Origin of the sequence: Limosilactobacillus reuteri subsp. porcinus, assembly GCF_036621895.1 — a bacterium.
Lineage (GTDB): Bacteria > Bacillota > Bacilli > Lactobacillales > Lactobacillaceae > Limosilactobacillus > Limosilactobacillus reuteri_J.
The window spans coordinates 1-42,571 of record NZ_LN887475.1 but is presented as its reverse complement, the minus strand read 5'-3'; the positions used below and the strand labels follow the sequence as shown (position 1 = coordinate 42,571).

Sequence of the window (42,571 nt, the reverse complement as noted above, 5' to 3'; positions counted from 1 at the left end):
TAAATTGACATTTCGGGTATTATAAAGGAACACCTCATATGGTATCCCCGAAATAAAAAAGAGTTACGAAAAATTGCTTCTCGTAACTCTTTTTTATTTAATAACTTAAGACTACTTAAGGGTAACAGTAGCACCAGCGGCTTCAAGCTTTTCCTTGATGTCGTTAGCTTCGTCTTCCTTAACGTCTTCCTTGATAGCTGATGGAGCACCATCAACAAGGTCCTTAGCGTCCTTAAGACCAAGACCAGTAATGTCCTTAACAGCCTTAATAACCTTAACCTTAGCTGAACCTGGTTCAGTTAATTCTACAGTGAAGCTGTCCTTAGCAGCAGCGTCGCCACCAGCAGCACCTGCAACTGCAACTGGAGCAGCAGCAGAAACGTCGAATTCTTCTTCGATAGCCTTAACTAAGTCGTTAAGGTCAGAGATTGATGCTTCCTTTAATGAAGCAATGATAGCATCCTTATCAAAAGCCATGTTTATTTCCTCCAATATTTAGGTAATTAATTTTAATTTTATATTGTATTGATATACGGCAATTATGCGGCTTCGTCTTCCTTGTCGGCAATAGCCTTGACTGCGCGAGCAATCTTCCGCATTGGATCTTGCAATGCAGATGCAAGCATTGACAACAGTTCTTCGCGACCTGGCATATTTGCGTATTCGTTGATTTCGTCAAGAGTCTTAACACTCTTTTCGATGAAACCACCCTTGATTTCAAGAGCGTCGTGGTCATCAGCGAACTTCTTCAAGATCTTAGCCGGAGCAATTGGGTCTTCGTCAGAGAAGGCAACAGCAGTTGGTCCAACAAAAGTAGAACGAAGATCTTCGTAGTCAGTACCTTCAACAGCACGATCAAGAATCTTGTTCTTGATAACTGACATTTGGATACCAGCATCACGAAGTTGCTTACGTAAGTCAGTAACTTCCGCAACAGTTAAACCACGGTAATCTACAACGATAGCACTTTGAGCTGCATTAAGCATATCAGTAGTTTGCTTAACGATTTCAGCTTTCTTAGCAATAGCTGCTTCACTCATGAATTTTCACCTCCTGCAATGTTTTTTTGATCGGATTTATAAAAAAATCCCTATGACCGCAGACATAGAGAAGGAACTTTCATTTCTTCCTCGGCAGGCATTCGATTAAGGCTTTCGCCACCTGAGTCTTAGGCAGAGTCATATTTAATCAACTGTTACAGTTTAACATATTCTCTGAAGTTCTGTAAAGGGACTTTTTATAATTCTTTTTGAGTTGCTACTCATCTAGCAATAGCATCTAAAATTCGTTCACTTGCATGCCCATCCCCATAAGGATTCTGTGCCTCACTCATCTTATTATATTCTTCAGGACTATTTAATAGTGACGATAACTCTTTCGTTACATTATTAAATTGCGTACCGATTAATTTAAGAGTTCCAGCAGTTACTCCTTCCGGCCGCTCTGTAGTATCACGCAAAACTAGAACTGGTTTATGAAGTGCGGGTGCTTCCTCTTGAACCCCGCCCGAATCACTCATCACAAGTAAAGACTTACTCATAATGTTATGGAAATCAACAACATCTAATGGCGATATCAAATGAAAATGATTATCGTTTCCAAAAATTTTATTAGCAACCTCTTGAACTTTAGGATTCAGATGAACCGGATAAATAACGTCAATATCATTCCGTTGATCCACAATCTCTTTAATCGCCCTAAAGGTTTCTTCCATCGGTTTACCCCAATTTTCTCGCCGATGCATGGTAAGTAAAATAATCTTCTTGCTGGGATCAATTTCGTCTAATACTTGATGATGATACGAATAGTCAATCGTATACCGCAAAGCATCGATGGCAGTATTTCCCGTCACTATAATTCCATGCTGATGATTTCCCATTTTGAGATTGTTAGCACTTGTTTGGGTGGGAGCAAAATATAAATCAGCAAGATCATCAATCATTTGCCGGTTCATCTCTTCTGGATAAGGAGAATATTTATCCCATGTTCGTAAACCAGCTTCAACATGACCAATAGCAACCCGATTATAAAAGGCAACCAAAGCTGATGCGTAGGCTGAACTAGTATCGCCATGAACTAGTACAATATCTGGTTGCTCTTTTTGAATAATCGGTTCAAGCTTTGTCATCGTTTCAATTGTAATTTCCGTTAGTGTTTGTCCAGGACGCATTATTTTTAAATCATAATCAGGGGTTATTTTAAAAACAGCTAAAACCTGTTGAAGCATTTCAGCATGCTGACCGGTCGAAACAACTACTGATGAAAAACGATCATCTTGCTCCAAGGCCTTGACTACTGGGCCCATTTTGATTCCCTCTGGACGAGTTCCAAATACCGTCATTACTTTAATCTTTCTCATCATATCTCCCCGCTATTTAAGAAACATTTTTTCCATGTTCCGTTTTTATCCACGAATTTTGGCGAAAACTCCACCGCCAATAAGCCATTATAATACTAAAAAATAAGATAACATACATATAGGAAATTCCAAGCGGTAATAAGGCTAATTGATGCTTTTTTAAAGGTGGTTCATGGTAGTGGGCTAAGTCACGATAGTAAAATATCCCAAATATTATTCCCCAAAATAACGAAAAGACTACCAAGCCGGCCATCACTAGTGAAAAGGTCATAAGAGTCAAGTGACCATAAAGATTGTGCCAGTGAGTAAGGGTAATCGTCGTTAAAATGACAATCGCAACATCCGCAAGAAAATTGAGCCATGGTTGAAGCAGGAAATAATATATGCCAAGTTTCTGTGTCCTGCTTAAAACTCGGCTTTTAATAATTTGTGGAAGATACTTAAGACAATTTAAATCGCCTTGCACCCACCGGCTTCGTTGTCGAACAAATCTTTTAGGGGACGTTAACGCTTCCTGATAAACATATGTATCTGTCATATAATCAACATGCAATTTTTTCAGCATCATTTTTATCGTTAGTTCGTAATCATCTAAGAGCGCATTGCCCCATGGATGTGCGCCAATTTTATCAATAATTGGTGCAAGCCGGAAGAACTGGCCATTTCCACTTAAACCAACTGTTTTAGTATACATTCGCATGATCTGAGCCATATGATTAATACTAAAAAACTCAATATCTTGTAAAATCTGCAGCCAATTTTTAAAATGTGGATACATTTTAACTCGCATCTGAGTAATATTCGTCCTTGGCGAGGAAAAATAGGCATTTAATCGCTGCAGAGCATTATCAGCTAATTGAGCATCCGCATCCACTACGCCAATAATAACCTTTTCAAAGGGAACTCGCTGACGGATAGTGATCTGACAAATATAATCTAGGGCAAAATTCAAGACATCCCCCTTGCCTGTATGAGCATTAGGAAGATACCGTCGCAAAAGGTGGACCCGTGAGTTAGTAATCTGCTTAATCTGACTAACTGAATCGTCACTACTAGCATCGTCTACTACCACTATTTCAAATTGCTTAAATCGCAACAAACATTTGATTGTTCGTTGAATAACTGCTGCTTCATTAAAACAGGGAACAGTAACATAATATTGTAAATTGCGATCAATTTTAGCTGGTTGCTGGTTTCCTGCAAAGTGATAAAAGTCCCGAGGATACGAAATCATCCGAAATAGCAGACTAATCAATGAATAAACCAAAAATATAAACAGCGCGATCCCCCAAATAAGCGTAAAAATTATGATTAGCATCGAGAATTATCCCTTTTTCATATTTTGGTGATAAATCAGCCAAAATAAAAAACTAACTGCAAAGGATATTACAAACATTATTATTAAAGTAAAGATAACGGCTACTGCCATTTCTGTATTATTGAAATCTATCATTGACATTATCAAAAACTCCTTTTCCCTTAAAAATTTTTGATAATGCTTATTACTATCCCAATTAGATAGCCAGAAACCCGAATATTTAAAACTTTTCAGCAATTAATATAATTATAATCACAATTAACTCAAAGTACAGAGGGAGTTTATTAACGCAGTGGATTTCAGAAAATAAAAAACAGGAACGGATACAGGTTACGTCAACAGCGCATTATAATAGGCCTCCAGCGCCCGGTAAAACCGAACGTTGGAGGCCTATTATTGCTTACGGGAGTTCTTCTGTCTTGCTCCCATCATCATTTAATTTTATTAGGATTGTATTTATTAATGGCTGAAATAATTACTTATTAACTGCAGCTGTTAAAGCCGCTCCTAAACGTTTCAAACCAACTTCAATCTGGTCTTCTTTCATATTTGAATAGTTCAAACGGAAAGCACCAGGTTGAACTTCACCAGCAAAGAACGGATCACCTGGAACAAAGGCTACATCATGTTCAAGACATTCCTTAAATAACTCTACTGTATCATCAACACCAGGAACTTCTACCCACAAGAACATGCCACCCTCAGGATCCGTATATTTAACTCCTTCTGGGAAATACTTTTTAATTCCCTCAAGCATCAAATCTTTACGTTTGCCGTATAAAGCACTAATTTCTTTAACGTGAGCATCCACATCGTTATCAGCAAAGAATTGGGCAACCGCGAATTGAGCTAAGTTATCTGTATGGAGGTCAGCTGATTGCTTAAGAACCGTTAATTTATTAACTACAGCTTTATCAGCAACCAACCATCCTAAACGAAATCCTGGGGCTAACGTCTTTGAAAATGTACTCATGTAAAAGACATGGCCTGATTTATCAAATGACTTAACTGCTGGTACATGTTGGCCAGCAAAACGAATTTCACCATATGGATTATCTTCTAGTACATATACATCGTATTTTTCTGCTAATTCAGCTAACTGCTTTCGTCGTTCTTCAGTCATTGTTCGTCCAGTTGGATTTTGGAAGTTTGGCACAGTATAGATGAGCTTAGTATTTGGATTAGCCTTTAGTGCTTCTTCTAAAGCATCCATCTTCATCCCATCTTCATCCATCTCAACACTAGCAAAATTAGCACCGTAAGAACGAAAAACATCTAAAGCACACAGGTACGTTGGTTGTTCAACTAATACAGTATCACCCGGGTCAACAAAAGCCTTGCCCACTAAATCTAAGGCTTGTTCTGATCCCGTTGTTACTAAAACATTGTCTAATTCGGAATCCACATTTTCTTTTTCCTTTACATGTTGTTGGATAACTTCACGTAAAGCTGTGACTCCCTTCGCCGCTCCGTACTGCATCGCTTCTTGACCGTGTTCTTCAAAAACCTTATCAACAGCTGCTTTCATTTCTTTAACAGGAAACAATTCGGGTGCCGGCAATCCCCCAGCAAATGAAATAATCTTAGGATCCGCCGCTGCTTGTAAAATTGCACCAACCGCATCCGTACCATCTGCTGGAACACGCTTTGAATATTTAAATTGTGTCATTGTCGTCACTCCTTAATTAGTTTTAAACTTAAATGATAAACTCTAATTATTTTTTAATCGTTTTATCATTAGTTAATAATATAGCACAAGGAATCCCTATTGTGAAGTAAAAATTAAGATAAAAAAAGACTTTGAGCAAAAAGATCTCAAAGTCTTGTTAATTTTAATTAATTCAAATTAAAATGTAGTTAAATCAAGCGTAACACTTGGTCCAAATGTTGAAGAAATGGAAGCGTGCTTGATGTATGTTCCACGTACTGAAGCTGGACGAGCCTTAGCCACAATATCTTCTAAAGTAGCCAAGTTTTCAACTAACTTGTCAGTATCAAATGAAACCTTACCGAATGGTACAGCAACGTTACCATCACGGTCAGTCCGGTAAGTTACTTGACCAGCTTTGGCATCAGAAACAGCCTTAGCTACGTCCATTGTAACAGTACCAGTCTTAGGGTTTGGCATTAAGCCCTTAGGTCCAAGGACACGTCCTAAACGACCTACCTTAGGCATCATGTCTGGTGTTGCGATTGCAACATCAAAGTCAAGCCAACCGTCTTGAATCTTTTCTACTAAATCATCGTCGCCAACAAAGTCAGCACCAGCTTCTTGAGCAGCCTTAGCATTTTCACCATTAGCGAAAACAATAACTGTTTGATCCTTACCAGTACCGTTTGGTAAAACAACAGCACCACGTAATTGTTGGTCAGCTTGCTTTGTATCAACGTTTAAGTTAAATGCTACTTCGATAGTAGAGTCGAAGTTAGCGTAGGCAATATCTTTTACTAATTGGACAGCGTCTTTAACAGCGTATTCTTTCTTGCTGTCAACTTTCTTGAGCGCGTCTTGGTACTTCTTACCACGTTTTTTAGCCATCTTGTGTTTTCCTCCTTGCAAATGTGGTCTAACGGAGTTATACCTCCCACGTGGGTGCACTATTTTCATAGCGCATCCCGACTGCTAGTAATTAGTCTTCAACAGTGAAGCCCATGCTACGAGCAGTACCTTCAATCATGCGCATAGCTGCTTCTACGTCAGCTGCGTTTAGATCTTGCATCTTAGTTTCAGCGATTTCCTTAACTTGGTCCTTCGTTACTGAAGCAACCTTGTTTGTGTTAGGTTCACCGGAACCATGTTCAACACCAGCGGCCTTCTTTAGTAAGACAGCAGCAGGTGGCGTCTTAGTAATGAAGTCGAATGAACGGTCCTCATATACAGTAATTACAACTGGGATCAACATACCCTTTTGGTCTGCAGTCCGTGCGTTGAATTCCTTAGTGAAGCCCATAATGTTAATACCTGCTTGTCCAAGTGCAGGACCTACTGGTGGAGCTGGTGTAGCGGCACCGGCAGGAATTTGCAACTTGACAATGTTAGCTACTTTCTTTGCCACGAGACAAAACCTCCTTAGTCCGTGTTGTGGTCATGATGAGGCAGTAAGTTTTACCTCTCCCACAGTATGTTAATAGCATACTTAGAAAATATACCACAATTCTAAACTTATTTCAACAATTTTCAAAATATTAAACTAACTAAAATGTATCGATCTGATCAAAGCCTAATTCAGCAGCAGTTTCACGGCCGAACATTTCAACGGTCGCCTTAATCTTTTGCTTTTCGTGATCAACTTCTACAACCTTGGCAGTCATATTTGCAAAGGATCCTGCAATAACTTTTACAGTATCGCCTTCCTTAACATCAATGTCACTAACAGTTGTTTCAGTTCCCATCCGTTTCATAATCCGATCAACTTCTTCAGGAAGCAATGGGGTTGGCTTGGAACCACCACCGTGAGATCCTAAGAAACCAGTTACGCCGGGAGTATTACGAGCAATGTACCAAGCCTGATCAGTCATTACCATTTCAACTAAAACATAGCCTGGAAATGTCTTTTCAATTGTTTCTTTTGCTTGACCGTCCTTAACCTGGCGAACTTCTTCTTCAGGAACAACTACGCGAAAAATGTAGTCTTCCATTCCCATTGATTGAGCCCGTGATTCCAAGTTGCTCTTAACCCGGTTTTCGTAACCAGAGTAGGTATGGAGCACATACCAACGTTTTTCATGTGATTCCACGATGAATCCTCCTATCATAATTCAAATCATTTTTTCAGTAAAATAAAAAACTTCGTAATAGCTACGAAGTTCCCTTAGACTTAGTATAACAAACTAATTTCTATTTGACTACTAATGTTAAACAAAGAGTTTCATCATTAATTGAATTAACCAATCAAACAGAGCAAAGAATAGTACGAAGAACAGAGTCAATGAAACAACAATAGTCGTATCACGACGATTCTCTTTAGCTGTTGGCCATACAACTAGCTTCATTTCGTGGTTAACACTCTTAATAAATCGAATTAAGTGCATATTTTCCTCCACTATCTGCTTTCACGATGAATAGTATACTCACCGCAATGTTTACAGAACTTACGTAATTCTAATCGTTCTTGTCGTTGAGGGTTAGCGGTAATCGTATAATTACGCGCACCGCACTTTGTACATTCCAATGCTACTTTTTTCTGGGACATACTTATCACCTCCACACAGTACTTAGGTTAGCACGAATCAAGGTTTAAAAGCAATAAAATCAAAATTATTTTAAAGGATGACGAGAGTTGAAGCCTTGGTAGATCAATAAACTTGCCGCCACACTCGCATTTAAACTTTGAACATGCCCAATCATTGGAATTGTTAGCATTTCATCACAGGTTTTCTTTAGCAAGGATGAAATTCCTTTACCTTCATTGCCGATAACCAAAGCGACGGCACCATGCGCATCCCATGTTCGGTAATCTTTTCCTTTCATATCAGTACCAAACAGCCAAACACCTCGTTCTTGCAATTCTTTAGCAGTTTGAACCAGGTTTGTTACTCGGGCAACTGGTACATGTTCAATTGCTCCCGTAGATGTTTTGGCAACCACTGAAGTTAATCCTACTGCTCGCCGGCGTGGAATAATAATACCATGAACACCAGCGGCATCAGCTGTTCGCATGATTGAACCTAAATTATGCGGATCCTCTAGTTCATCAAGAATAAGGAAAAATGGATCTTCGTCATGCTTAGCCGCGTTATCAAAGAGGTCATCAATAGTTGCATATTGGTAGGCAGCTACAGCTAACACAACCCCCTGGTGATTTTGCCGGTCAGTCATCAAGTCCAATTTATTCTTAGGAACATTTGACACTACTAAGTGGCGTTCCTTGGCTAGTTTAACAATCTGGAAAATAGCATCGGCCTTTAACCCCGACTGAATAAAAACCTTATTAATTTCTTGGTCAGATTTTAGTGCCATCACAGCCGGATGCCGACCAATAATAAAATCTGTATTCTCATTTTTCATGCGCTGTTCGCCCCGCTTCTACTTGTTTAATACACCATTGCGCCAATTCGGCCAACCGCTCTTCTTTCCCAGCTAGTTTAAGGTAACCCATCACCGCTTCAAATCCGGTGGAAATCCGATAAGTCATGACTGATGTATTTTTAGCATGGGTATGACTATTAGCATTTCGGCCACGTTTGAAATATGACCATTCTTCATCTGACAATAACTCGTCTTCTTTCATCAGGTCAATGAGAGCCGCCTGTGCTTTTGCTGAAACATAGTGGGTAGCAATATGCTGCAATTTCGTTGGTTTGCTAATTCCCTTGGTTAAAAGATGCTGACGAATGTAAACCTCATAAGCTGCATCCCCTAAATAAGCCAAAGCAATTCCATTAAGTTGTCGATAGTCTGCTTGTACCATAAGGATCCTTTCTATTCCTTTTTGTAACGCGTTCCTTGAGGAGTGTCTTCAAGAATAATTCCTTGTTTTTTAAGGTTGTCTCGAATTTCATCACTTCGCGCAAAATCTTTATTCTTCCGTGCTATATTTCGTTCTTCAATCAATTGCTTAATCTTTTCATCATTAATTTGATTGTCACTTGCTTCAAGCTTAACGCCAAAAATACTCATCAATTCAACAAGTTCTTTTTTGATTGCGTGAAGAGCACCTAAGCTAACACTGTCTTGTTGAGCATAAACATTTGCATATTTAACTAATTCGTAGACTGTAGCAATCCCGTTTTGAACATTGATGTCATCATCCATTGCTATAATAAATTGGTGATGGAATTGCTCAAGCCGATCAGTGACTTCTTGAACATCTCCCTCATCGGCATCTTGTTCACGATAAGTCAAGTTATCAAAGGCTGTTTGAATATGATTAAGATTATTTTGCGCATCAGTTAAGTTTGCCTGACTATATTGAATTGGACGCCGGTATTGAGTAGTCGCCATAAAGAAACGTAAAACCTGAGGATCTACTTCCTTGATAATTTCATGAACAGTAATGAAATTATGGAGAGACTTACTCATCTTCTCGTTATCTTTTCCAATTGTTACAAAACCATTGTGCATCCAGTAACGAACAAATTTTTGGCCCGTTTCTGCTTCACTTTGGGCAATCTCATTTTCATGGTGAGGGAATTCAAGGTCTTGTCCCCCCGCATGAATATCAATTGTCTTTCCCAAGTACTTAGTAGACATCACTGAACATTCGATATGCCATCCTGGACGCCCTTTTCCCCATGGTGAATCCCAACTAATTTCGCCGGGCTTAGCTGCTTTCCATAAAGCAAAATCAAGCGGGTCTTCCTTCTTATTAACCTCATCCGCACTAACATGTTCACTTGCCCCAACTTCAAGGTCATCAAGTGATTGCCCAGAAAGCTGGCCATAGTGGTTAAACTTTCGTGCCCGATAATAAACATCCCCATCTTTAGGGTAAGCATATCCTTCCTCTATTAATCCTTGCACGAATTTAATGATCTCCGTAATGTTTTCTGTTGCCCGGGGATGAAGAGTAGCTGGTTCAATATTAATCGCTGCGGTATCTTCCATAAAAGCATTGATATACTTCTCCGCTAATTGTGGAACGGTAATCCCTTGCTCGGCCGCCGCCTTAATCATCTTATCGTCAACGTCCGTAAAGTTTGAAACGTAATTTACTTTATATCCCTTAAATTCAAGATAACGCCGGACTGTATCAAAGGCGATCGCACTGCGCGCATTTCCAATATGAATGTAATTATAAACCGTCGGACCACAGACATACATGTTAACAACGCCTGGATGCAATGGCTTAAATTCTTCTTTTTTTCTTGTTAACGTATTGTAAATTGTTAGCATGTCTATCCGCTCCTTAAAAATCATTAATAAAGAATTAATTTGTACAGTTAATCTTACCACATTCCGTATTAGAATAGCATTTCTGATGATATTAATTTGTATCCAAAAAATTATTTACCATTTGGTCATACTTTCTTCACATTCTACTGTTATTATATATAGCGTAGTAAAGATGAACTTTACTACATCAATGAAACCTATTATTTTTCAATTACTCCTCCCAATAGTAACCGAAAAAAATATTTTCTTTTTTACGAAATCTCCCCCAAGATTATCGTAATACTCCCTAAGAAGCAGCTTTTTCCCGAGCTGCTTCTTTTTTTGTTTAAAAAAATAGCTGGAAGTAAGAAAACTCTCTTCGCAGCCATTCTTTATTATTTTTTCTTGTCTTTATTATTCCGATTTTCTTTATGGTCTGTATGCTCGTCAATTCCTCGTTGTGAATGGAGCGGACGGGCAAAGATCATTCGACCAGCGTCTGTCTGAAGCGCACTGGTTACTTCAACTTCAATTTGTTTATCCATGAAGTAACGACCATCTTCAACAACCACCATCGTTCCATCATCAAGGTAAGCAACACCTTGTTGTCGTTCAGTCCCTTTTTTCACAACAACAACCGTCATCGTTTCGCCCGGGATAACTCGTGGCCGCAATGATTTCGCCAAGTTATTAATATTCAGTACTTGAACATTTTGGAATTGAATTACCTTATTAAGGTTATAATCATTTGTCACAATTACCCCATCGACTTTTTTAGCGAGGGCAATTAATTTACTATCAACCTCTGGAATATCTTCAAAGTCCCCATCATACATTTCGATTGGGACAATTTTCTCATTCCGTAACTTATTTAAAATATCAAGGCCACGGCGTCCACGAACACGCTTAATACTTTCGCCAGAATCAGCGATATATTGCAATTCATATAAAACAAAGTTAGGAACCAGTAATGTCCCTTCTAAAAAACCTGTTTTGACTAAATCATAAATACGCCCATCAATCAAAATATTCGTATCTAAGATTTTATAATGATGGTAATTATCATCCTGGCGTTCAATTACATTCCCACCATCGTTTTTACTACTTTTGGCATGGGTAAATGCTTTGCGCCAATCATCTAACCGCGTCGTACCAATTCGAAAACCAAAATAACTAAAGACAATCATCAAGAGGATCGGCAAAATATTATTAATTACCGGAATCCTCGTTCTCCACAATGGAATCGAAATAAGAATTGCTAAAACTAAGCCAATAATCGTTAATAAGGTCCCAAAGAAAAGGTATACGGGACTACGCTTGGTTAGTTCTTTTTCGATTCGCTGGATCAACTTTTCAGTGCCGCTAGCCAATGGGAGTGATAATAGCCAGAAAATAAGTGCACCAATAATAATGTCGATAAATACTAATAATGCCGGGTTAAGGGCGATGTTCAAAATCCCCCATAATAATGGCAAATAATAAAATCCCACTGCCGCGCCAACTAGAATATAAATAAGAGTAATCATTCTACGCCGCATTTGCTTCATCCTTTCAATTATTTATTTTTACCCCAACGCTAAATATAACGCTTCTTTCAGGGTTGAGACACCAATTACTTGAATATTAGTTGACGGTTTCCAACCCTTTAAATTATTTTTAGGAATAAAGATCCGTTTAAAGCCAAGTTTTTCTGCTTCAGCAACCCGCTGTTCAATGCGGTTTACCCGACGAATTTCCCCAGTTAAACCTACTTCACCGACAAATGCGTCAGTTGGTTGGGTACCTTTATCCCGGTAACTAGAGGCAATGCTTACCGCAATTGCTAAATCAATCGCTGGCTCATCTAATTTAACGCCCCCAGCTGCTTTTAAGTAAGCATCTTGATTTTGAAGCATTAGGTTAGCACGTTTCTCTAATACTGCCATTATCAATGATACTCGGTTTCGACTCAAACCGGTAGCAGTTCGCTGTGCATTTCCATAAACGGTCGGTGTTACCAGCGCCTGAATTTCCACTAAAATCGGTCGCGTTCCTTCTAATGAAACAACCACCGCTGAACCAGTTGCATCATGTAATCGTTCCTCTAAAAAGATTTCTGATGGATTTTTTACTTCCGTCAGTCCATTTGTATGCATCTCGAAAATACCAAGCTCGTTGGTTGAACCAAATCGATTTTTCACTGATCGCAAAATACGATATGTATGGTGCAGATCTCCTTCAAAATACAAAACCGTATCAACCATGTGCTCTAAGATCTTTGGACCAGCGATTGCACCGCCCTTTGTCACATGACCAACAACAAAAATCGTAATGTTATTACTTTTAGCAATCAGCATTAACTGGGCGGTAACTTCACGAATTTGCGATACACTACCAATCGCTGAACTTACATCCGTTGCCTGCATCGTTTGCACGGAGTCAATCACGACGTACTCTGGCTTGAGGTCACGAATAATATCCCGAATACTATCCATATTCGTTTCTGGATACACATAAAAGTCATCTCCAGCAACCTTCAACCGTTCCGCCCGCATTTTAATCTGTGTCCCACTTTCTTCTCCAGACACATATAAAACTCGGTGATGCTCATCGCTCAATTGTCCAGAAACTTGTAAAAGGAGGGTAGATTTCCCGATTCCAGGATCCCCACCAATTAGAATTAGTGATCCTGGAACGATTCCCCCACCTAAAACGCGATTTAACTCGTTCAATTTTGTTTTTACGCGGGGAGTCTCTGTACTATCAATCTCATTAATTTTCTGTGGTTTGGCAACTAAGCCGGTTAAGGTGGTGGTTGCTTTTTTTGCTGGTGCAGAATTGGCTTCTACCTGTTCTTCTACTAAAGTATTCCACTCACCACAGTTTGGACACCGGCCTAAGTAGCGTGGTGAGTTGTAACCACAGTTTTGGCAAACATATTGTGTTCGAACTTTTGCCATCGCATTAATTCCTCTCTAAGTTTATTTATTCCTTTGTTGAACCAAAGCCGCCAGTCCGTTTAGCGGTTGGTTGTTCTTCACTATCAGCAGTTAAATAAGGCATAAAAATCCCCTGACCGATCCGTTCTCCCTTTTTTATATGATAATCTCGTAACCCATAGTTAATAAGCTGGAAAAAAATTTCCCCTTCATTACTATCATTATCATAATAGTCTGCATCCACAATGCCGATTCCATTTGGTAAAATCAGGCGGCGTTTAAAAGGACCACTTGACCGGTTAGCCAATAAGAGAAATTCATCAGGTTGCATGTAGGCTTTGATGCCGGTGGGTACTAAGTATGGCTTTAAGCAGGAATCAGCAGCCTTAAACTCTTCATCAGTCAGCTTTTTTTGTTGATGAATTTGCCAAAGCGCCTTTAAGAAATTGCCTTTCCAAATTGGTGGCAGAACAAAATCTTCTGACGCCTCAAAATCATATCCGGCCGCCCGTGTTGTTTGGCGTTGGGGTAAATGTATATCTTGGTCTTTCTTACTAGAAACAATCTTAAATCCACGTTTCATTACGTTCACCTCATAGTGTTTTATTCTTAATAATTTCAGTATACTATTATATGCTAGATAATAAGTTAATGGTATCGCTTTGATAACTTGACTTTTAAAAGCAGTTTATCGAAAATTATTATGAAAGGATGTGTTTATATGCAATATCGAGTTGATGGTCAGCGTATCATTGCTTTTGACGATCAAGAACCTTTAGTTGGCGAGATCAGTTTCCCAAAAGTTCCAGATACAAATGATCACGTTGTCGTTGAACGAGTTTTTGTGCAACCAACTTACCGTGGACAAGGAATTGCAGCTGAACTAGTGCGTCAATTTGTGGATTATGCAACAAAAGAACAATACACTGTCAAGCTCATGTGCCCATATGCGGTAGCGCAATTCAAACTACATCCAGAATATCAGCAACTATTGCCAGTTGCAGATCGCTTTAATTAGGAGGAATATTAATGGATCAAAATGCATTAAAAGAACAAACAGGTAAGGAATCAGTTAAGTACATTAAATCTGGAATGATTGTCGGTCTCGGAACTGGATCAACTGTTAAATATATGGTTGATGAACTTGGTAAGCAAGTCCAAGAAGGTAAAATCAAAGACATTATCGGTGTAACAACTTCAAACCGAACTGCTAAGCAAGCACGCGACCTCGGAATTACAATTAAAGATATTGATGACGTTGACCACATCGATTTAACTATTGACGGGGCCGATGAAATCAGTGATGACTTCCAAGGTATCAAAGGTGGCGGTGGTGCCCTCCTTTGGGAAAAGATCGTTGCCAATACCTCAAATAAAGTAATGTGGATTGTCGACGAAAGCAAACTCGTCCACAAACTTGGTGCTTTCCCTCTTCCTGTTGAAGTAATTCCATTCGGTTCTCAACATGTCTTTGACCGTCTTGAAAAGAAAGGCTACAAGCCAACTTGGCGGATGGATGGAGATAAAAAGTTCCGGACCGATGAAAATAACTATATCATTGACCTTCACCTTGGCGAAATTGATAATCCTAAGGCCTTAGCCGACGAATTGATCCACATGGTTGGAATTGTCGAAACTGGTTTATTCTTAAATCGAGTTAACGACGTAATTGTTGGTACTCCAGAAGGTCCAAAGGTATTGCACGCTCGTTAATTCAATCTATTCAAAGGAGATATTGCAAATGAGCTTTTCAATTAATAAAGAAGATATCGCTAGTTTTCATAAAAACTACCGTCATCATCCTAACAGCAGTGTCTTAGAAAATACTGTTACAAAAAACGGGGTACGGAATGCAAGCTTTAATTGGCATTCAATTGCTGATAATACTCCTCATTTCTCCATTGACCTTAAAACGGGGGATGTTGCTGATCAAAAGCAATCTGGTCGTTGTTGGATGTTTGCTGCATTAAACACAATGCGTCATGATATGCAGCAAAAATTTAACTTACCTGATAATTTTGAACTTTCCCAAGCCTACCAGTTCTTCTGGGATAAGTTTGAAAAATCCAATTACTTCTACCAAAACGTAATTAAGACGGCTAAAAAGCCTACCGACAGCCGAAAAGTTTCATGGTTAATGAACGAACCACAAAACGATGGTGGCCAATGGGATATGCTTTGCGCCCTTATCAGCAAGTATGGGGTTATGCCAAAAGCCGCAATGCCCGAATCATTTAACTCTTCTAACTCACGGGGAATTGATGAAGTCTTAAACAACAAGCTTCGTCACGATGCCGTTATTTTGCGGAAAATGATTAACGAAGATCATGCAAATGAAGAAGCAATTGACGAAACGCGCCGTAAGATGTTGAACGAGAATTACCGGATGCTTGCTTACACATTTGGTGAACCGGTTAGCCACTTTGATTTCGAATATCGGACAAAGAAGGACAACGAATTCCACCGCGATACTAACCTTACTCCTCAAGAATTCTTTAAGAAGTATGTTGGCTGGAACCTCGATGACTATATCTCAATTATCCAAGCACCGACTGCTGATAAGAAGTACCACCAAACTTACACCATCGACATGCTTGGTAATGTCGTTGGTGGCCGCGAAATCAAGCACTTAAACCTACCAATGGATGAATTCAAGCAACTCGCGATTGAACAATTAAAGAATGGCGAAAGTGTTTGGTTCGGTTCAGATGTTATTAAATATTCAGAAACTAAACTTGGTATTATGGCCCTTAACACCTATGACTACGACAAACTATTTGACGTTGACCTTGAAATGACTAAAGCTGAAGCACTTGATTATGGTGAAAGCATGATGGATCATGCAATGGTTATCACTGGTGTTGACCTTGTCGATGGTAAGCCAACCAAGTGGAAAGTTGAAAACTCATGGGGTAACAAGGTCGGCCATAAAGGTTACTTTGTTATGAGTGATGATTGGATGGACAAATACTGTTACCAAGTCGTTATTAATAAGAAGTACCTTAGCGAAGATCTTAAACGTGATTACGCTAAGAGCCCCATCGTTCTTAAGCCTTGGGATCCAATGGGAACTTTAGCATAATAATTTAACATTAATTTGTGAAAAGGGAGCGAGACAGAAGTCACTTGTGACTTCGTTTTCGAGCCCCCGCAAGCAACAATAGGCCTTCAGTGTTCGACTTTTGCCGGACGCTGAAGGCCATTGTTGTACTGCGCTGTTCGTATTTTATGGAAGTGACCTAACTTATGTCACAGTTCCTTCAAAAAAGATCTCTAACACTGTAGCACACAGACGTTGGAGATCTTTTTTAATTATTCAGTAATATCTGTACCGAAGTACTTTTCAGATAGCTTCTTGACTGTTCCATCTTGTTGAAGTTCCTTAAGCGCCTTGTTGTAAGAAGATTGAATAGCAGTATCTTTCTTGTTAAAAAGTGCTGAAATCTTAGCTGGATCTTGTTCACTAGAAACATCAATCATCTTGAGACCCTTAGTACTGTTCTTCTTGCTGTAAGCGTACCAAGCTTCACGGGAGTTAACTGTCCCGGCAGCCCGCCCCTGCTTGATCATATCTAAGGAACTAGCAAAATCGCCATTGGGTGTAAGGCTACCTTTATATTTTTTAACCACATTCGCATTATTAGTTCCTGTACCAGCAATAATCTTCTTGCCTTTAATATCCTTCAAGCTCTTAATATTACTATCAGCAGGAACAATTAATGCAAACCGTGACTTGATATATGGGGTAGAGAAATTATATTGCTTGGCCCGTTCAGGTGTCTGTGTAATGTTGTTCATTACTACGTCAAACTTGCCTGAACCAAGACCGGCAATTAGCGAATCCCATTTAGTTGGTACAAAGTTAGCTTTTAAGCCCATCTTTTTAGCAACTGCTTTACCAAGGTCTACTTCAAAGCCAGTTAATTTGTTATTTTTACGATAAGAGTACGGGGAGTAAGTTCCCTCAAGACCAATTGTCAATTCTCCCTTATGAACTAATTCTGAATTAACAGCTGATGAAGCAGCAGAAACACTTGTGATTCCTGCAGAGGTACCGACTGTTAAAGCTGCAATTGTTAATAGTGCTTTCTTCCAAAATTTCATTATTCTAAACTTCCTTTATTTTAAATTTTCCATTGTCATTGAGGCGATAAAGTTCTTAATTCGTTTATTTGGATTATCTGGAGCAAAAAACTCGTCTGGAGTACCATCATATAAAATTTCGCCGTTTTCCACAAAAATAATCTTATCCGCAACATGTTTCGCAAAGACCATGTTATGAGTAACAATTACCATCGATTGTTTTTCTTTAGCCAATTGCAACAGGACCTTCAATACACTAAGCTCTAATTCCGGATCAAGGGCAGAAGTTGGTTCATCAAGTAAGATATACTTTGGTGACATTGCTAATGCCCGGGCAATCGCTACCCGCTGTGCCTGTCCGCCAGATAATTCATTCGGATAAGCTTCTCCGTAATCTGCTAAGCCCACTTTAGCAAGTAAATTATGCGCATTTGCAATTGCTTCCTTTTTCGCCTGTTTCAAAACCTGTGTTGGTCCTTCAATAATGTTACCAAGAACAGTTTTATTAGGAAAAAGATTATAGTCTTGGAAAACCATTCCTGTTTCTTGACGAATTGCCAACTTATCTTTATTGCTTATTTTTTGACTGAAATCCAAATGATGATCATCAAAATCGTACTGGCCGCTCTCTGGCATTACTAGTAAGTTAAGCGAGCGAAGAATTGTTGATTTTCCAGATCCAGATGGACCAACCATTACTGTTGTTTTACCTGCCGGAAACTCTAACGTGGTATTTTTCAAGACAGTTTTATTACCAAAACTTTTATTAATATTTGTTAATTTCATTTTTCTCACCTATTATTTGCATTTACTTGACGGTCTACTACCCGCTCAAGATATCCTTGGAAATAAGATAAGATTGTCGTAAAGACCGCGTAGACCATTGCTACTAAAGTATACATAAGTAACGGTTGATAGTTTTCGGCCGCAATCTGTTGACTGACGGCAAACATTTCCATAATTGTAATCGAAGCAGCTAATGACGTGTCCTTTACCAAACTTATAAAACTGTTTGATAAAGGCGGTAAAGCTACTCTTAAAGCTTGCGGTAAAATAATTCGCCACAAGATTTGCAACCGCGTCATTCCAATTGCTGCACCTGCTTCCCATTGCCCAGTTGGAACTGAACTGATCGCTGCCCGAATTGTTTCTGAAGCATAAGCACCGGTATTAAGTGAAAATGTAATAATGCCGGCTGTAAATGGTTCTAATTTTATTCCATGTGGTAGGACTCCCTTAATTCTCAGATATGGCAGTCCAAAGAATACAATAAATAATTGAACCAGCAGCGGTGTTGACCGAAAAAGCCAGACATAAAAACTAGCAATCCATTTAAGAATCATGAATGCACCACGTTGACGAGAAAGACGAATTAAAGCTGTTACTAGTGCAATAATCAGTCCAAAGAAAAATGAAATAATCGCTAACGGAATCGTATATTTAAATCCCGCCGCTAAGAGTTGTGGTAAAGATGTCTTGATAATTTCCCACATAAGTCACAGTTTCCCTTCTTCTATAATTAATCTAATTTTTTAAGTGCTTGTTGCAAGTCAGCAATAATATCTTCAGGGTCCTCAATTCCCACTGAAAGACGAATCAACTCATCTTTAATTCCGTTCTCTAATCTTATTTCCCGGGGAATAGATCCATGGGTCATGACAGCTGGAACTTCAATCAAACTTTCAATTCCCCCTAAGCTTTCGGCAAGATCAATCAATTGTAGACTTTCAACAAACTTCTTCGCATCTAAACCATCCTTAAGTTCAAAGGAGATCATTGCTCCAAAGTTACGCATTTGCGTAGCTGCAACCTCATGACCAGGGAAATCTTTTAAGCCTGGATAATAAATTTTTCCAATGTGGTCATCATTTTGGAGGAAGTTAATAACTTCATTCGCATTTTCTTGGTGAACGCGCATCCGCGCACCGAGAGTTTTCATCCCCCGTTGTAATAGCCAACTATCGTCAGGGCCAAGTGTACTACCGATTGAGTTTTGCAGGAATGCTAATTGTTCACCAATCTCATCATCGTTAGTAACTGCTAATCCGGCAACGACATCACTATGACCGCCTAAATACTTGGTTGCGGAGTGAACAACAATATCTGCCCCGAGAGTTAATGGTTGTTGGTTATAAGGGGTAGCAAAGGTATTATCAACAATTGTCTTTATTCCATGCTTTTTTGCGATATCAGCAATTGCTTTAATATCAGCGATTTGCAAGAGCGGATTAGTTGGTGTTTCAAAATAAACTGCAACGGTATTATCTTGAATTGCATTTTCGACTGCTTCAAGGTCTTGCATGTCAACAACAGTAAATTCAAGGCCAAAGCGCTTTAATACCTTATTGATTAACCGGAATGTTCCCCCATATACATCGCTACCAACTACAAAATGATCACCTTGAGAGAATAAAGAAAAAGTAGCATGAATAGCAGCAGATCCAGAAGCAAATGCAAAGCCGGCTGTTCCATGTTCAAGTTCTGCAATTAATTTTTCAAGAGATGCACGTGTTGGATTTCCTGTTCGAGAATATTCCCATTTAGGTTCACCGCCAAGAACGTGTTGATGGAATGTTGATGAACGGTAAATCGGTGTTGAGACAGCACCAGTGGTTGGATCCTCACTATTACCGCCATGAATTAATTGTGTATTGAATTTCATAATATCTATCTCCTTTAGAATACAAAAAGGCACAAACTCAAGAACTTCTCACTTGAATTTGCGCCTTATGCATTTATTCCCGATTACGTTAGCAGTTACTCAACTAAAAGTAAGCACGCCAAACTGTGGGTCGCATAAGACGCGATCCACAACAACAAACAGTAGCGTTAATTAATTGTTTGTTAAACATGACGTGTTCCTCCTAACTTAGTATGTCAAAATCATAACTTATAAAAAATAAGTTGTCAATACAATTCCTAAAATTTATTTAAATTGATCGTCAAGAAACTTCTGCACAATATTATAAATTGTTGGACTCCAGAAATCTCGTTCATGGTTCGCACCCTTAACCCGGTACGCTTCAACAGAATTTCCATTATCCTTCAACCGCATATACATTTTTTCCATCTGTTCATAGGGAACAACCTTGTCAGCATCGCCATGGAACAATAAGAATGGTGGATAGTTTTGTCCATCTTTGACTTGATATAAGGGACTCATTTGTTTTTCAATTTCTGGCCACTTTGATACATCAGACCCTAATAAGCAATATTGCAGTAGCTTATTTCCCGGAACGTTAGCATCATACTCAAATGTCTTCTCCACGTCCATTGGAGCAAAACAGCTAACCACAGCGTCTACTGCATCCGATTCATCTTGATAAAGGTCAACTTTGTAGCGCGGATCATCACCCGTTAAGCCGACTAGCATTGCCGCATTGGCCCCAGAGGAAGTTCCCCAAATTGCAACCTGTCGCGGTTCAATTGCATATTTTTGCGCATTGGCCCGTAAGAAACGAATGGCAGTCTTAACATCTTGCAAAAAGGCAGGAAATGGGTGGCCATCAATTGAACTACGGTGTTGAACAGTCGCTACAATATAACCGGCCCGAACAAATTGAACCAGTTGTGGAATTTCTTCTCCCATTTTTGGCGTTCGCCACGAGCTTCCTTGAACAAAAACAATCAATGGTCGCGGTTCAGTTTGATATTGTTTCGGGAAACGTTGCGTCCACGGTGCTAAGATCGACATATGTAATGCCTCCCCATCCATTGCACCATAAACAATATTTTCAATCAAGCGTACTTGATCGCTTAATGTTGGGTTATTTGCTAATTCGTGTATTGTCATCAATTTCACCATCCATTGTTATAAAAGTCTTTTTAATGACATTAAGATGATCATCAAAGCGATATAAAATTGGTTTGCCATTTGGAACTTCTACTTTATCAATATCGTCATCTGAAATACCATCTAAATATTTAATTAGGGCCCGCAAAGAACTACCATGGGCAACAATTAACTGATTATGTCCATCAATCAAACGAGGCGCAATATGGTCTTGCCAATATGGAAGGAGTCGTTGGAGCGTCATTTCTAAACTCTCACTAAGCGGAATCTTAACTCCTAAGCGATCATAGCGGCGATCATGCTGACGCTCTTTTAATTGTGGTGGTAAATCTTTAAAACCACGCCGCCATTTATGAAGCTGTTCTGCACCAATCTCTTTCTTCACTTCATCTTTGTTCCGACCACTCAATGCCCCATAATGACGTTCGTTTAGTCGCCACGTTTTATGGACAGGAATATATAACTGATTAATTTCTTCTAGGATAATATTAGTCGTCATGATTGCCCGTTCCATGTAAGACGTATATGCATCACTAAATTGGATACCCAGTCTTAGCAATTCCTTGCCGACTAATTCACCCTGTTCAATTCCTTTAGGAGTCAACGGAACATCAGTCCAGCCAGTAAAAATATTATCACGATTAGCTTGACTTTGCCCATGACGTACAATTACTAATTCTGCCATTTTTTCACTCCCCTTTGCCACTATCTTATAATAGCGCATTTTACTAGTGCTTAACAATTAAACTAGCTGCAGAAGGTTATTTTACAGCCAACTTTTCTGCCGTATAATTATTAAGGTAAGTATTTGAGGAAAGGAAAAATTAAACTGGTTTAGTTTAATTCTCAATTTTATGAAATCTAAAATTGCTAATCTAATTAATTGGGGGCTCCCATACTGTGCCATCGCTGCAATGGCCTATTTAATCATGTTCCCCCAACTTGTATCACACGGAGTTATTCTAGGAACGGACTCCATTTTTCACTTTAACCGTTTTTATGATGCCGCTAAGCAAATTCAACAGTTCAATTTTAGTTATTTTCAAAGTAATTATGGTTTTCAACAAAGCGGCCGCATCATCAATGCCGTCTATGGCCCCCTCTTTGCATATTTAAATGGGGCCATTCTTGGAATAGTAGGAACCTGGTATCAATATCAGATTGTTACTACCTTTATCGTCTATCTATTAGGTGGAATCGGTATGTATCGACTTGGCATCCGTGTTCATAGTAAACGGACATTTGCAATTATCTGTTCCCTAATCTATATGAACATTGGGTGGCTTCCACGATGGGAATTAGCACAGAATATGAATGCATGGGGAGCTGCTCTGGCTCCTTATATGGTAATTTGCGGCGTACGCATGATTCAGGATCACCAACGACCAGTTAACTGGCTACAATTGATGACCCTGATGACGATCATCATTCAGATCCACATGCTAAGTTCTTTATTTTTCGTGATTACCCTAACACCATTCTTTATTATTGGGCTAATTATAACGACTAATCGTAAGCAAATGTGGATCGAAACGCTAAAGGCAGTCGGCGGAACGGTTATTTTAACAGCCAATGTCTGGGGAGCCTTATTAATGCTTAACCTCCATAATAATATTGCCAATCCTGCCGATTTCAGTCTCGCAGATAATGTGCTATTACCTTCAATGTTTAGCAGTACACGCGATTATCTAATCTACGCAATGTGGATTCTCTTTATCCTTCAACTCATTTACGTATTATTCACCTTCAAAAAATCGCTTACTAATACAGTCCTGACGTTACTTGGTTCTTTGGTCCTCCTGCTTAGTTCTTCCCTTACTCCTTGGTCCTTTTTTCAAGATGTGATTCCCGCACTTGGACACACTTTGCAGTTCCCTAACCGGTTGACAATCATTGCCTTTCCCCTCTTACTCGCAGGAGTTGGGATCAGCGCTACAACCCTTGATAAAAAAGCGCAAGAGATTGACTTACGAAATCAATTAATCACTGGTATCCTCTTGTTAATGGTTTTTCTGGTCTTTACTCCTACGACAATTGATGTTTATAAACGTGCAGCCCGCTATGACTCGGAAATTGTCCTTAATAGCTTTAGCGCGATTACCCGCGTAAGTGAAAATAAAACCGCCCTGCGACATTCCGTCCACGATCTTTACCCTGGCCAATTGTTAACGATGGTCGAGAAGAGAAGTCCTGACTATTTGCCAATTCCTAAGAAGTACATGAATCAAAAATATGTTCGTTCTTACGCTTACGAAGGACAAATCATTAATGAAGCCCATAAATATACTCATACTGTCTTGCCGCATGGAGGATTGCAATTATCATGGGAAGCAGGAAAAGCGGGAAAAGTTCGGTTACCAATTATTACGTATCACGAATCACAACTAACGGTTAATGGTCACCTACTTCGCCACTATCAGCGATCCTCGGTTGGTGCTCCCTACATTCAGCAACGTAAAGGGAAAAATACTGTTACCCTCTACTTTAAGCAAGCAAAATGGTTCACCGCTTTATTAGTGATCTCGTTAGTTGGTCTTAGCATTCTTGCAATTTATGGTCTTTATTATTTCTGTACTCATATTAAGAAATACTTCCAAGGAATTGTAGCTGGACAAATTGATTAAAACAACAAAGCCTCTATCGCTCGGTAAAGCCGAACGTTAGAGGCTTTGTTTTAATTTTTTATGAACATAGCGGCATAGACTATAATCCAACCTCTTATTTTGCATTCACTACAAACGAAAGCTCAACATCACGGTCGGCAGGAATATGATACTGTTCTTCAACATCTGCACCCCAGCTATCAATTCCCCCAACACCTCGAACGGCCCCCGCAACAACGAGAACAGTTCGTCGTGCGAGTGGGAGCTCTTCGATGTGTGTTGCACTTTCTAATTCCTCCGCTGTATATGGTAAACAACTGAAGGCAAATGGTTGCTCGTCTTGCTTAATAGTTAAGCTAAATGGTTCCCGAGAATGATCAGCATTATTTTGGGTGGAATCGCGGGTAATTGTTAATGCATGAGTATCCATATGCATTCCATTTTCCTGAGGGACTAGATACTTAGTAACTGGTAAGCCGTCAACATGGAAGGTACCCTCAGTCGCTCCTGCCATCCGGTCGGGGTAAGTTTCACCAGATAATCCTTGATAGTCAAAGCCGGTAGCAACTGTTGGCATGATAAAACGCATTCCTACTACTGGTAGACCAGGTAAGTCTTCATGGCCGTAATAGTACATTGTCACTTTAATCTCACCTTGTCTGTTAACCTCATAAGTTACAGTGACTTGCGTGGCCGGAACTGTTAGCGTCTCAAAAGTATACTTAATTTTGACGTTTTCAGCAGATACCGGATCACTAAATTCATTGGTTATCGGCGCAATAGGTAATTCAGCAAAGTGTTGATTATCAACTGTCAGGTCAATCCCAACACACTTATGAAAAGTGTCCGCTGCTAACCACTGAGCAGACCGAATATTAAAGCCGCTTCCTCGGTCATTGTCAGTGGTTGCCCGCCAAAACGTCGGCATTGGTTCACGATATAGCCATTCTTTACCGTTTAGCTTAAGCGATTCTAGTCCACCACGCTCATAGCTAAAAATATAATGAAAGCCGTCACCACTAAGTCCTAATGTCGCATCACCATATATCACGCGTAATTTATTTGTGTAAGCCATAGTAGTATCTTACCTCCTGCATTGCTGGCTTCGGTGTCCGATCAGCAAACATCAAGCCATCTCCCGAGAATTCGTAATCTGAGTGACGATCATCGAAATCACCACCATAGCGCATCACTTCTTGCCCACTTACCGGATCCTTAACAAGGAGGGCTTGATCAATAAAGTCCCAAATGAAGCCGCCAAAGTATTGTGGGTATTTATCAAGTAAAGAAATGTATGAACCCATTCCACCATCAGAGTTCCCCATATCATGCATGTACTCACATTCCATAAATGGCTTGTCTGGATTGTTCTTCAAGTATTCCTCAACTTCTTTAGGTGGTAAGTACATCCAGCTTTCAACGTCTGAGATCCGATCACGGTATTCAGGAGTATGACAAACTCCTTCATAGTGAACAAGCCGACTGTCATCATGCTTCTTATAGAATTCATTCATTTTGACAATATTATCGCCAGCATATGATTCATTACCTAAAGACCAGAATAAAATCGACGGGTGGTTCTTAAATGTTTCATAGTTAGTCCGTGCCCGATCTACTACTACGTCACGCCATTGAGGAACTGAACCAGGGACGTTATATGATGGTTCAATTGCTCCCATCTTCTGCCAGGTAGCATGGGATTCCAGATTATTTTCGGCCATCATGTAAATTCCGTTATCATCACAAAGGTAATACCACGGAATCTGGTCTGGATAGTGACACGTCCGGACGGCATTAATATTATTTTCCTTAAAGGTGTGAATATCACTCGTCATATCATCCATCGTGATCGCACGCCCACGTCTAGCATCCCATTCGTGACGGTTAACACCATTGATAATTAACCGTTGACCATTCAATAGGACAACATGGTCTTTATTAATTTCAATTCGGCGAAAACCAAAACGGTATGGAACGAGTTCGACCAAATTACCTTCGTCATCACGAATTTCAATCAACAATTGATAGAGGTAAGGATCATGGTTATCCCATAAGTGAATATTTTCTAAAAATTGATCCTGAACTTTTACCGTGGAGTCAACAGGGTGTGTTTCATTGACGAGCGTATTACCATCATTGTCGATAACCCGTACATTAACGTTCCCAGTCTTTTCACCGTGAAGTTGAAGGTCAACATTAAAAATACCGTCCTGATAATTATCAGTAACAATTGGCCGAATATTAAGGTCTTCAACATGAACAAGTGGTTGGGCTAATAAGTTTACACTCCGGAAAATTCCAGAAAAACGGAACATATCTTGATCCTCAATCCACGAGGCGGTACTATGCTTGAAAACTTCCACAGCTAAAACATTACCTTCATCTTGAATGTAAGGAGTCAGGTCAAATTCAGAGGGGGTAAAACTGTCTTCAGCGTAACCAATAAAGTGACCATTAAGCCAAACATACATGGCCCGCTCAACACCATCAAAACGAATGCGGATCTGCTTTCCCCGTAAAGAAGGTTCAAGGTCAAAACGTTTTAAGTATTCGCCAACAGTATTATCATCCCCATCACTAAATGATCCCTCTTGCGCATCATCAGGACTAAGGGCATATGCAGGACGACGGTAAATCTTACCTTCCCACGGAATCAAAGTGTTAATGTAATTATTTTGGGCGTAATTATTTAGTTCAATCTCACTAGGCACTTCGATTGTTCCAAAACTACTGCTATCATAATCTGTCTTATAAAAGTCTTCTTCGCGTTCACGCGGGTTTTCAGCAAAGTTAAATTGCCATTGACCATCCAAGTTTTGCGCAAAACGACTATTATTATGCCGCCATTCATCATAGTTACCGTAATAATAATGGTCACTATGTGCAGGTAATTGATTAACACGGAATGTTTCCGGTTCATCAAGCCATTTGATATCTGCATCCATGAATAAATCCCTCCTCGTTACTATCTACAACATCTAAAGTATAGCGCTTTCATGATTGAGATAGCAAGAGGATAGGTAAAATTTACGTAAATTTTATTAAACAGAAATTTTAAACAAAAAAGCACTGAGCAAATATTGCTCAGTGCTTTTTAAGTAGTGCGGCCGAGAGGACTTGAACCTCCACGGTCATAATCGACCATAAGATCCTTAATCTTACGCGTCTGCCAGTTCCGCCACGGCCGCATATCAACCAACGAATATTATTATAGCAAGATACTTATTCGTTGGCAACAACTTTTTTCAATTTTTTAAAATAAATTTGTGCCCACATCGTCGACAAATGTATCTTTGGGTGTTGAAACGCCGTTGTCGTGCGATTTCAACACCACAACCGGTACATATATAATGCCATTTTTTCTTAGAATTTACCTTTCTTTTACTAGTCGGTGGCGCATATCTTGATCCTCCCACCTGTGCTAGTAAAGTTTTAAATTCTCTACTGCGATGGTGATAATCCATTCCTAACAGATGTAAATGATAATGGCACAATTCATGAAGAACCACTTGGCGCAGATTATGAAGATCAAACTCAGTATACATTAACGGGTTGATATCAATATGATGGTCACTTAAATGGTAGCGTCCACCGGTTGTTTTTAACCGCTTATTAAAAAATACCTTGTGCGTAAATTCGCGCCCAAAGTATTCTTTTGACCACTGTTCGGTCAATTGTTGTAATTCAGCATTAGTCATTTGTGACTGTCTCCGGTTCAAGCATCGTTAATTGAATCCGCTGACGCTTCAAATCGACATCATCAATCCACACGTCAACAATATCACCAACGACTACCATTGTCCGCGGATCACGAATGAACTGCTTACTCATCTTTGAAACATGAACTAACCCATCATGTTTGACACCGATATCAACAAAGGCTCCAAAGTCGACAACGTTCCGGACAGTTCCTTGAAGCTTCATCCCCGGCTTAAGGTCTTCAATCGTCATTACATCATGGCGTAATAATGGAGCAGGCATTGAATCACGCAGGTCACGACCTGGCTTTTGCAAGGAAGAAATAATATCAGTAACGGTTTCAGTCCCGACTTGATCATCCGTAAACTGCTTAACATCAATTTTCTTTAACTTATCATCAGCACTTGGCGTTCCCAACTCATCAATATTAATTCCCGCCGCTTGAATAATCTTTTCCGCCACCTGGTAACTTTCTGGGTGAACATCGGTGTTATCTAATGGATTTTCGCCACCAATAATCCGTAAGAAACCAACAGATTGTTGATAAGCTTTAGGTCCTAACCGTGGCACTTTCTTTAACTGTGTCCGGTTTGTGTAGCGGCCATTTTCATCTCGATAGGTAACGATATTTTTAGCAATCGTTTTATTAAGACCGGAAATCCGCGTCAACAACTGGTAACTAGCTGTATTGAGGTTAACTCCTACCCGATTTACCGCCCGTTCAACAATTGTTTCCAGTTCCCCGCTCAATTCTTTCTTCGGCAAATCATGCTGGTATTGCCCAACACCAACCGCTTGAGGATCAATCTTGACTAATTCAGCAAGTGGATCTTGCAAACGACGACCGATACTAATTGCACTTCGCTGTTCAACATGCAAGTCAGGAAATTCATCACGCGCTTCCTTACTTGCAGAGTAAACAGAGGCACCGGCTTCATTTACGATGACATAATAGATTGGCCGTTTAATCTTTTTAAGAGCTTCCGCCACAAACTGTTCTGATTCCCGGCTAGCTGTCCCGTTACCAATCGCAATCATTTCAACGTGGTACTTTTCTAGTAAGTCAATAAATTCACTTTCTGCTGTCGCACGTTGCTTTTCTGGCGCCGGTTTGTGGGGGTAAATAACTGCTTTAGTTAAAAATTTCCCATTCTCATCAAGAACCGCTAACTTACAACCAGTTCGGTAAGCAGGGTCAAATCCTAACACAACTTTTCCCTTAATTGGTGCTTGCATCAATAAATGATAGAGATTTTCACCAAAGACCTTGATTGCCTGTTCATCAGCGCCCTCTGTTAATTGTCGCCGCAGTTCCCGTTCAATTGCAGGGCCCAAGAAACGCTTGTAGGCATCCTTGTAAGCTTCCTCAATAAAGGCAGTCGCGTCATTTTTCTTGCTAGTTTTAATCAAACGGAAACGAAGGTAATTCATCACCGGTTCTTCATCTAAAGTGATTTTGACGTTAATAATTCCTTCTTTTTCTCCGCGATTAAAGGCTAAGATTTGATAAGAATTTAATTTTTGAACTGGACTAGTGAACTCATAGTACTGCTTGTAAGTCCCCAGTTCATCCTTTTCTTCGCCACCACGTTTTACGCTTGTCTCTAATTGACCATGTTGGGCAGTATAATTTCGCAACCAGCTTCGTACCGTGGCCATTTCACTAATTGCTTCAGCCAAAATTTCATGTGCGCCTGTTAATGCACTCTCAGCATCAGGAACATCATCGTTAATAAACTCTTGCGCCTTCGCACTTAAATCATCATCGGGATAAGATAGCAGCCAATTTGCTAACGGTGCCAAGCCATGTTCACGAGCTTGTTGGGCCTTCGTCTGTCGCTTTTGCTTATATGGCAAGTAAAGGTCTTCTACTTCTTGCAATTCGGTCGCACTGTTAATTTGCTTTTTGAGCGCCGGTGTTAGCTTACCGAGCTCTTTAATTTTATTGATAACTGTTGCTTGACGTTCCTGCAATGTCGTTACCCGGTGATATTCATCCCGGATCGCTTGCAATTGAACTTCATCAAGCGTGCCCGTCATTTCTTTACGGTAACGGGCAATGAAAGGAATTGTATTTCCTTCATCCATTAATCCGAGGGCCGCTTTAATTTGTTGAGGGCGAATATCCGGTAATTGTTTACTAACAAGTTGAAGTGTTTCCTCTTCCATCATCATTCTCCTTAAAACTAGCAAAGAGACTGAGTTGATTCCCAGCCTCCCATTTTATTATCAATTTACTTCCACCAAGTATCATATGGAGCAATCGGTAAGTGACGCTTATGTTGAGTTCGCCGATACCAGCCTTCAATTTTTTCAGCAACTGCTGGCGAAACTTCACGACCTTCTAAGTAGTCATCAATTTCATCATAGTGAACACCAAGCGCTTCTTCATCGGGACGCATTGGTTTGTCTTCTTCCAAGTCTGCGGTTGGTGTTTTATCATAAAGCTTTGCTGGTGCTCCTAAGTATTGTAATAAGGCCTTTCCTTGTCGCTTATCCAATCCAGAAAGTGGCGTGATATCGGCACCGCCATCCCCAAACTTAGTGTAAAAACCAGTTACTGCTTCAGCGGCATGGTCTGTTCCCACTACAGCTCCTTTGTTTTCTCCACCAATAGCATATTGGACAATCATTCGTTCTCGGGCTTTAATGTTTCCCTTATTAAAATCGCTAATTGGCGTACCGGCTTCGTTTAAGGATGCCACCATCGCATCAGTAGCCGCCTTAATATTAACCCGCATTATTTTATCAGGTTTAATAAAGTCATTAATCACAAACATTGCATCTGATTCATCAGCTTGCTCACCATATGGCAACCGGACTGCGATAAATTGGTATTCATTGTCGCCAGTCTCTTCCCGCAGCTTTTCGACTGCCAATTGTGAAAGCCGCCCCGCCAAACTTGAATCTTGACCACCAGAAATTCCTAATACTAAGGCCTTCATCTTAGTGGTTTGGAGAAAGTCACAGATGAACTGAACACGTTTAGTTACTTCTGCTTGGGGATCAATTTGCGAGTTAACGCCTAATGCATTAATTATTTCTTCTTGATACTTTCGCACTACAGATTACCTCTACTTATTCAATGATTTAACATATTCATGAACTTGGTGAATTAATTTAAGTTTATTATCATAGCATTTCTGTGATAAGTCGACTGGGTATACTTCTGGGTTTAAATCGCGTTTATATTCATCCCACAAAGCATTTAAGCTATCGAAACGGTGTTGACGACTCCCCTCTAAGGTCGGTTCATCATAAACATACTTACCATCTTGCCAGATTGTCTTTAGCATTGGCCGGGCGGTAAAATCCTCCACGTCTTTTTGCTGGAGTGGGAAGTTAGGATTGAACATATTGAGTGACTTTTCATTACGAGGATCCTCATCAACTAATGTAATATAATCCCCTTCACTCTTGCCGTCTCCACGATCGTTAATCCGCCATACTTGTTTTTTGCCGGGAGTTGACATTTTACCAACATTATTAGAGATCTTAATCGTATCAACAAGTTGGCCATCTTCATCTTCAATAGCGACTAATTTGTATACGGCCCCTAAAGTTGGTTGGTCATAGGCAGTAATTAGCTTAGTCCCGATTCCCCATGTATCAATCTTCGCCCCTTGCATTTGCAAGTTTTGAATTGTCTTTTCATCTAAGCCATTAGATGCGATGATTTTTGCGTCTGGGAAACCAGCATCATCCAACATTTTGCGTACTTTTTTAGATAGGTAGGCCATATCACCACTGTCAATGCGGACACCGATAAAGTTAATTTTATCGCCAAATTCCTTAGCAACCTTAATTGCGTTAGGAACCCCACTCTTTAAGGTATCAAAAGTATCCACAAGAAAGACACAATTATGATGAGTTTCTGCATATGCTTTAAATGCGTCATAATCATTCATGTATACCTGCACAAGAGCATGGGCATGGGTTCCTGAAATCGGGATACCAAATAATTTACCTGCACGGACATTACTTGTTGCATCGAAGCCACCAATATATGCTGCTCGCGTTCCCCACAAAGCTGCATCCAATTCCTGTGCCCGACGTGAGCCAAATTCCATTACAGTTTGGTTACCAACAATTGACTTAATCCGTGAAGCCTTTGTCGCAATCATAATCTGATAATTAAGAATATTTAAGATTGCCGTTTCAATCAATTGGCCCTCAATAATCGGCGCATCAACTTGAATAATAGGCTCATGGTTAAATACCAGATCTCCTTCTTCAAAGCTGTTGATTGAACCCGTAAATTTAAAGTTACGTAAATATTCTAGAAAGTCATCATCAAATTGATTCGTAGACTTTAAGTATTCAATGTCGCTATCAGTAAAATGTAATTGTTTTACATAGCGAATAATGTGATCTAACCCGGCAAAAACAGCGTACCCATTATTAAATGGCATTTTACGGAAGAAGGCCTCAAAGACAGCACGGCGGTTACCCATTCCTTTTTTCCAGTAGGTCTGCATCATACTCAATTCATACGCATCAGTATGCAGGGTAAGGCTATCATCCGGATAATCAAATTTCATTAGTATAATTCCTCTCAAAAGTAATATCGTTAATCAGTATTGTAACATGGATTTGTCTTGATTACTTTTCAAAGACAAATTCAAACCGTGATCCAACATATTGAGTGTGGACATATTCAAAAGGACGACCATCTTGCAAGTAAGATAGTTGGGTCATTCGCAAGAGAGCATCTCCACGTTTAATCTGCAAGTAATTAGCAATCTTTTCCGTCGCCTTCGTTGCTGAAATATGCTGAGTTGCATGACCAGGATAGAGGTTCGCCTTTTTTTCTAGCGTCCGATAAAAAGACGTGGTAATTTCTTCTTTGCTAAATTTTTGAACGAGGTTAGCAGGAACAGTTGCGATTTCATAACAAATTGGCACATCATTTCCATAACGAACCCGTTCCATTCGTAAAACCTGTTCATCTGGGGCTAACTTTAGCTTTTCAACCTCTGTTTGCGAAGGGATCGTCAAGTGGTAAGAAATTGTCTTACTAGCAGCTTTCTTCCCTGTCGCGTGCATTAATTCAGTAAAGCTCGTTATTCCTGACATCTTTTCTTGGACTTTGCGATTAGCGACAAAAGTTCCAGAGCCAACTCTTCGTTCAAGAATTCCTTCATCAACTAATGCTTGAATTGCTTGCCGCAAAGTCATTCGACTGACGCCAAAATCATTAGCGAGTTCGCGTTCAGCGGGAATTTTATCGCCAACTTTCCACTCACCATCTTCAATGTTTTGTCTTAACTGATTATGAATTTGAATATAAACAGGTGAACTCATTTTCTTTCCTCCTTACGCCATTGTTTGCTAAACATTGCGCATGTGTATATTTTACACCATTTCCAAAAATCTAGACCAATTTCTTAAAATATCGGCAAAAAATTAATAAAAATTAGAGACCGTTGGAATTATTACCTTTCTCCGGTCTCTAATTTTTAATTTTTATTATTTTGTCGTAATTTCAATGCTCGTTCAAGGGAGCGATCAACAATAATTGATTGTGAATCGGCAACAGGGTACTTAGTTTCAGGATCCATCTCTTCTGCAAAAGATAATTCAGTACAACCCAAAACTACTACATCTGCTCCTTGTTCTTCAATCATTTTCCGTACTAGCTCATGATACTTCTTGCCATCGGAATGACCAGCCTCTTTGATATCATGGTAAATCAGGTCTTCTGTCATATCGGCAATCTCAGGAGTTGGCTTGATAAGTTCGTACCCAGCCTTCTCAATATAAGGATCATATAGGTTAGCTGCCAAAGTTCCCTTAGTGGCTAATAGGCCAACCCGCTTTGCATCCGGCTTAATCTTCTTGATCTCGTTAACCGTTTCTTGCAGCATATTGAGAATTGGAATCTCCGTTGCTGCCTGTAACTTATCAAAAGAGTAATGGGCTGTATTACAAATTAAAACAAAGAATGCAGGATTCAAAAGACTTTGCTGTTTAATATCTTCAATCAGGGCCTCATTAGGATCTGGTTGACTATGATCGAGAATCCATGTAGTACGATCAGGAACGGTTGCATGGTTAACAACTAAATAGTTTAAGTAATCTTGATCACGATGAATTGGCGTTCTTTTATCTAACAGACGTACATAACTCTCTGTTGCCAGCGTCCCCATTCCACCTAAAATTGTAAAAAATTGTTGCATTATAATTTTGCACGCCCTTTCTAAGCGATAAATTATGATAGTAGCGCCACAAAAATCGGCCCTAGTAATGTAATTCCAATATTACCAACTACAAACGCCGGAGTAAAGGCAGCCGCATAATATGCGCCACCTTCCGGCCCTGCTTTTTGCGAAATCTCATTCATTGCCGCTGCAATCGTTCCTGAACCAGTCATTGCTCCAATTAAAGCAAGAGGTTCCATTTTCAATACATAGCGTCCAAAGAACAGCGTTAGCAAATGTGGCATTATTGAAATCATCGCCCCAATAAATAAGACCCCGATACCTAACGACTTAATTGCACTTGTAAATGCTTGAGCTGATTGTAAACCAACTGTCCCCACAAAAAGCGTTAGTCCAAAACTCTGAAGAAAGCTGGTTACCGTTACAGGGATTGATTTACGGTCACGGTGACGCTCAATCCATGAACTCAGGATTAGTCCCATAATTAAAGCCGCCGTTCCATTCCCTAGTTGCAACGGAATACTATTTAATTTTAGCCCGATAATTCCTAAAAGGGAAGCACAACCGATTCCTAAAGAGAATAAAGAATAATTCATCGCTGTATCTGCAGCTTTCCAGCGTCCCATCTTTTTTAAGATTGCTTTGGTTCGTGATGTATTCCCAGTCAATGAAATCACATCCCCTGGTCGCAACTGGTTAATCAATTGTTGGTTTCCACTGATTGGGTCTTGAATGTTCACAAAAACCCCATGTTGCCGTAGAAGGGCTAATTCACCCGGTTTAAAGTTTTTTCCCAGAACAAAAGCTCGTTCACGCGGCGCATTGGTTGGCGTCAATACTTCTGTTAATCCTGGTACTCGCATCAACCGATCGAAATGAACAGCGTAACCAATAACAGTTAGCAAGTCGCCAGCCTGCAATTGATATTCAAGGTGGTCAGTCATTTTGCCATCATGAAAAGCAGCTAACCCAATAATCCGGTAATTAGACCGTCGATTAAATTCCTCAAGCGTTTTGCCGACAAGCGGTGAATCATTTGCAATGCGATATGTTCGTCGCCACGTTGGGTTCGGGTTTTTAGCATGAAAGTGATAATGCTCAGCCATTTTAGGACCCTGTTCAGCAATTGAAATCCCCAAAATTTTAGGTGCTAGGTCACGTAAAAAGATAATTACCCCTAATGTCCCAAAAACATATGTTAAAGCATAGGCAACTGGGAGTTGAGCCTCATAAGTTGCCCTAACACTTTGACTGACTGGCAATGACCCAATCGTTTGCAACGAACTGGCAACGGTAGCTGACTGGGTGAGGGCTCCTGAAATAACCCCGGCAGCGATCCCTGGTCCAATCTTAAAGGTGGAAAAAAGACTCCACCCAACTAAGAATGCAACAACCATCCAGAAAATACTAGCGATTAAAATTCGAATCCCAAATAGTTTCAAACTAACTAATAACTGAGGCCCGATCCGATAACCAACAGAGAACATGAAGGCGCCAAAGAAAATCGTTCCCAACATTTCGTCCCGGGGAAAACTCCCAATTTGCCCCACGATTAAGGTCACAATTAACGTTCCCACAGTTGCTCCAATATTAAATTTACCCGCAATTTTATAGCTGCCAATCAAAAAGCCAATTGCAAGACAAATAAACAGCGTAAAAACCTGATTGCTCACCATAAAGTGAACGATAGAATGTATCATTTTAACTTATAGTCACTTTCTTTAAAACCTGTAATAACTTGTATTAATCAAGCCACATTATTACATTCTTGTCAGGCTAATTCAACCACTTATTGAGAAATACTTTCCTTCTTTTGTTGCATGCGATAGTTAGTAACCATTGTTAATAAAGTAATGATTGCCAAAACGCCCAATAAGATAAAGTCAAATCGTCCTCCAGCATATGTACGTCCCATCAGTGAACCGCTGTTGCCCATTTGGAATAAAGCAATTGTAGAGGCAAGAAGACTAGTTCCCAGTGAGCCGGCAAATTGTTGGACCATATTAAAAATTGAGTTTACATCAGGGGCATTTTGCGGTTGAACCAACATTGAAGCATTGGAAATTGTATTAGAAAAAGCAAAGTTAAACCCAATTCGCAAAATAACAAAGAAGATCGTTATTAGTAATGGCGTTAAATGACGTTGGAAAATACTGAAGCAACTTGTCCCAATAACCAAAAGAATCCCCCCGGAAATAACTGGCGTAGCAAAACCATAACGATCAGCCAAAGTTCCAGCAAATGGCGAGATAAAAGCACCGATTAATGACCCGGGAAATAAAATAAGACCTGCGACAATTGCCGAAGAGTGCAAAACATATTGAACGTAAATCGGAATAACAAGCGAAATTCCAATGTTAATAAACTGTAAATTAAAATAAGTAACAGTTGATAGCCGCAATGGGAAAACCTTAAACACCTTTAAGTCAAACAATTCTGATTTACCATGATTATTGATATAGATAAAGGTGCTAAAGAAAATAATTGCTACCAATAATAAAAGCCAAAACTGCTTGCCAAATCCTTGTTTCCCAATTGAAGAAACTGCACTAATTATACTAATAAGGGCAATTGCCAGTGTAATCAAGCTTCCATAACTAAATGCTTTATCATTTCCAAGCGGTTTATTACGAATAAAAAGTTGACCATATACAAGACTAATCAAAACAATTGGTAGTAAAATCCAAAAGATCATCCGCCATGACAGCATTTCTGAAATGACCCCACCATATGTTGGTCCCAGTGCTGGTGCAAACGAAATAACCATTGCAGCCATTCCGGTCATCATGCCAATTCTTTCACGCGGAATCTCCGTAAAAATTAAATGGAACATTATTGGGGTTGCTAACCCAGTTGCCATTGCTTGAATCAACCTCCCCGTTAACAAAATAGGAAAATTACCAGTCAAAGCACACATCAAGTCACCAATAATGAAAAATGATACTGCAAATAAGTGCAACCAACGCGCTTGATATTGGCGTAATAGATAGGCAGTTGTCCCCATCGTAATTGTTACCATCAATAAATAGCCAGTTGTAATCCACTGAATAACATCGAGTGATACATTAAACTGAGCAGATAGTTCTGGATATGTGACGTTCATCGATGTTTCATTCAAAATTCCGATAAACGTTAGTAATGCAAGGGAACCAATTGCGAGATAAATCCGTGAATAGTTTTTTTCTGCCATTGCTTTCCGCTTCCTCCTTTAAATCAAAATAAAAAGAGCCACGGTGATAAAAACTCCACCACAGCTCTACAATAACGATTTAATTCTACCAAGGAAGCAGAACGAAAGTCAACGTTATTATTTTTCTGCTAGTTTCTTTAACCAGTCTTTTGTTTCTTCGTCTAGTTCAGGGGCAATTTCAAACTTAAATGGCGCCAGTAATAACCGTACTTTATCCCATTCAATCGTTTGATCATGATAGATCGTTGTTAGCATCATTGGCATCATCTGATCTTTTTTATGTGGATCAACTCCCGGCTGATTAATAAACGTAATTGCAGTAATCTTTCTGGCCAATAATTTTGCAATTAACGTCTCCATTTCCTGGGTTGTGACTGGGTGCTTAATTCGTAGACGTTTTTCTAACGGAACTGCAGGAAGTTCTTTTTGTAAAAACTTTTGAAGCAAATCCCACTCTCCCAGAATTTCTGGATAGAATTGCCAAGGTACCCGGGCATTAAGACTCACTAGTAAATTTGGAATGATCGCCTGTAAATCTCCATCATTTTCTTGTAAAGAATCACAAATTTCAATCAAGAACCGTTGAGCAGTTTCTCGAGCCCCAGATTGAACCCTCTTCTTAGCTGTTAAAGCAAAGCGAACCACTAGGAAATCTGTTAACTGTTCATCATCAATGGTCGCACCAGTCGCATTGCGTTTCACCTTAAAATCATTTATTTGTTTAGTTCGCATGCTTTTTGCAAAATGACCTTGTTTAGGCATTGGCTGTCATTCCTTTTTTCATATAGCTTAATAAAATTTTGAACTAGAAAAGGCTAAGAAAAACAGACGTTTTTCTTAGCCTTTCAATAACAGTTGGGCTAGCTGGATTCGAACCAGCGCATGACGGTACCAAAAACCGTTGCCTTACCGCTTGGCTATAGCCCAATAATAAAGATGGAGGAGGGTGGATTCGAACCGCCGAACCCGAAGGAACGGTTTTACAGACCGTCGCGTTTAACCAGACTTCGCTACTCCTCCAAGAAGTTGCTTGATTAAATATTTCTTATCAATCAACGTTTATTATAATACCTAATTTCCAACCTCATTGCAAGTGTTTTTTCTTCTTTTTTTGAAAAAACTAGATTTTTTAGTATAAAGGCAGCTAATCCATTGATCTAATAGGCTTTTCCCCTTCCAGTTCTCACTATTTTTGCGTCTTACGCCAACTGCTTGATTACGGTATTCAATATTTCCAACAGTAATTAATGATTGAGCATAATGAAGATGCCCATAGAAAACTGCTTTTACTTCCGGGAATTTAGCGAGTAATGCTCCTAAGTGTCTACTACCCAACATTGCTGTCGTCATCTCCCACATCCGCTGCCGCCGTGCTAACTCAATAATTGGATGCGGGAGAGCTTCTCTAATCGGTGCAAAGTGGGTCATAAAGATAACCTGTTTTTGTTGATTGCGAGCCTATTTTAGGTTTTCTTCAACTTGGTGTAAAATAATCGCCATTCGTTCTGGATCATTCATTGGCTGCATAATTGGACGATCCACCCAATATGCCCGCTTCCATTTTGCGACCCCTTTTACATTACTTTCATACGTTGAAAACGAATAATCATACCAACCATTGTTACCGATAATCCGCCAGTTTGTTTGGGGAATATCGATAAATCGGTTATGAAAATATAGATCATCATCCAAATTTTCTAATTGCTCATAAGTGACCCCTTTTAACATATCGTGGTTACCGGCAAGATAATGGACCTTTGTGATAGGCAATTGCGATTGTAGTTCCGCAAAATATACGCTGGTTTGCGCAAAATCATTAAAGGAATCCCCCACAGAAAAGTAATGATCAATTTCTTGACGGGTTAAATAATGCGCCTGTTGAGTAATAATTTCTGCAACATCAGCATGATTTAAATCTAAATGAAGGTCACTGCTTACTGCGATTTTCATAACTCACCTCATAAAAAAAGAGACCAAGAATTATTCTCGATCTCTTTAATATAATTTTTAGTCTACACCATCCATTAAGCCATGAATCTTCTTAACGAATAAGCAAAGGATCAATCCGAAGACGATACTTACTGCCCCGATAATTAAGAAGTATGGAACTTCTGTAGCTGATGAGTAGTACTTAACAACCTGGGCGTTAACCGCTTGTCCAGCAGCATCCGCCAAGAACCACATACTCATCATTTGAGACTTAAATGCTTTTGGTGCAAGTTTAGTAGTTACTGAAAGACCAATTGGTGAAATTAACATTTCGGCGATTTCAACAATGAACCATGAACCAACCAACCAGAATGGGCTAACCCGTCCAGCGGTTGTACCGTGAATCATTGCTGGAAGTGCCATCCAAACATATGAAAGACCTGCAATTACTAACCCAGCAGCAAACTTACCAGGAGCACTTGGTTGTTTTTTCCAGTGATCCCAAAGTGCAACGAAAAATGGTGTTAGGATCATAATGAATAATGGGTTCAATGTCTGGAAGTTAGCAGCAGCAAAGTGCCAGCCACCAATGTGTAAAATAGTCCGTTGTTCAGCGAAGAGGGCTAAAACAACTGAACCTGATTCTTCAATTGCCCAGAAGATAGCAGCAGCAATGAAAAGTGGAATGTAAGCAACAACCCGTGACTTTTCATCCTTTGTAACCTTCTTGGAATTCAACATCATTACAAAGTAGTAGATTGGTAAAGCAATAGCAATAACCGTAATGATTGTAATGATATTATTGATGTTTAATTGACCCATTGCCGCAAGCAATCCAAGAATGATCACTAATGCAATAACACCAACAATTGACCAAATAATTACTGGACGTAAACTTTCCTTATCGATCGGATCATCAGGATATAAGCTATCTTTTGAAAGATACTTCCGGCCGTCAACTACATATTGTACTAACCCAAAGAACATTCCGATAGCAGCTAGTGAGAAACCAGCGTGGAAGTTCGTTTCACCATGGAAAAGGTTTAAGCCAAAGCCATTAGCAGCCCAAGGGACAGCCCAAGGAGCAACAGCGGCCCCTAAGTTAATCCCGAAAACGAACATACTAAAACCAGAGTCTCGACGACGATCTTCAGGACTGTATAAGCCCCCAACCATTTCTGAAACATTTGGCTTCAATAACCCGGTACCAATAACAATCAAAGCGATTGATACATAAAGTGCTGACACACCAAATGGTAATGACAAAGCGATATGTCCAAACATAATAAGGACACCACCGATGAAGACCGTTCGACGCGATCCCCATACACGGTCAGATAACCATCCCCCGACAACACTGGCCAGGTAAACTAATGAACCATAAATTGACATAATTGATGCTGCGGTAGCTTGGTCCATACCCAAACCACCCTTGGTAACAGCGTAGTACATATAGAATAGAAGGATAGCCCGCATTCCGTAGTAACTAAATCGTTCCCACATTTCAGTGAAGAACAATGTCGACAATCCACGCGGTTGTCCAAAGAAGGAGGTATCCAAATTCTTTTGTTTACTCATACAATTCCTCCAAATAATTTCACTTTTCAATTAGCACAATGTTAATTGAATACGTATTCTAAACATTAAAAAACTTTAACAATAAAATTCAGAATAGTACTATTATAAACGTGTTTCAAAATATCGTCAATTGAAAAATAAGTTTTTGATGAGAACGCAAACGCATTTATGAGCTATAATTGTTTATTTTATTAAGTTTGTCGCTAAGATTATTAATTAGATGACGTATCACCATCAATAACCGGACGTGGGTAAACTTTTCCATTTCGAACAATGGCATATTCAGTTCCATTATCATCAACAAAGGCCCAACCTTCATCTGGCTCAGATAGGTCAGTCGCAGCCTTCAAATTATCAATCTCGCTGGTGTCTTTGTGGTGGTCACTCGCCCATTTTTTAAGTGCTGCGCGGGCATGAGTCGATGATTCCTTAGAATGAGTATCCTTAGTTGTAGAACTGTTAGTTTTCGCATGTTGTTCTTTTAAGAAATTATCAACGTCAAAGTCACCATGAACTCGTTTAAATGACTGATTAGGCCATTCATCGTTACCTACAAGGCTCAAATTATCTTCATTTAGCCGCGCATCAATTGGCGTATCATAATTACTATCATTTAAATTAATGATGTAATTATTCTTTTCCTTTTTCCAGGTCAATTGATCATGAATATCAGCCTGCGTCGGATTTGCCATTACATATGTCCCAGTTCCATCTGAATAGCAGCTCCATCGGCATCATCACGATACGAGCCCACAATATGTGACTCCTCTTTTTTTGCTGATGAGACTTGGGCACTGCTCTTGCTACTGTTGGAACTCGTGCTAGAACTACTACAGCCACTTGTACATAGCCCAATTGCAATTATGCTGGTTGCAACAAGGATTGCTTTACTAAATCGCATTATAAATACCTCCATTCTCCTAAACTACATATGAAACTAGTTACAGTTTTAGTATATTCTCATGTTAAAACATCTACAATTTTTTTGATATAAAAATTAATAATCTATCGTCAAAAACCGTAAATATGCAATTCAAATTATTAAAAAGATGTTTAGAAGGCATAAAAAAAGATGCTAGCCAAACAGCTAACATCTCAATCGACTCCGGCAGTCAGACTCGAACTGACGACAACCTGATTAACAGTCAGGTGCTCTACCAACTGAGCTATGCCGGAATAACTCAACGGATATAATTATATATTATCTCCTTATACCCGTCAAGTTAATTTAAAATTTGTCTAGAAATATTTTCAAGTAGGAGTTTGTTTATTTTCTGCTCTACTTAATCATAAGAAGTTTTAACAGCTTACTTTTGTTGAACCAATATAATAAGATTAGGTACTGATTTTTAGCTGAGATTAAGTTTCAATAAATCATATTCTCTTTTAGTTCGATCCGTTTAGCAACTTTAGTATATAATCATATTACCCTTAAAATAAAAAACAAGGAATAATCAACTATGGAACAACAATTAGGAAAAAATATTGCTAACCGTCGCCATGAATTAAATATGATCCAACAACAACTTGCTGAGTTAAGCAATCTATCAATTAATTTTATTTCTCGCCTTGAGCGTGGTGGATCAAACGATGTTAGTTCAACTACCCTTTTAAGATTGGCAACTGCTCTCGGCACATCGATGGATTCTCTAATGACTAATCAGGCGTCTACTGGGAACAATTCTCATCGTGGACCACAGTTGAGGAAATTAATTAATAAGCTTGAAAATTACGATTATTCTAAAACAGAACATTTAAGTAAAATAATATTAGAACTTCTTGAAAACAAATAAAAAGCCTCCCCAAGTTATGACGGAAGGTCTTTTTTATTCGAATGACAAATCATCTCTTTGTTTTTCACTTGATGACGTTTATTAAACTGATTGTTTTTACTTGTTTTTGTAATTCGCTGTTTTTGTCGTGCTTCTTCTACAGTTTCAAGTTGAAGGCCTACTTTTCCATGGAATATCTGAGAGTTTTCATACACCCGAATAGGAAACTGATTGTTTAAGTTGTACTTTCTTAGTTATCGTCTTAGCATCTTTACGTGGGCTTGCTTTATTAACAGAAAGGCGACTTATTGATACTGTTATTGACTGCTTACGTTGATGACAGTGTGGGCAGTT

The 42,571-nt window shown here is 39.5% G+C and carries 44 protein-coding genes, 4 tRNA genes and 1 other annotated feature; of the genes, 5 read left to right on the top strand and 43 right to left on the bottom strand.

Going from position 1 to position 42,571, the window contains the following annotated elements; all coding sequences use genetic code 11:
* Positions 1-111: 111 nt before the first annotated feature.
* The 17 genes from rplL to AACL61_RS08620 all read right to left on the bottom strand — a co-directional run bounded on the left by rplL (position 112) and on the right by AACL61_RS08620 (position 13,992).
* Complete coding sequence (rplL, locus tag AACL61_RS08700; RefSeq protein ID WP_003666310.1) at positions 112-477, bottom strand: 50S ribosomal protein L7/L12; 366 nt, start codon at positions 475-477, stop codon at positions 112-114.
* A 62-nt stretch (positions 478-539) separates the two neighbouring features.
* Complete coding sequence (gene rplJ / locus AACL61_RS08695) at positions 540-1,040, bottom strand: 50S ribosomal protein L10 (protein ID WP_003666309.1); 501 nt, start codon at positions 1,038-1,040, stop codon at positions 540-542.
* Positions 1,041-1,072: 32 nt separating this feature from the next.
* Positions 1,073-1,191 (bottom strand) — a sequence feature (ribosomal protein L10 leader region).
* 70 nt (positions 1,192-1,261) lie between these two features.
* Positions 1,262-2,359, bottom strand: a complete 1,098-nt coding sequence (gene wecB, locus AACL61_RS08690) for a non-hydrolyzing UDP-N-acetylglucosamine 2-epimerase (protein WP_339111255.1) — start codon at positions 2,357-2,359, stop codon at positions 1,262-1,264.
* A 16-nt stretch (positions 2,360-2,375) separates the two neighbouring features.
* Positions 2,376-3,677, bottom strand: coding sequence for a glycosyltransferase (locus AACL61_RS08685; RefSeq protein WP_339111254.1), 1,302 nt, complete (start codon positions 3,675-3,677; stop codon positions 2,376-2,378).
* 6 nt (positions 3,678-3,683) lie between these two features.
* Positions 3,684-3,818 (bottom strand): hypothetical protein, encoded by a 135-nt coding sequence (locus AACL61_RS08680; RefSeq protein WP_003675926.1) that lies wholly within the window; start codon positions 3,816-3,818, stop codon positions 3,684-3,686.
* Between the two features lie 334 nt (positions 3,819-4,152).
* Positions 4,153-5,346, bottom strand: coding sequence for an aminotransferase-like domain-containing protein (locus AACL61_RS08675; protein ID WP_003667350.1), 1,194 nt, complete (start codon positions 5,344-5,346; stop codon positions 4,153-4,155).
* 177 nt (positions 5,347-5,523) lie between these two features.
* Entirely contained in the window at positions 5,524-6,216 is a 693-nt protein-coding gene (gene rplA / locus AACL61_RS08670) for a 50S ribosomal protein L1 (RefSeq protein ID WP_003666300.1), read from the bottom strand.
* A gap of 91 nt (positions 6,217-6,307) precedes the next feature.
* Complete coding sequence (gene rplK, locus AACL61_RS08665) at positions 6,308-6,733, bottom strand: 50S ribosomal protein L11 (protein WP_003666299.1); 426 nt, start codon at positions 6,731-6,733, stop codon at positions 6,308-6,310.
* A gap of 139 nt (positions 6,734-6,872) precedes the next feature.
* The gene (gene nusG / locus AACL61_RS08660; RefSeq protein ID WP_003666296.1) at positions 6,873-7,415 is read right to left on the bottom strand and encodes a transcription termination/antitermination protein NusG; all 543 of its coding nucleotides are present in this window, start codon (positions 7,413-7,415) and stop codon (positions 6,873-6,875) included.
* Between the two features lie 117 nt (positions 7,416-7,532).
* Complete coding sequence (gene secE, locus AACL61_RS08655; RefSeq protein ID WP_003666294.1) at positions 7,533-7,709, bottom strand: preprotein translocase subunit SecE; 177 nt, start codon at positions 7,707-7,709, stop codon at positions 7,533-7,535.
* An 11-nt stretch (positions 7,710-7,720) separates the two neighbouring features.
* Positions 7,721-7,870, bottom strand: a complete 150-nt coding sequence (rpmG, locus tag AACL61_RS08650; RefSeq protein WP_003666293.1) for a 50S ribosomal protein L33 — start codon at positions 7,868-7,870, stop codon at positions 7,721-7,723.
* Between the two features lie 65 nt (positions 7,871-7,935).
* Positions 7,936-8,685, bottom strand: a complete 750-nt coding sequence (gene rlmB, locus AACL61_RS08645; protein WP_339111253.1) for a 23S rRNA (guanosine(2251)-2'-O)-methyltransferase RlmB — start codon at positions 8,683-8,685, stop codon at positions 7,936-7,938.
* Positions 8,675-9,088 (bottom strand): Mini-ribonuclease 3, encoded by a 414-nt coding sequence (locus AACL61_RS08640; protein WP_020842889.1) that lies wholly within the window; start codon positions 9,086-9,088, stop codon positions 8,675-8,677. The genes rlmB and AACL61_RS08640 overlap by 11 nt, the downstream gene beginning before the upstream one ends.
* A gap of 11 nt (positions 9,089-9,099) precedes the next feature.
* Positions 9,100-10,512 carry a cysteine--tRNA ligase gene (gene cysS / locus AACL61_RS08635; RefSeq protein WP_339111252.1) on the bottom strand — a complete coding sequence of 471 codons (1,413 nt, stop codon included), beginning with the start codon at positions 10,510-10,512 and terminating at the stop codon, positions 9,100-9,102.
* A 374-nt stretch (positions 10,513-10,886) separates the two neighbouring features.
* A complete protein-coding gene (locus tag AACL61_RS08630) occupies positions 10,887-12,038 on the bottom strand; it encodes a PIN/TRAM domain-containing protein (protein ID WP_003675937.1) in 1,152 nt (383 codons plus the stop codon).
* Between the two features lie 18 nt (positions 12,039-12,056).
* A complete protein-coding gene (gene radA / locus AACL61_RS08625) occupies positions 12,057-13,430 on the bottom strand; it encodes a DNA repair protein RadA (RefSeq protein ID WP_339111251.1) in 1,374 nt (457 codons plus the stop codon).
* 25 nt (positions 13,431-13,455) lie between these two features.
* The gene (locus AACL61_RS08620) at positions 13,456-13,992 is read right to left on the bottom strand and encodes a dCTP deaminase/dUTPase family protein (RefSeq protein WP_102816687.1); all 537 of its coding nucleotides are present in this window, start codon (positions 13,990-13,992) and stop codon (positions 13,456-13,458) included.
* 138 nt (positions 13,993-14,130) lie between these two features.
* Here AACL61_RS08620 and AACL61_RS08615 point away from each other — a divergent pair, with 138 nt between their 5' ends.
* The 3 genes from AACL61_RS08615 to AACL61_RS08605 are packed head-to-tail and all read left to right on the top strand — an operon-like array spanning position 14,131 to position 16,491.
* Positions 14,131-14,427, top strand: coding sequence for a GNAT family N-acetyltransferase (locus AACL61_RS08615; RefSeq protein WP_003666282.1), 297 nt, complete (start codon positions 14,131-14,133; stop codon positions 14,425-14,427).
* An 11-nt stretch (positions 14,428-14,438) separates the two neighbouring features.
* Positions 14,439-15,122, top strand: a complete 684-nt coding sequence (rpiA, locus tag AACL61_RS08610; protein ID WP_102816686.1) for a ribose-5-phosphate isomerase RpiA — start codon at positions 14,439-14,441, stop codon at positions 15,120-15,122.
* Positions 15,123-15,150: 28 nt separating this feature from the next.
* Positions 15,151-16,491 carry a C1 family peptidase gene (locus AACL61_RS08605; protein WP_102816685.1) on the top strand — a complete coding sequence of 447 codons (1,341 nt, stop codon included), beginning with the start codon at positions 15,151-15,153 and terminating at the stop codon, positions 16,489-16,491.
* A gap of 230 nt (positions 16,492-16,721) precedes the next feature.
* Here AACL61_RS08605 and AACL61_RS08600 read toward each other — a convergent pair whose 3' ends face one another.
* From AACL61_RS08600 to AACL61_RS08575, 6 genes are all read right to left on the bottom strand, one after another.
* Positions 16,722-17,513, bottom strand: coding sequence for a transporter substrate-binding domain-containing protein (locus AACL61_RS08600; RefSeq protein WP_102816684.1), 792 nt, complete (start codon positions 17,511-17,513; stop codon positions 16,722-16,724).
* Between the two features lie 15 nt (positions 17,514-17,528).
* Complete coding sequence (locus tag AACL61_RS08595; protein WP_339111250.1) at positions 17,529-18,278, bottom strand: amino acid ABC transporter ATP-binding protein; 750 nt, start codon at positions 18,276-18,278, stop codon at positions 17,529-17,531.
* Positions 18,279-18,283: 5 nt separating this feature from the next.
* A complete protein-coding gene (locus AACL61_RS08590; RefSeq protein WP_019252233.1) occupies positions 18,284-18,985 on the bottom strand; it encodes an amino acid ABC transporter permease in 702 nt (233 codons plus the stop codon).
* A gap of 26 nt (positions 18,986-19,011) precedes the next feature.
* A complete protein-coding gene (locus AACL61_RS08585; protein ID WP_102816682.1) occupies positions 19,012-20,154 on the bottom strand; it encodes a trans-sulfuration enzyme family protein in 1,143 nt (380 codons plus the stop codon).
* Positions 20,155-20,418: 264 nt separating this feature from the next.
* Positions 20,419-21,285: an alpha/beta hydrolase gene (locus AACL61_RS08580; protein ID WP_102816681.1), complete on the bottom strand. Its 867-nt coding sequence runs from the start codon at positions 21,283-21,285 to the stop codon at positions 20,419-20,421.
* Positions 21,260-22,009 (bottom strand): 2,3-bisphosphoglycerate-dependent phosphoglycerate mutase, encoded by a 750-nt coding sequence (locus AACL61_RS08575; RefSeq protein ID WP_003667318.1) that lies wholly within the window; start codon positions 22,007-22,009, stop codon positions 21,260-21,262. Before AACL61_RS08575 ends, AACL61_RS08580 begins: the two co-directional genes overlap by 26 nt.
* A gap of 130 nt (positions 22,010-22,139) precedes the next feature.
* Between AACL61_RS08575 and AACL61_RS08570 the strand changes: the two genes are divergently transcribed.
* A complete protein-coding gene (locus tag AACL61_RS08570) occupies positions 22,140-23,909 on the top strand; it encodes a cell division protein (RefSeq protein ID WP_102816680.1) in 1,770 nt (589 codons plus the stop codon).
* A 94-nt stretch (positions 23,910-24,003) separates the two neighbouring features.
* Here the strand turns inward: AACL61_RS08570 and AACL61_RS08565 are convergent, their stop codons facing one another.
* The 20 genes from AACL61_RS08565 to AACL61_RS08470 all read right to left on the bottom strand — a co-directional run bounded on the left by AACL61_RS08565 (position 24,004) and on the right by AACL61_RS08470 (position 41,621).
* Positions 24,004-24,963, bottom strand: a complete 960-nt coding sequence (locus AACL61_RS08565; protein ID WP_102816679.1) for a beta-galactosidase small subunit — start codon at positions 24,961-24,963, stop codon at positions 24,004-24,006.
* Positions 24,947-26,833: a glycoside hydrolase family 2 TIM barrel-domain containing protein gene (locus AACL61_RS08560; RefSeq protein ID WP_102816678.1), complete on the bottom strand. Its 1,887-nt coding sequence runs from the start codon at positions 26,831-26,833 to the stop codon at positions 24,947-24,949. Before AACL61_RS08560 ends, AACL61_RS08565 begins: the two co-directional genes overlap by 17 nt.
* A gap of 157 nt (positions 26,834-26,990) precedes the next feature.
* Positions 26,991-27,076, bottom strand: a tRNA-Leu gene (locus AACL61_RS08555).
* A 57-nt stretch (positions 27,077-27,133) separates the two neighbouring features.
* Positions 27,134-27,586 carry a SprT family protein gene (locus AACL61_RS08550; protein WP_102816677.1) on the bottom strand — a complete coding sequence of 151 codons (453 nt, stop codon included), beginning with the start codon at positions 27,584-27,586 and terminating at the stop codon, positions 27,134-27,136.
* Positions 27,579-29,756 carry a Tex family protein gene (locus AACL61_RS08545; RefSeq protein ID WP_339111249.1) on the bottom strand — a complete coding sequence of 726 codons (2,178 nt, stop codon included), beginning with the start codon at positions 29,754-29,756 and terminating at the stop codon, positions 27,579-27,581. The genes AACL61_RS08550 and AACL61_RS08545 overlap by 8 nt, the downstream gene beginning before the upstream one ends.
* 65 nt (positions 29,757-29,821) lie before the next feature.
* On the bottom strand, positions 29,822-30,649 hold the full coding sequence (gene nadE / locus AACL61_RS08540) for an ammonia-dependent NAD(+) synthetase (protein WP_339111248.1): 828 nt from the start codon (positions 30,647-30,649) through the stop codon (positions 29,822-29,824).
* 12 nt (positions 30,650-30,661) lie between these two features.
* Positions 30,662-32,128, bottom strand: a complete 1,467-nt coding sequence (locus tag AACL61_RS08535; RefSeq protein ID WP_339111247.1) for a nicotinate phosphoribosyltransferase — start codon at positions 32,126-32,128, stop codon at positions 30,662-30,664.
* Positions 32,129-32,189: 61 nt separating this feature from the next.
* Complete coding sequence (locus AACL61_RS08530) at positions 32,190-32,891, bottom strand: GntR family transcriptional regulator (protein ID WP_003666262.1); 702 nt, start codon at positions 32,889-32,891, stop codon at positions 32,190-32,192.
* 155 nt (positions 32,892-33,046) lie between these two features.
* On the bottom strand, positions 33,047-33,766 hold the full coding sequence (locus AACL61_RS08525) for an aspartate/glutamate racemase family protein (protein ID WP_003670574.1): 720 nt from the start codon (positions 33,764-33,766) through the stop codon (positions 33,047-33,049).
* Between the two features lie 32 nt (positions 33,767-33,798).
* The gene (locus AACL61_RS08520) at positions 33,799-35,448 is read right to left on the bottom strand and encodes an aspartate-alanine antiporter-like transporter (RefSeq protein WP_102816672.1); all 1,650 of its coding nucleotides are present in this window, start codon (positions 35,446-35,448) and stop codon (positions 33,799-33,801) included.
* A gap of 89 nt (positions 35,449-35,537) precedes the next feature.
* Positions 35,538-36,938, bottom strand: coding sequence for an MFS transporter (locus AACL61_RS08515; protein WP_339111246.1), 1,401 nt, complete (start codon positions 36,936-36,938; stop codon positions 35,538-35,540).
* A 117-nt stretch (positions 36,939-37,055) separates the two neighbouring features.
* Positions 37,056-37,700, bottom strand: a complete 645-nt coding sequence (locus AACL61_RS08510) for a hypothetical protein (RefSeq protein ID WP_102816670.1) — start codon at positions 37,698-37,700, stop codon at positions 37,056-37,058.
* Positions 37,701-37,793: 93 nt separating this feature from the next.
* Positions 37,794-37,865 (bottom strand) — tRNA-Gln (locus AACL61_RS08505).
* Between the two features lie 10 nt (positions 37,866-37,875).
* A tRNA-Tyr gene (locus AACL61_RS08500) sits at positions 37,876-37,958 on the bottom strand.
* Positions 37,959-38,009: 51 nt separating this feature from the next.
* Complete coding sequence (locus AACL61_RS08495; RefSeq protein WP_231125407.1) at positions 38,010-38,366, bottom strand: hypothetical protein; 357 nt, start codon at positions 38,364-38,366, stop codon at positions 38,010-38,012.
* 30 nt (positions 38,367-38,396) lie between these two features.
* Positions 38,397-38,888: a metallophosphoesterase gene (locus tag AACL61_RS08490; RefSeq protein ID WP_226061906.1), complete on the bottom strand. Its 492-nt coding sequence runs from the start codon at positions 38,886-38,888 to the stop codon at positions 38,397-38,399.
* Between the two features lie 57 nt (positions 38,889-38,945).
* Complete coding sequence (locus AACL61_RS08485) at positions 38,946-40,445, bottom strand: peptide MFS transporter (RefSeq protein WP_102816669.1); 1,500 nt, start codon at positions 40,443-40,445, stop codon at positions 38,946-38,948.
* 212 nt (positions 40,446-40,657) lie between these two features.
* Complete coding sequence (locus tag AACL61_RS08480; protein WP_339111245.1) at positions 40,658-41,137, bottom strand: lipocalin/fatty acid-binding family protein; 480 nt, start codon at positions 41,135-41,137, stop codon at positions 40,658-40,660.
* Positions 41,137-41,346: a hypothetical protein gene (locus AACL61_RS08475; protein WP_339111244.1), complete on the bottom strand. Its 210-nt coding sequence runs from the start codon at positions 41,344-41,346 to the stop codon at positions 41,137-41,139. The genes AACL61_RS08480 and AACL61_RS08475 overlap by 1 nt, the downstream gene beginning before the upstream one ends.
* A gap of 202 nt (positions 41,347-41,548) precedes the next feature.
* Positions 41,549-41,621 (bottom strand) — tRNA-Asn (locus tag AACL61_RS08470).
* Between the two features lie 284 nt (positions 41,622-41,905).
* Here AACL61_RS08470 and AACL61_RS08465 point away from each other — a divergent pair.
* Positions 41,906-42,238: a helix-turn-helix domain-containing protein gene (locus AACL61_RS08465; protein ID WP_102816718.1), complete on the top strand. Its 333-nt coding sequence runs from the start codon at positions 41,906-41,908 to the stop codon at positions 42,236-42,238.
* Positions 42,239-42,571: the final 333 nt, after the last annotated feature.

Coding starts and splice junctions, on each gene's coding strand:
- rplL (WP_003666310.1), bottom strand. CDS start 477: ATGGCTTTTGATAAGGATGCTATCATTGCTTCATTAAAGGAAGCATCA.
- rplJ (WP_003666309.1), bottom strand. CDS start 1,040: ATGAGTGAAGCAGCTATTGCTAAGAAAGCTGAAATCGTTAAGCAAACT.
- wecB (WP_339111255.1), bottom strand. CDS start 2,359: ATGAGAAAGATTAAAGTAATGACGGTATTTGGAACTCGTCCAGAGGGA.
- AACL61_RS08685 (WP_339111254.1), bottom strand. CDS start 3,677: ATGCTAATCATAATTTTTACGCTTATTTGGGGGATCGCGCTGTTTATA.
- AACL61_RS08680 (WP_003675926.1), bottom strand. CDS start 3,818: ATGTCAATGATAGATTTCAATAATACAGAAATGGCAGTAGCCGTTATC.
- AACL61_RS08675 (WP_003667350.1), bottom strand. CDS start 5,346: ATGACACAATTTAAATATTCAAAGCGTGTTCCAGCAGATGGTACGGAT.
- rplA (WP_003666300.1), bottom strand. CDS start 6,216: ATGGCTAAAAAACGTGGTAAGAAGTACCAAGACGCGCTCAAGAAAGTT.
- secE (WP_003666294.1), bottom strand. CDS start 7,709: ATGCACTTAATTCGATTTATTAAGAGTGTTAACCACGAAATGAAGCTA.
- rpmG (WP_003666293.1), bottom strand. CDS start 7,870: ATGTCCCAGAAAAAAGTAGCATTGGAATGTACAAAGTGCGGTGCGCGT.
- rlmB (WP_339111253.1), bottom strand. CDS start 8,685: ATGAAAAATGAGAATACAGATTTTATTATTGGTCGGCATCCGGCTGTG.
- AACL61_RS08640 (WP_020842889.1), bottom strand. CDS start 9,088: ATGGTACAAGCAGACTATCGACAACTTAATGGAATTGCTTTGGCTTAT.
- cysS (WP_339111252.1), bottom strand. CDS start 10,512: ATGCTAACAATTTACAATACGTTAACAAGAAAAAAAGAAGAATTTAAG.
- AACL61_RS08630 (WP_003675937.1), bottom strand. CDS start 12,038: ATGAAGCAAATGCGGCGTAGAATGATTACTCTTATTTATATTCTAGTT.
- radA (WP_339111251.1), bottom strand. CDS start 13,430: ATGGCAAAAGTTCGAACACAATATGTTTGCCAAAACTGTGGTTACAAC.
- AACL61_RS08620 (WP_102816687.1), bottom strand. CDS start 13,992: ATGAAACGTGGATTTAAGATTGTTTCTAGTAAGAAAGACCAAGATATA.
- AACL61_RS08615 (WP_003666282.1), top strand. CDS start 14,131: ATGCAATATCGAGTTGATGGTCAGCGTATCATTGCTTTTGACGATCAA.
- rpiA (WP_102816686.1), top strand. CDS start 14,439: ATGGATCAAAATGCATTAAAAGAACAAACAGGTAAGGAATCAGTTAAG.
- AACL61_RS08605 (WP_102816685.1), top strand. CDS start 15,151: ATGAGCTTTTCAATTAATAAAGAAGATATCGCTAGTTTTCATAAAAAC.
- AACL61_RS08600 (WP_102816684.1), bottom strand. CDS start 17,513: ATGAAATTTTGGAAGAAAGCACTATTAACAATTGCAGCTTTAACAGTC.
- AACL61_RS08595 (WP_339111250.1), bottom strand. CDS start 18,278: ATGAAATTAACAAATATTAATAAAAGTTTTGGTAATAAAACTGTCTTG.
- AACL61_RS08590 (WP_019252233.1), bottom strand. CDS start 18,985: ATGTGGGAAATTATCAAGACATCTTTACCACAACTCTTAGCGGCGGGA.
- AACL61_RS08585 (WP_102816682.1), bottom strand. CDS start 20,154: ATGAAATTCAATACACAATTAATTCATGGCGGTAATAGTGAGGATCCA.
- AACL61_RS08580 (WP_102816681.1), bottom strand. CDS start 21,285: ATGACAATACACGAATTAGCAAATAACCCAACATTAAGCGATCAAGTA.
- AACL61_RS08575 (WP_003667318.1), bottom strand. CDS start 22,009: ATGCGCTATTATAAGATAGTGGCAAAGGGGAGTGAAAAAATGGCAGAA.
- AACL61_RS08570 (WP_102816680.1), top strand. CDS start 22,140: ATGAAATCTAAAATTGCTAATCTAATTAATTGGGGGCTCCCATACTGT.
- AACL61_RS08565 (WP_102816679.1), bottom strand. CDS start 24,963: ATGGCTTACACAAATAAATTACGCGTGATATATGGTGATGCGACATTA.
- AACL61_RS08560 (WP_102816678.1), bottom strand. CDS start 26,833: ATGGATGCAGATATCAAATGGCTTGATGAACCGGAAACATTCCGTGTT.
- AACL61_RS08550 (WP_102816677.1), bottom strand. CDS start 27,586: ATGACTAATGCTGAATTACAACAATTGACCGAACAGTGGTCAAAAGAA.
- AACL61_RS08545 (WP_339111249.1), bottom strand. CDS start 29,756: ATGGAAGAGGAAACACTTCAACTTGTTAGTAAACAATTACCGGATATT.
- AACL61_RS08535 (WP_339111247.1), bottom strand. CDS start 32,128: ATGAAATTTGATTATCCGGATGATAGCCTTACCCTGCATACTGATGCG.
- AACL61_RS08530 (WP_003666262.1), bottom strand. CDS start 32,891: ATGAGTTCACCTGTTTATATTCAAATTCATAATCAGTTAAGACAAAAC.
- AACL61_RS08525 (WP_003670574.1), bottom strand. CDS start 33,766: ATGCAACAATTTTTTACAATTTTAGGTGGAATGGGGACGCTGGCAACA.
- AACL61_RS08520 (WP_102816672.1), bottom strand. CDS start 35,448: ATGATACATTCTATCGTTCACTTTATGGTGAGCAATCAGGTTTTTACG.
- AACL61_RS08515 (WP_339111246.1), bottom strand. CDS start 36,938: ATGGCAGAAAAAAACTATTCACGGATTTATCTCGCAATTGGTTCCCTT.
- AACL61_RS08510 (WP_102816670.1), bottom strand. CDS start 37,700: ATGCCTAAACAAGGTCATTTTGCAAAAAGCATGCGAACTAAACAAATA.
- AACL61_RS08495 (WP_231125407.1), bottom strand. CDS start 38,366: ATGACCCACTTTGCACCGATTAGAGAAGCTCTCCCGCATCCAATTATT.
- AACL61_RS08490 (WP_226061906.1), bottom strand. CDS start 38,888: ATGAAAATCGCAGTAAGCAGTGACCTTCATTTAGATTTAAATCATGCT.
- AACL61_RS08485 (WP_102816669.1), bottom strand. CDS start 40,445: ATGAGTAAACAAAAGAATTTGGATACCTCCTTCTTTGGACAACCGCGT.
- AACL61_RS08480 (WP_339111245.1), bottom strand. CDS start 41,137: ATGGCAAATCCGACGCAGGCTGATATTCATGATCAATTGACCTGGAAA.
- AACL61_RS08475 (WP_339111244.1), bottom strand. CDS start 41,346: ATGCGATTTAGTAAAGCAATCCTTGTTGCAACCAGCATAATTGCAATT.
- AACL61_RS08465 (WP_102816718.1), top strand. CDS start 41,906: ATGGAACAACAATTAGGAAAAAATATTGCTAACCGTCGCCATGAATTA.